The organism is Streptomyces sp. NPDC052225 (assembly GCF_040679615.1).
Classification (GTDB): domain Bacteria; phylum Actinomycetota; class Actinomycetes; order Streptomycetales; family Streptomycetaceae; genus Streptomyces.
The window spans coordinates 57326-112628 of sequence record NZ_JBFAVD010000007.1 but is presented as its reverse complement, the minus strand read 5'-3'; the positions used below and the strand labels follow the sequence as shown (position 1 = coordinate 112628).

Below are 55303 nucleotides of genomic sequence, written 5' to 3'. Positions count from 1 at the left end.
GCGCCCACCTGGAGTCCATGGAGCAGATGTTCGCGGGCGCCGTCCAGCAGGCCGTGAAGGAGGCCCACGCCTCCGTCGGCCACGAGTTCAACCTCGGCTCCCCGAAGCAGCTCCAGGAAGTCTTCTTCGGCGAGCTCGACCTGCCCAAGACGAAGAAGACGAAGACCGGGTACACGACGGACGCCGACGCGCTCGCCTGGCTGGCGACGCAGACCGACCACGAACTGCCCGTGATCATGCTGCGCCACCGTGAGCAGGCCAAGCTCCGCGTCACCGTCGAGGGCCTGATCAAGACGATCGCCGCCGACGGCCGCATCCACACCACGTTCAACCAGACGGTCGCGGCGACCGGACGCCTGTCCTCGACCGACCCGAACCTCCAGAACATCCCGGTGCGCACCGACGAGGGCCGCGCGATCCGGCGCGGCTTCGTCGTCGGCGAGGGCTTCGAGTCCCTCATGACCGCCGACTACAGCCAGATCGAACTGCGCGTCATGGCCCACCTGTCCGAGGACGAGGGCCTCCTCGAAGCGTTCAACTCCGGCGAGGACCTGCACACCACGGTCGCCTCGCAGGTGTTCGGCGTGGAGCGGTCCGCGGTCGACGCGGAGATGCGCCGCAAGATCAAGGCGATGTCGTACGGCCTGGCCTACGGTCTGTCGGCGTTCGGTCTGTCCGGTCAGCTGAACATCGACCCGGGCGAGGCCCGCGGCCTGATGGACACCTACTTTGAGCGGTTCGGTGGCGTACGGGACTACCTGCGCCGGGTCGTCGACGAGGCGCGGGCCACCGGGTACACGGAGACGATGCTCGGGCGCCGCCGCTACCTGCCCGACCTGAACTCGGACAACCGGCAGCGGCGCGAGATGGCCGAGCGCATGGCGCTGAACGCGCCGATCCAGGGCACCGCCGCGGACATCGTCAAGATCGCGATGCTGAACGTGGACAAGGCGCTCACCGAGGCCGGGCTGAAGTCCCGGATGCTGCTCCAGGTCCACGACGAAATCGTCCTGGAGATCGCGCCGGGGGAGGCCGCGGCGGCGGAGGAGCTGGTGCGGCGGGAGATGTCCGGAGCGGTGGCGCTCCGCGCGCCGCTGGATGTCTCGGTGGGCCTGGGCACCGACTGGGAGTCGGCGGCGCATTAGCCCGGTCAAGCCCCTGCGGCGATTGAGCAGCGGGGTCCGGGGCGGAGCCCCGCGGCCTCGCCGCCGTTGCCGGTTGCGCAGCCATCGCGAACTGCGGCCCGGTGGGGGCTGGTCGCGCAGTCCCCCGCGCCCCTGAGATGCGCACCTTCGGTGCGGCATCTCATGGGGCGCGTCTGGCGCCCTATGGGGCTGCGGCGAAGCCGCATGCTCCAGGGGCGCGGGGAACTGCGCGACCAGCCACGACGAAAGCCGCACCCGGCAACGGCACCCCACCCCCACGGCGTGAAGCCGCGCGCCCGTTCGGCCGACACCCGAGGCCCCGCCGGACGCCGCCCCGGACGATGAACCAATGCCGCACCGACCCCGCCGCAGACGAACCGCCCTCGCCGTACTCGCCGGAACCGCCCTGCTGGCCGCCGCCCCCACCCCGGTCACCGCCACCGCAGCGGACCGCACCCCGAGCTGCCGCGCCCCCAAGAACGCGGCCCTCGCCAAACAAGTGACCCGCGACCTGCGCACCGCTCTGGCCGAGCGCAGCGGCACCGTCTCGGTGGCCCTGTACGACGACCGCACCCGGCTCAGCTGCACCCTCGACGGCGGCACCCGCTACGACTCCGCGTCGATCGTGAAGGTGCTCATGATGGAGGCCACGCTGCGCCGCGCCGCCGGCTGGGGGCGCCCCCTGACCGCGTGGGAGCGTCGCAACCTCCGCCCCATGATCCGCAGTTCGGACAACGCCGCCGCGAGCCGCCTGTGGAACGACCTCGGCCGGCCCTACCTCGCCGCCACCCTGAACCGTGCGGGCACCACCCGCACCACCCTCGGACCGTACGGCTACTGGGGCCTGACCCGCACCACGGCCAACGACCAGCTGCGGCTGCTCGGCGCGCTCACCGGTCCCCGTTCGTTCCTGGGCGCCACCGCGCGCTCGTTCGGCCTTCAGTTGATGAGCGAGGTCAGGAGGGACCAGCGGTGGGGCGTGAGCGCCGGGATGCCGCGGGGCCTGCGCGCGCACCTCAAGAACGGCTGGCTGCCGCGGGCCACGCACGGCTGGCGCATCCACAGCATCGGCGCGTTCACCGGCGGCGGCCGCACCTACCGCATCGCCGTCCTCAGCCATGACAACCCGTCGATGAAGTACGGCGTGCGCACCGTGGAACGCGTCGCGCAGGCCGTCCACCGCGCCCTCAACAAGGGCCGCGCCATCGCCCGCACCGCCACCCCGGACAGCGAGATCAGTGAACGCTCCGACGGCTCGGTTCCGCCGGACGCTCCCGAACTCCCCTACCCCTACGAGTAGTCGGACCCGCAGGGTGCGGTGGTACCCGTCGTGCCCTGACCCTCACCACGACCGCGTACAGGATCAGGCCGAGGACCAGGCCCGCCCCCGCGCCGAAGCACACCGTCGGGATGATCTCCCACGGCTTCCAGGCGAGGCCGGACTCCTCCACGTAGGAGAGCCAGCGCACGACGCGTACGGCGCCGCAGCCGCACGCGCAGCCGCCGATCAGCGCGCACGCCAGCCAGCGCTCGCCCGAGGTCGCGGACGCCGGCCCGGAAGCAGCGGGCGTGCCCCGCAGCGACCGCCACACGAACCAGCCGATGACGGCGAGGGCGATGGCCGAACCCCCGTACTGCGCATACCAGTAGAGCGGTGAACCGGCGATCTTCTCGCCGAGGACGGGCAGTACCCGCATGCCCCACCGGTCGAGGTGCGTGAACGCGTCCCACACCACGTGCGTCAGCGCGCCGAGCGCCGCGGAGACGTACCAGCGCAGCGGCCACCGTCGCCCGAGCGGGCGCGGCCGGGCCACCGACCACACGCGTCCGCGCACCCGGTCCGGCAGCAGGGCGAGCACCGGCTCGCGCACCAGCCGCCAGAGCGCCACCAGGGCGAACGCGATGAGGACGTCCGCCGTGAGGACACCGGCGAACGAGTGCGTGAACGTGCCGAACTCCATCGCCCCGGGCACCGCGCTCGCCGCGAAGTACGTGACGTCCGGCGCGAACGACCCGGCGACGAGCAGCGCGGGCACGAAGGGACCGCGCCCCGAACCGTCCCGGCGTACGAGAGGCAGCACCGCCGCGGCATGACTGATCGTGAACGGCACCGGACCCCCAGAGGCATACGACGGCAGCAAACGGACAAGCGTCGAAGCGTACGGGAACGCGTACATGGCCAACCGGCAAATAACGGTCACGAACAGGTGTCTGCGCGGCGGAAGTTGTCGTAGTGTCGGGCGGGTCCGTGCGCTGGGGAGCGTGCGGGTCCGGACCGCTCCGCAACCCGGGGCCACCGGAGACAGGGCTGGATCAGGCGACAGGGGAGGGCTCGCGGCATGGCTGCGGTTTTCGGCAGGCGGTTGCGCAGGGGTGCGGTGACGGCAGCGGTCGCCGCGGCGGCGGTGGCGGCGCTCTCCGCGTCCCAGGCGCCGGGTGTGACCCCGCAGCAGACGGACAGCGGCCGGTCGGCCGCCGACCGCTCGGACGACGTCCCCGACGCGGCGTCCGACCCCGACTACTACATGGACCTGCCGGACCTCGACAGCCCCACCGACGACCCGACCGCCTCGCCCGGCACCGGAAGCGGCGGCGGCTCGGCCGGCGACACGGACTCCGGCATACCGGCGACCGTCCTCGACGCGTACAAGAAGGCCGAGTCCGAGCTGGAGAAGTCCAAGCCCGGCTGCAACCTGCCGTGGCAGCTGCTCGCCGCGATCGGCAAGGTCGAGTCCGGCCAGGCCGGCGGCGGCAACGTGTACGCGAACGGTGACACGAAGGACCCCATCACGGGCCCGCCCCTCGACGGCAACGGCTTCGCGAAGATCACCGACACCGACGGCGGCTCGTACGACGGCGACACGGTCCACGACCGCGCCGTCGGCCCGATGCAGTTCATCCCCTCCACCTGGGAGTGGGCAGGCCGCGACGGCAACGGCGACGGCAAGAAGGACCCCAACAACGTCTACGACGCCGCCCTCGCCGCCGGTCACTACCTGTGCCGCAACAACTGGGACCTGTCGAACGCCAACGACCTGAACAAGGCGATCCTCAGCTACAACAACTCCTCGGACTACCTCCACAAGGTCCTGACCTGGCTCGAGTTCTACCGCAAGGGCATCCACGAGGTCCCCGACGGCACCGGCCAGCTGCCGAAGTACCCCACCAGCGGGGGCAGCGGTTCGGGTGGCGGTTCCGGTGCGGGCCGTGGCTCCGGCGGCGGCTCGGGCTCGGGCTCGGCGAGCCCGTCCCCGTCGCCCTCGCCGAGCAAGCCCGGCGGCGGCAGCGGCGGCGGCGGTTCCGCGAGCCCCTCGCCGTCCGCCCCGACGACCCCGCCGGCCACCACCACGCCCACCGAGTCCGTCCGGAGCCTCGCCGACGCGGGCACCGGCACGCTCAGCGCGATGGCCGGGGACAGCTTCACCGAGCGGGTCGCCGTCCGCGCGAAGAACGCGGGCGGCACGGGCGTCGCCGACGTCCGGATCCGCTTCACGATCGTCGGCACCACGGACGCCACGTTCTCCGGCGGCACGACCAGCGCCGTCGTCACCACCGGCAGGTCCGGCACGGCCACCGCGCCGGCCCTGCGCGCCGGCGAGAACACCGGGACGTTCACGGTCCGCGCCACCGTCGTCGGCCGCTCGCTGACCGGCCTCGACTACAAGGCGACCGTCACCGCCCGCGCCGCCGACGCGCTGGCCCGCACCAGTGACACGGCGCTCACCTGCGTGGCGGGCGGCACGTTCGCCGACGCCGTCCAGGTGAAGGCCACGTACAAGGGAGCCGTCGCCGACGGTGTCGCCGCGACCGCCACCCTCGTCACGTCCGCCGACGACCCGACGCAGGCCACCAAGGGCCCCTACTTCAAGGCCGCGGACGGCACCACGGTCCGCACGCTCAAGGGCCTCACGACCGGCGCCGACGGCACGCTCACGCTGCCGAAGCTGTACGCGGACGACACCGCCGGCACGTTCCTGCTCCGCATCACCACCACCGGCGGCGCGACCCTGACGGTCGAGCTGAAGGTGACCGCGGCGCCCACCGGCGGCGCGAGCGAGACCCCCACGGAGTCCGCGAGCCCGAGCGCGAGCCCGTCCGCATAAGCAAGTCCCTTTTCCAGCAGCGCACTTGAGCCCCCGGCCGTCGAACGGCCGGGGGCTCTTTTCGGTCGTGTGCGACGTGTTCTCATTCTTCACCGCCGTTGCTACGGTGCACCGACCCAAAGGCTGACGCACCATCAGATCCGCGGAGGTCGGACATGCGTGCCCTCATAGCCGCGGCGATCGGGCTCGCCGCGGCCTTCGCCCTCGTCCTCACCATCACGGCGATGGGCGCGCCCACGGGCGAGACGTCCCCCAAACCCCTGCTCACCACCGTCCCCAGCCACCCCTGAACCCCAGGTAGTCGAGGAGGGCCGCCGAGATGCGCCGCAAGGCCAGCCTGATCCTGCTCGCCTTCGCCGTGTTCTTCACGGCGCTGTCCCCGCTGATGCGCTGGTACGCGTTCCCGCGCCTGGCCAAGATCCCGGCCGGCCAGTACCAGACCGCCGTCCTGGAGGCGAAGAACCCCGTCCTCCTCGACTACGGCTCCATGCGGGCCAAGAAGGTCTCCAAGGTCACCGTCGTCCAGACCCTCAAGGGCAACGTCGAGGAGTCCGACAAGATCGAGCGGAGCGCGGGCCGCGACGTCGTCGTCTGGGACGCGCTGTCGTACATCCAGGGGCCCGACGGCAAGATGGTCTCCAAGGTCCCCGAGCGCTACATCTTCGACGCGCACAGCCAGGAACCCGTCCACGCCACCGGCGAGATGGTCGACGGCGACCAGGTCAAGCGCGAGGGCATCGAGTTCAAGTGGCCCTTCCTGACCGAGAAGCGCGACTACGAGTACTACGACGCGCAGGCCCGCCTCACCCGCCCCATCCACTACAAGGGCACCACCACGTTCCGCGGCGTGAAGGTCTACTACTTCGAGCAGACCATCCCCTGGACGAAGGTGCCGCTGCCCAAGTCGATGCCGGTCAAGGGCATCACGCCGGAGTCGGTCGCGAAGACGGGCACCACCCGCTGGTACACGACCGTCCGCAAGTTCTGGGTCGAGCCGACCACCGGGGCGCCCGTGTACGGCGAGGAGATCCAGAACAACGAGCTGCGCGGCGGCACCCTCCTCGGCGGCCGCGACAAGGTCACCGTCTTCAAGGGCCACGTGAAGATGCGCGAGGACTACATCCGGTCGACCGTCGACCTGGTCGACTCCAACCGCGTCCTGGTCCTTCTGCTGACCTCCTACCTCCCCTGGGGCTTCCTGACCCTCGGCGTCCTGCTGCTCGCGCTCGCGCTGTGGCTGGAGGCGCGCGGGCGCCGGCCGGACGAACCGGAGCCCGCGCCCGACCGGGAGCCGGAACCGGTCATCGCCTGAGCCGGGCGTTCGTGAACCGGGTGGGCTCGGCGGCCGCCGGGTCCTCCGGCCACGGGTGCTTGGGGTAGCGGCCGCGCAGATCGGCCCGCACCGAGCGGTAGCCGTCGCGCCAGAACGAGGCGAGGTCGGCGGTGACCGCGGCGGGCCGCCCGGCAGGGGACAGCAGATGGACGAGCACGGGCACGCCCGCCACCCGCGGCGTCTCCTGCAACCCGAACATCTCCTGCAACTTCACGGCCAGTACCGGCTGTTCGGGATCCGCGTAGTCGACCCGCACCCGCGACCCGCTCGGCACCTCGATGCGCTCCGGCGCCAGCTCGTCGAACCGTACGGCGTCGCCGCTCGCCCACGGCAGCAGCCGCTTGAGCGCCTGCCCCGCGTCGATCCGCCCGAGGTCGGCCCGGCGCCGTGCCCTGCTCAACTCCGGCTCCAGCCACGCGTCGGCCCGCGCGAGCAGCCCCTTGTCGCTCACGTCCGGCCACGGCTCGCCGACCTGCCGCCGCACGAAGGCGAGCCGCCGCCGCAGCCCCTCCGCGTCCCGGTCCCACCGCAGCAGCCCGAGCCCTTCCCGCCGCAGCCCTTCCAGCAGAGCGTCCCGTACGAGGGCGGGCGCGGGCTGCTTCAACGGCCGCACGGCGAGCTCGACGGCCCCGAGCCGGGTCACGTGCCGGGCCACCAACTCCCCGTCGCCCCACGCCACTTCGTCGCCCTCGGAGAACAGTGACGCGGCGGCCCAGCGCGCCGTCCCCTCGTCCACGGCCGCCCCGAGCCGCAGCCGCGCGTGCCCCGCGCCCACGGGCCGGTCGGCGACCGCGATCGCGACCCAGGAGGCGTCCCGCAACGCCGACCCGTCGGACACGTCGGCCCGCGTCCCCGACACCATCAGGTAGGAGCCCTTGTCCTTACGGGCGATCCGCTCGGGGAAGGCGAGCGCGGCGACGACCCCGGCGACGTGATCGTCCCCGCCGGACGTGCCGTGGGCGCCCTGCGGTGCGAGCCCCGTCAGGCGGCGCACCTCCTGGCGCCAGCGCGCCCCGTACGCGTCATTGCCGCGCCGGGCCGAGCGCAGCGCCCCGCCCAGGTCGTCCCCGTACTCGCGCGGCGGCTCCTCGCTCAGCAGGGCCACCACCTCGGCCGCCGCCCGCGCGCCCACCACCGGCGCCGCGTCGAGCAGCGCACGCCCCAGGCGCGGATGCAGTCCGAGCCGCGCGAGGCGGGCGCCCCGCTCAGTCACCCGGCCGGAGCCGGGCTCCACCGCCCCGACCGCGCTCAGCACGGAACGGGCCGCCGCCATCGCGCCGCCCGGCGGGGCGTCGAGGAGCGCGAGCCCCGACGCGTCCGGGTCGCCCCAGCACGCCGCCTGGAGCGCGAACGCCGTCAGGTCGGCCACCTTGATCTCCGGGGAGGGGAACCGCGCGAGCCGCCCGTCCTCCGCCTCGTCCCAGCACCGGTACACGGCCCCCGGCGCCTCGCGCCCGGCCCGCCCCGCCCGCTGCGTCCCGGCCGCCCGCGACGCCCGTACGGTCGTCAGCGCGCTCAGCCCCCGGGCGTGATCCACGCGCGGCTCGCGCGCGAGACCGGCGTCCACGACGACCCGTACCCCCGGCACCGTCAGCGACGACTCCGCGACGGCCGTGGCCAGGACGACCCGCCGCCGCGACCCCGGGGAAAGCACCGCGTCCTGTACGGCGGCCGGCGCGCGGCCGTGCACCTGGAGCACGTCGACATCGCCCAGGTTCCCCAACTGCCCTGCCACCCGGGCGATCTCGCCGACACCCGGCAGGAAACACAGCACATCCCCGGCGCGCTCGCCCAGCGCACGCCGCACCACACCCGCCACATGCGTGAGCAGCGCCGGGTCCACCCGCATCCCGTGCGGCGGCCGCACCGGGCGCGCGGGCGGCGCCCACACCACCTCCACCGGGTACGCGACGCCCTCCGCCTCGACGACGGGCGCGTCGCCGAGCAGCCGTGCCCACCCCTCGGCGTCCGTCGTCGCGGACGCCGCGACCAGCTCCAGATCGGGCCGCAGCGCCTCCCGTACGTCGCACAGGAACGCCGCGACGGTGTCCGCGTCCAGATGCCGCTCGTGGACCTCGTCGAGCAGGACGGCGCCGACGCCGGTCAACTCCTGGTCACGCTGGAGGCGTTGGAGGAGCACGCCGGTCGTGACGACCTCCACGCAGGTGCCGGCGCCCACGACGCGCTCGCCGCGCACCGTGTACCCGACGCTCTCCCCGACCTTCTCGCCGAGCAGCCACGCCATCCGCCGGGCCGCGGCCCGCGCCGCGATCCGCCGCGGCTCGGCGACCACGACACGTCGTGGGGGAGCGCCCGGCGTCAGCAGTCCGGCGAGCGCGAGCGGCACCAGCGTCGTCTTGCCGGTGCCCGGCGGCGCCACGAGCACCGCGACGCCGCCCGCGTCGAGCGCGGAGCGCAGCGCGGGCAGCGCGGAGCGGACGGGCAACTGGTCGAGGAGGTCGCTGCGGATCACGCCCCCAGTCTCCTTCACGCCCGCACGGGCCCCCGGCTACCCTCGCGCCATGCCGCTGCCTGACGAAGACATGACCATCCTGGAGTTCCTCGCGCGGCTCGAAGGCGAAGATCCGGGCAGCCGCCGGGCGGCAGCCGCTGCCCGCCGTCTCAAGAAGGACGTCGCGGAGATCGCCCTCACCACCGCCCAGTCACCGTCGACGGCCTTCGGCCGCGCCCACGAGCTGCTCGCCCACTGCGGGGCACCGCTCGCCACCGACAGTCCGCCCGGCGGCGGCAGCGCCGTGCGAGGCGTCGTCAACAGCGGCTTCGCCACCCTCAACCCGGCCGTCGTCACGATCACCGTCACCCCTCACGAGGAGACAGGCGCCGCCGTCCTTATAAGGGGAGCGGCGAAAGAGGGCCTGATCAAGCAGCGCGCGGGCCGCAAGGGAGCGGAGAAGATCGCGGCCCTGTGGCTGACCGACGACCCCGTCGCACACCGCACGAACTAGGCGCGCTCGCAGACGAAGATCGCCGTCCCAGGGATCAGGTTCCCGCGCAGCGGCGACCAGCCGCCCCACTCCTGCGTGTTCCACGAGGGCCACTCCGGCTCCACGAGGTCCACGAGCCGGAAACCGCCCGCCACGACGTCGCGCACCCGGTCCCCGATCGTGCGGTGGTGCTCCACATATACGGCGCGCCCCTCGTCGTCCTGCTCCACATAAGGAGTGCGGTCGAAGTAGGAGGCGGCCACGCTCAGCCCCTCGGGCCCCGGCTCGTCCGGGAACGCCCAGCGGATCGGATGCGTGACGGAGAAGACGAAGCGGCCGCCGGGCCGCAGCACCCGGTGCACGTCGCGCAGCACGCGGACGGGATCCGCGATGAAGGGGAGCGCGCCATAGGCGGAGCAGGCGAGGTCGAAGGAGCCGTCCTTGAAGGGCAGCGCCCCCGCGTCCGCCTCCACCAGCGGCACCTTGCCGCCGTCGATGCGCAGCGCGTGCTGGAGCTGGCGGTGCGAGAGGTCGAGCGCGACGGGGCGGGCGCCCTGGGCGGCCAGCCAGCGCGAGCACTGCGCGGCACCGGCCCCGATCTCCAGGACGTCCTTGCCGGCCAGCTCCTCGACGGGGCCGAGCAGCTCGGCCTCCACCTCGTCGAGGCCCTCGGGACCCCATACGAAACGGTCGTCGCCGAGGAACGTGCCGTGCTCGACCTGATAGTCGTCCGCGTTCCGGTCCCACCAGCCGCGGTTGGCCCGCGAACTCTCCGTGGTGTCCGCGTCGCGGCGGGTCGCCGTGGAGTCCTCGTCGACCGAAGGGGACGCGTTCGACGGCTCGGGCGCTTGCATTGGTCCGGACTCTTGGATGATCGGCTCCCTGGTACTAATCTGCGGGCACTGCGGCCCGCGTAGCCTCGTGCGACAGGATTTCTGCCGGGTATGCGGTGTTCCGCCCCGGGTGTGCGCCTTCGCGCATTGACCCTGTCCGGCTGCCCCCGTATGCTACAAGTTGCGCTGCGGGCCTGCGCACCTCAGACATAGCAGGCTGTGCTCGCATCTGTTGTATGTCCCCTCGGTTATCGAGGCGCCACCGGTTCCTTCGGGAAGCCCGGATTCGGCGCCTCCTAGGCTGTCCGGCTTCTTCGGTGCGAAACAGGCTCCCGGCGTAGCAGTACCTACGACTTCAATGTCCGCCGGAGCCCTTTCCCACATGACGAGCAGCACCGAGACCACCGCCACCACCCCGCAGGTTGCGGTCAACGACATCGGTAACGAGGAAGCTTTCCTCGCCGCCATCGACGAGACGATCAAGTACTTCAACGATGGCGACATCGTCGACGGCGTCATCGTCAAGGTTGACCGGGACGAGGTCCTCCTCGACATCGGTTACAAGACCGAAGGTGTCATCCCGAGCCGCGAGCTCTCCATCAAGCACGACGTCGACCCGAACGAGGTCGTCGCGGTTGGTGACGAGATCGAGGCCCTGGTTCTCCAGAAGGAGGACAAGGAAGGCCGCCTGATCCTCTCGAAGAAGCGCGCTCAGTACGAGCGTGCCTGGGGCACCATCGAGAAGATCAAGGAAGAGGACGGGATCGTCACCGGTACCGTCATCGAGGTCGTCAAGGGTGGTCTCATCCTCGACATCGGCCTCCGTGGCTTCCTTCCGGCCTCCCTCGTCGAGATGCGCCGCGTCCGCGACCTCCAGCCCTACGTGGGCAAGGAGCTCGAGGCGAAGATCATCGAGCTGGACAAGAACCGCAACAACGTGGTCCTGTCCCGCCGCGCCTGGCTCGAGCAGACGCAGTCCGAGGTTCGCCAGACGTTCCTCACGACCCTCCAGAAGGGTCAGGTCCGCTCCGGCGTCGTGTCCTCGATCGTCAACTTCGGTGCCTTCGTGGACCTGGGTGGCGTCGACGGTCTCGTGCACGTCTCCGAGCTGTCCTGGAAGCACATCGACCACCCGTCCGAGGTTGTCGAGGTCGGCCAGGAAGTCACCGTCGAGGTCCTCGACGTGGACATGGACCGCGAGCGTGTCTCCCTGTCGCTGAAGGCGACGCAGGAGGACCCGTGGCAGCAGTTCGCCCGTACCCACCAGATCGGCCAGGTCGTCCCGGGTAAGGTCACGAAGCTGGTTCCGTTCGGTGCGTTCGTCCGCGTGGACGAGGGCATCGAGGGTCTGGTCCACATCTCCGAGCTGGCCGAGCGCCACGTGGAGATCCCGGAGCAGGTCGTCCAGGTCAACGACGAGATCTTCGTCAAGGTCATCGACATCGACCTCGAGCGCCGCCGCATCAGCCTCTCGCTGAAGCAGGCCAACGAGGCCTTCGGCGCCGACCCGTCGGCCGTCGAGTTCGACCCGACCCTGTACGGCATGGCCGCGTCGTACGACGACCAGGGGAACTACATCTACCCCGAGGGCTTCGACCCCGAGACCAACGACTGGCTCGAGGGCTACGAGACCCAGCGCGAGGCCTGGGAGGGCCAGTACGCCGAGGCGCAGCAGCGCTTCGAGCAGCACCAGGCGCAGGTCATCAAGTCCCGCGAGGCGGACGCCCAGGCCGAGGCCGAGGGTGCCGTCGCCGGCGCCTCCGGTGCGGCTCCGGCCGCCTCCGGTGGCGGTTCGTACTCCTCGGAGTCGGACGACAACTCCGGCGCCCTGGCGTCGGACGAGGCGCTTGCCGCGCTGCGTGAGAAGCTGGCGGGTGGCCAGAGCTGAATCGCTCTGCGCTAACTGGTAGTTGACAGTGGGCCCGCACCCTTTGGGTGCGGGCCCACTGTTGTTTTGTGCGCTCCCATCCCATCGCCGTGGGGGCTGGTGTGTTGTCGCGGGTGCGGAGTTCGTTGTGGTTGCTCGCGCCGTTCCCCGCGCCCCTTCGGGCGCTTAGAAACTTGGTCGATACAACAGTTGCTGCTGTGCCGTAACAGGACGTTGCCACCATCCCCGAATCAGCCAAGATCGCGCACGATCTGAGGGGAGCCGGGCTCATGGCAGCAGGGCAGCAAGGGACCAGTCGGCGGGGGTTTCTGCGGAACGTCGGGCTCACCGGTGGGGCGGGCGCCATGTTCGCCACCATGGGGGCGCTCGGCCTCGCGCCCACCGCGCAGGCGGCGCAGCGTGAACTCCCGTACCGCGCGCCGCGGTCGGGCGACTTCACGCTCAGCGGGCGGGGCGCTGCGAAGGTCGTGATCGTGGGCGGCGGCATCGCCGGGCTCGCGACCGCGTACGAACTGGGCAAGGCCGGGTACGACTGTACGGTCCTGGAGGCCAGGGACCGGACCGGCGGGCGCAACTTCACCGTGCGGGGCGGCGACACGACCGTGGACACGTACGGGAACAAGCAGACGGCGCGGTTCAGCGACGGGCAGTACATGAACGCGGGGCCCGCACGGCTGCCGCAGTGGATGGTGACGCTCGACTACTGTCGCGAACTCGGCGTCCCCATCGAGGTGTTCACCAACACCAACGCCGACGCCTACCTCTTCAACGAGGGCGCGGGGATGACCGGGCCCATGCGCTACCGGACCGCCAAGGCCGACGTGTACGGGTACGTGTCCGAGCTGCTCGCCAAGGCCTCCGACAAGGGCGCCCTGGACAAGGAGCTGACCGCCGCGGACCAGGAGCGGCTCGTCGAATTCCTCAAGGACTTCGGGGAGTTGGGGGACAAGCTCACGTACGAGGGCGGTGAGCGGCGCGGGTACACCACCGTGCCGGCCGCGACCGGGACGCCGGGGGTGCCGCTCGGTGACGTGCCCGCCGCGTCGGAGGTGTTCGCGAGCGGCGTCGGACGGTACTTCTCCTTCGAGTTCGGCTTCGACCAGGCCATGCTGATGTTCCAGCCGGTCGGCGGGATGGATCAGATACCGAAGGCGCTGACCAGGGCGATAGGCGCCCGCAGAGTGCGCACCGGGGCCGTCGTCAGCAAGATCACCGACACCGGGGGCGGGGTCACCGTCACGTACACCCAGGGCGGGCGGACCAGGTCCGTCGAGGCCGACTACTGCGTCGGCGCGCTGCCGCCCAACATCCTCGCCAAGGTCCCGCACAACCTCGGCTCCGGCGTGCAGAGCGCCCTGGAGGCCATCACGCCGCAGTCCGCGGGCAAGATCGGCCTGGAGTACCGGTCCCGCTGGTGGGAGCTGGACCACCGGATCTACGGCGGCATCACCGAGACCGACATGGACCTCAGCCACATCTGGCACCCCAGCTACGGGTTCCACGGCGAGCGCGGCGTCCTGATCGGCTACTACAACTACGACAGGGACGCCGACGCGTACGCGAAGCTCCGCCCGGCCGCGCGGGAGGCGCGGGCCGTCGCGCAGGGCGTGAAGATCTACGGCGAGAAGTACCGCACCGAGCTGGCGTCGTCGTTCTCGCACCACTGGCGGCAGACCCCGCACCTGGAAGGCGCCTGGCACAACACCCCGGGCGGCCCGGACGACCCCCGCTACAAGCCGCTCAACGAGCCCACGGGGCGCGTCTACTTCGCCGGTGACTGGCTCAGCTACACCGACGCCTGGCAGCACGGGGCGTTCACGTCCGCCCGGCGGGCCGTGACCAAGCTGCACGCGCGCGTGATGGCGGCATAAGGCGGAGGGGACGTAAGAGGCTGCTGGGAAAGGGCGCGAGAGACTGGGCGCGGAGCGCTTCCTCAGAAGGGTGGTGGTGGGAGACGGGCGGGCGGGAATGCTCGCGCCCTTTCCGCGCGTTCTGTCTAGGAGTCACCGTAGAAGAGCGAGGAGCGGTCACTGTGCTTGATCCGCAGGAGTTGTACACATGGGAGCCGAAGGGCCTCGCCGTGGTCGACATGGCGCTTGCCCAGGAGTCGGCGGGCCTTGTCATGCTCTATCACTTCGACGGGTACATCGACGCGGGCGAGACCGGCGACCAGATCGTCGACCGGCTGCTCGACTCCCTGCCGCACCAGGTCGTGGCGCGTTTCGACCACGACCGGCTCGTGGACTACCGGGCGCGCCGCCCGCTGCTGACCTTCAAGCGTGACCGCTGGACCGAGTACGAGGTGCCCTCCATCGAGGTGCGGCTCGTGCAGGACGCCACCGGTGCGCCGTTCCTGCTGCTGTCGGGGCCCGAGCCGGACGTCGAGTGGGAGCGTTTCGCGGCAGCCGTCCAGCAGATCGTGGAGCGCCTCGGCGTACGGCTCGCGGTGAACTTCCACGGGATCCCGATGGGCGTCCCGCACACCCGTCCCGTCGGCCTGACGCCGCACGGCAACCGCACGGAGCTGGTCCCCGGCCACCGCAGCCCGTTCGACGAGGCGCAGGTGCCGGGCAGCGCCGAGTCGCTCGTCGAGTACCGCCTCCTGGAGGCCGGGCACGACGTCCTCGGGGTCGCCGCGCACGTCCCGCACTACATCGCGCGTTCCCCGTACCCGGACGCCGCGCTGACCGTCCTGGAGGCGATCACCGGCGCGACCGGCCTGGTCCTGCCGGGCGTCGCGCACGGCCTGCGCACCGAGGCGCACCGCACACAGACCGAGATCGACCGCCAGATCCAGGAGGGCGACGAGGAGCTCGTCGCGCTGGTCCAGGGTCTTGAGCACCAGTACGACGCCGCCGCGGGCGCCGAGTCCCGGGGCAACATGCTGGCGGAGCCGGCGGACATCCCGTCGGCGGAGGAGATCGGCCTCGAGTTCGAGAAGTTCCTGGCGGAGCGGGAAGGCGACGCCTGACCGGCGCCGGACATAGGGGAGGCCCTAAGCTGCCGCTCATGTTGAAGGTGGGGTTGACCGGCGGAATCGGTGCCGGCAAAAGCGAGGTGTCCCGGCTGCTCGTGGAGCGCGGGGCTGTTCTGATCGACGCCGACAAGATCGCGCGAGAGGTCGTCGAGCCCGGCACGCCGGGCCTTGCGGCCGTCGTCGAGGCGTTCGGGGAGCAGGTGCTCGCCCCCGACGGCAGCCTGGACCGGCCGAAGCTCGGCTCGATCGTCTTCGCCGACGCCGACCGGCTCGCCACCCTGAACACGATCGTGCACCCGCTGGTGGGCGCCCGGTCCGCGGAGCTGGAGCGCGCGGCGGGTCCCGACTCCGTCGTCGTCCACGACGTCCCGCTGCTCGCCGAGAACGGCCTCGCCCCGCTCTACGACCTCGTGATCGTCGTCGACGCGTCCCCCGAGACCCAGCTGGACCGGCTGACCCGGCTGCGCGGCATGAGCGAGGAGGACGCGCGGGCCCGGATGGCCGCCCAGGCCACCCGCGACAAGCGCCGCGAGATCGCCGATGTCGTCATCGACAACGACGTGCCGCTGGAGAAGCTCACGGAGCAGGTCGACGCGGTCTGGGCCGAGCTGGTGCGCCGGGCGCGCGCCGCCGACGCGTGATCGTCCTCGCCGCGTGCACCGCGATCGGCGGTCTGATCGCCCTGCTCGCAGGGGCGTACGGGATACGGCGCACCCGCCGCACCCGGACCGCGGGAAACGTGGTGGACGCCCTCGTCAAACCCCCGCAGCCCGGCGCCGAGCGGCCGCTGCTCCAGTTCGAGACGGTCGACGGGCGGGTGATCGAGGTCGCCTCGCCGGTGCCGCCCGGCAAGCGCACACCGCTGACCGCGGGCGCCGTGGTCCGGGTCGCGTACGACGTCGATGACCCGCGCGAGACGGTGGTGCTGGGCGGTGAACGACCGGGAGTCGACCGAGGGTTCATGATCGCCGGAGCGGTCCTCGTCCTGGTGGGCATGGTGCTCGCGGTGGCCCTGAGCTGAGTGTCCCGGGGGTGCGCGGCGGGCAGGAATAGCATCTACGGTCCGCGGTGTTGACGAGAGCGACAGGTCGGCACCAGAAGGGAGTTCGCCGTGCCCGACGCCACCCCGGAGACGCACGTCATCGACTACCGCGCCGCCGAGCAGCTCCTTGCCGCACGCGATCCGCGCGGCGCGGTGAAGCTGCTCGACGACGTGATCGCCGCCCATCCCGAGCACACGGCTGCCCGCCTCCTGCGTGCCCGTGCCTTCTTCGCCGCGGCCCAACTGCGCGCCGCCGAGCTGGAGTTCTCCATCGTCCTCGAGCGCGAGCCGGACAACGCGTTCGCGCACTTCGCGCTGGCCAGGACGTACGAGCGCGGGGCGCGGCCCGACCAGGCCCGCCGGCACTTCCGGCTCGCCGCCGCGCTCGACCCGCAGCCCGAGTACCTGGCGGCGGCCCGCTTCGACTCGTAGGCCGTCGTGGGCCCCTCAGGGAGCCTTTCGATACGGTGGGACGTCGCGGCCCGGCTGGTAGTGGGGGCCCTGGCGGATGTGGCGGAGGATCATGAACAGGTCGACCGTCGTGACCAGCCACAGCACACCGCAGGCCAGCGCCCACCACGGCCGGTGCGCCAGCAGGAAGGCGACCGTGCCGAAGACGGTCCACACCAGGCCGAACAGCGCGAGTCCGAGCCGCAGACGCAGGGGGCTACGAGCGGTGACCGGCTCGTCACCGGTGCGCACCAGATGCATGTGCATGGTCACCATCCCCTCTGCGCGAAGAGGCTCCCTCTCCAGGGTGCCACGACCGAGGGAGAGGGTGTGCCCCGACGACGTGTCCCGGCGCAGCCTCGCCGATCCAGGAGGGCGCTGAAGGTCTTGGCTGGGCCCGCGGGCTCGTGCCGTGGTGGCCGACCCGGCACTTCCGCGGCGACCTCTACCGGCTGGGGCGGCTCCAGTTCGAGCGGGCGCGGCTCGACCGGCGTACGGGCACGGCGGCCGTCGGCGCCGGGGCGGGGGCCGGTCCCCGGCGCGCCCTGCCTCGGCGTGCACATCCCCGACTTCCGCGGACCGATGACGCCCGAGGCGTGCGACGACTCGATCGGGCGCGCCGCGGCGTCCTTCGCACGGCACTTCCCCGAGGAGCCGATGCGGGTGGCCGTGTGCCAGTCGTGGCTCCTGGACCGGCAGTTGAGGCAGTACCCGCCGGCCGACTCCAACATCGTCCGCTTCCAGGACCGCTTCCGTATCGCGTACGTCTCCGAGGAGGCTCCCGATGCCGGGGCGGTGAGCCGGGAACTGCGGTGCGGGGGCCGTGCGTTCCCTGTCCATGAGCCTAGAGATGCGAGCGGGATACGAAGGGACGGGGCCGGGCGCGATCACGCCCGACGGCTGTGCGGTCGAGCTGTACTCGAGAATGCCCGAAGAGGGCGAGTCGGAGATCGTCGCGGGAGCCGTGCCCGCGGGCGCGACCCTGCTCGAACTCGGCTGCGGGGTGGGCCGGGTGACGCACCCGCTGATCGAGCGCGGCTTCAAGGTGACGGCGGTGGACGAGTCGCCGGAGATGCTGGAGCGGGTGCGCGGGGCGCGGACCGTGCGCAGCACCATCGAGGGCCTCGACCTCGGCGAGACGTTCGACGTGGTGATGCTCGCGTCGATCCTGGTCCACACGGGGGACGCGGCGGTGCGGCGCGGCATGCTGGACGCCTGCCGGCGCCATGTCGCCGAGAACGGCTGTGTGTTGATCCAGCGCGAGGGCGAGGGCGCGCACGACAACCTGCCGCGGGAGGTCACCATCCCGGACACCTGCACCATCCGCAAGCTGCACTCGGAGCCGGTCGGTGACGGAGTCCGCTCGGTCAAGGTGGAGTACGAGTTCCCCGACGCGGTGTGGACGCAGACCTACCGGGTCCGCCCGCTCACCGAGTCGGAGTTCGAACAGGCCCTGGCGGAGGCCGGGTTGAGGATCGACCGGGTGCTCACCGACGACGGGCGGTGGGTGCGCGCGGTGCCTGCGTAATTCCCGTGGAAGCTCGCCGGGACCGATGAGTTCGGCGGCGGTGTCCGGTCTACCTCTGTGACAGCACATCCTGCAGATACGTCACCGAGGAGTCCCCATGACGAACATCGCCGCCCCCGTCGCTCCGGCCGCCCCGGCCCGCTCCCGCGCCGCCCGCATCACGCTGCGCACGGTGACCGTCGCGCTCGCCCTGTTCTTCGCGTTCGCGAGCGCCCTGCCCAAGCTGCTCGCGGTCTCCGCGGCGGTCGACTCGTTCGACACGATCGGCTGGGGTGCGCCGGGCATGTACGCGATCGGCATCCTCGAACTCGCCGGGGCGATCGGCCTGCTGGTGCCCGTGCTCTCCGGTGTCACGCCGATCGCGCTCAGTGCCCTGATGGTCGGCGCGTGCGTCACCCAGATCGTCTCCTTCGGCGGGGAGAACGCGGCGACGCCGCTGATCCTCATCGTCCCCCTGGCCGTCCTGGCCTGGACCCGCCGCGCTCACAACCGCGACCTGGTCGCCCTGGTGAGGCGCGGAGCCTGAGGGTGCGCCGAGTGCGACCGCCCCCGAGCCGGCCAGTACCTGGCCGGCTCGCAGGCATGGGTGCAGATGCGGGATCTCAGGGCTGCCCGGCGTCGGGGCCCTGCCCAAAGACGCCGCGCAGCCGCTCCAGTTCACGGCGGTCGCGCTTCGTCGGACGGCCCGTGCCCCGGTCGCGGATGCCGACCGGGGCCACGACCTCGCGCGGCGGGGGCGGCGGGCTGTTGTCGACGTAGGCCTCGACCGCGACGGGGGCGCCGACCCGCTTGCGCAGCAGCCGTTTGACGACCACCAAGCGCTCGGGGAGCCCGGGTTGGCGCAGCCGTACCTCGTCGCCGACGCGCAGCGCCTGCGCCGGCTTCGCGCTCGTACCGTTGACCTTGACGTGCCCGCCCTTGCAGGCCGCGGCGCCCGCCGAGCGCGTCTTGACCAGGCGCACGGACCAGATCCAGACGTCGACGCGCACACTGTCGCCGCCACCCGGAGCCGCCGGCCCGCGCGGCGCCTGTGAAGTCTCCGATGCCATGCGCCGAGCCTAATGCGGATCCCCTCCCCGATGTCGTGCCGCTCGGCGAGCCCTGGTCCGACACCTCTCACCCCACACGGATAATCCGGGCGAAACCCCCCGTATCCGATGTGATCGATTCCGATGCGATCGATGCATTCGACAGTGAGAGGCGTGGACGTCATGGCCGCGATGGACCGGGACCCGGACAACGACCCGAACGACCTCCAGGGCGCAGTGGACCGACTGATGGACGGGCTGGTGTCCGACCTGGAGCGGCTCGCCGCCATCCCGTCCGTCGCGTTCCCCGGCTTCCCGGCCGGGCCGGTCCAGGAGGCGCACGACCTGCTCGTCGGCCTCCTGCGCGACGTCGGAGTCGAGCGCGTCGAGCGGATCGACCTGCCCGACACCGCGCCCGTCATCTTCGGCGAGATCCCGCCGCCGAGCCCCGACGCCCCGACCGTCCTGCTCTACTCGCACTACGACGTCCAGCCGCCCGGCGACGAGAGCCTGTGGGACTCGCCGCCCTTCGAGCCGACCCCGGTCGAGGGCGGCCTGCGCGCCCGCGGCATCGCCGACGACAAGTCCAACGTCATCGCCCACCTCGGCATGCTCCGCGCCTTCGGCGGCCGCCCGCCCGTCGGCGTCAAGATCGTCTTCGAGGGGCAGGAGGAGTACGGCAGCCCCTTCGACGGCTACCCGCCCACCGACCCGGACCGGTTCGCCTGCGACGCCATGGTCATCGCCGACCTCGGGAACCTGCGCCCCGGCACCCCCACCCTCACCACCGGGCTGCGCGGCGCCGCCGAGGTCACCGTCGAGGTCCGCACCCTCCAGGAGCCGCGTCACAGCGGCGAGTTCGGCGGCGCCGCCCCCGACGCGCTGCTCACCCTCCTCAAGGCCCTCGCCACCCTCCACGACGTCCACGGCGACGTCGCCGTCGAGGGGCTGCGCCGCGAGGAGTGGACCGGCGCCGGCTACACCGAGGACGAGTTCCGCGACCTCGCCGGTGTCACCGAGGGCCTCCCGCTGCTCGGCAGCGGCAGCCTCGGCGAGCGCCTGTGGTCGGGCCCCGCGATCACCGTCATCGGCGTCGACGCCCCCACCGTCGAAGGCGCCGCGTCCGCCGTCGTCCCGTACGCCCGCGCCAAGCTGAACCTCCGCTTCCACCCGCGGCAGGACCCGAACGAGGCCCAGGACCACCTCGTCCGCCATCTGCGCGCCCTCAGGCCCTTCGGCATCCCGCTCACCGTCACCCCCGGCGACACGGGGCCCGGCTACGAGGCGGCCACCGGCGGCCCCGCCTACCGTGCCGCCCGCGCCGCGCTCAAGGAAGCGTGGGGCAGCGAGGCCTCGTACGTCGCGACCGGCGGCTCCATCCCCCTGGTCAACGGGCTCGCCCAGGCCGCGCCGAACGCCGAGGTGCTGCTCTTCGGCGCCCAGGACAACCTCTGCAACCTGCACGCCCCCAACGAACGCGTCCTGTTCTCCGAACTGCGCGCCACCGTCGTCGCGATGTGCGCCTTCGTGCGCGAGTACGCGGCCGACTTCCGGAAGGCGAACGCGTCGTGAGCACCGACGTCGACACGGCGCGGGACCCTCAACAGCCGCCCGCCAGGAAGAAGTTCACGTTCCCCAGCGCCCTGACCGTCCTCGCCGTCGTCACGATCGCGGTGTGGATCCTCGCCTTCCTGATCCCGTCGGGGACGTACGACAGGAACGGCGACGGCGCCCCGGTCGAGGGGACGTACCACCGCGTCGGCTCGGGCCAGTCCTTCGTGGACCGGCTCAACGACCTGTTCCTCTCCCCGGTCAACGGCCTCTACGGCATCCAGGACCCGAAGACCTCCCTCGTCGGCCCCGACAACTCCGGTGACCTGTACGGCAGTGCGGGCGTCTTCCTGTTCGTGCTGGCCATCGGCGCGTTCATCACCGTCGTCTTCGCGACCGGCGCCCTCGACCGCGGCATCGGCCGCCTCGCGCACCGCCTGCGCGAGCGCGGCGCGCTGCTCATCGCGGGCGTGATGGTCGTCTTCTCGGTCCTCGGCACGGTCGAGGGATTCGCCGAGGAGACCCTCGGGTTCTACGGCCTGATCGTGCCGCTCATGCTCGCGCTCGGCTACGACCGGATGACCGCTGTCGGCGCGATCATCCTCGGCGCCGGCGTCGGTGTGCTCTGCTCGACGGTCAACCCGTTCGCGACCGGCGTCGCCTCCTCCGCCGCCGACATCTCCCTCGGCGACGGCATCGCGCTGCGCTTCGCGATGTGGATCGTGCTGACCGCGGTCACGGTCGCGTACGTCATCCGCTACGCGAAGCGCGTACAGAGGAATCCGGCACGCTCGCTCTCCGGGTTCCTGCCCGGTGACCAGGACCGTGACCAGGCCGCGTCCGACGCCGCCGAGGTCCCCGAACTGACCGCGCTGCACAAGGCGGTCCTCGTCGTCACCGCGCTCGTCTTCGTCTTCATGATCTTCTCGGTCGTGCCGTGGGCGAGCGCCCTGACCGGGGACGCCGACGCGACCCCGTACGGCTTCGAACTCGACTGGTCCTTCCCGCAGTTGGCGGCGCTGTTCCTGTGCGCGGCGGTGCTCGTCGGGCTCGTCGCGCGGATGGGCGAGCAGAGGATCAGCTCGACGATCATCCAGGGCGCGGCCGACTTCATCTCGCCCGCGCTGGTCATCCTCCTCGCCCGCGGCGTCACCGTGATCATGAACAACTCGAAGATCACCGACACCGTCCTGCACGCGATCGAGGGCGTCGTGAAAGGCACCTCGTCCGGCGTCTTCGCGATCATCGTCTTCGTCGTGAACCTGCCGCTCGCCTTCCTCATCCCGTCCACCTCCGGCCACGCCACCCTCGCCATGCCGATCCTCGCGCCGCTCGCCGACTTCGCGGGCGTCTCGCGCGCGGTCGTCGTCACCGCCTGGCAGTCGGCCAGCGGCTGGATGAACCTGTGGGTGCCGACCACCGCCGTCACCATCGGCGGCGTCGCCCTCGCCAAGGTCGGCTACGACAAGTACCTGCGGTTCGTGTGGCCGCTGCTCGCGATCCTGTTCCTGCTGATCTGCGCGTTCGTGGCGCTGGGCGCGGCCTTCACGTGACCCCCTACCGTGGGGACGATGGACGGTCTCGGAGAACTCGACGAGCGCATCAGCCACTGCCGGGCCTGCCCCCGGCTGGTCGACTGGCGTGAGGAGGTCGCCCGCACCAAGCGGGCGGCCTTCGCCGACCAGACCTACTGGGGCAGGCCCGTTCCCGGCTTCGGCCCGCACGACGCGTCGCTCCTGATCATCGGCCTCGCGCCCGCCGCGCACGGCGGCAACCGCACCGGCCGCATGTTCACCGGGGACCGCTCCGGTGACGTGCTCTTCCGGGCCCTGTACGACATCGGGCTCGCCTCCCGGCCCGACGCGGTGGGCGCCGACGACGGACTGACCCTGTACGGCGTCCGCGTCACGGCTCCCGTGCACTGCGCGCCGCCCGCCAACAAGCCGACCCCGGCCGAGCGCGACACCTGCCGCCCCTGGCTCGTCCAGGAACTGAACCTGCTCCGGCCGACCCTGCGCGCGGTCGTGGTGCTCGGCGCGTTCGGCTGGCAGGCGGCGCTGCCCGCGTTCGCCGCCGCGGGCTGGCCGGTGCCGCGCCCCCGCCCGGTCTTCGCGCACGGCGCCCGCGCCGATCTCGACGGGCTCGGCCTGTACGGCTGCTACCACGTCAGCCAGCGCAACACCTTCACGGGACGGCTCACTCCCGAGATGCTGCGCACGACCCTGAGCACGGCGGCGCGCGCGGCCGGCCTCCAGGTGGCCCCGAACGGAGCAGCAGATCAGGAGCGTACGGACGAGTCTTCCTAGCGTGAGAGGGTGACGATGCCTACGACGACAGCGCCGCCCACGAGCAGGCCACCGGCCGCGGCGTACGTGAACCTCGTGATGGCCACGGTCGGCTTCACGCTCACCTTCTGGGCGTGGAACCTCATCGCCCCGCTCGGCAGCGCCTTCGGCGACAGCCTGGGACTCAGCTCGTTCGAGCAGTCGTTCCTCGTCGCCGTGCCGGTGATCGTCGGTTCGCTCGGCCGCATCCCGGCCGGCGCCCTCACCGACCGCTACGGCGCCAAGCTGATGTTCCCGCTGGTGACCGCGTTGACGATCATCCCGGTGCTGCTCGTGCCGCTGGCCCGCGACTCCTACCTCGCGATGATCCTCGTGGGCTTCCTGCTCGGCCTCGGCGGCACCACGTTCGCCATCGGCATCCCCCTGGTGAACTCCTGGTTCCCGCCCGCCAAGCGCGGCGCGGCCCTCGGCATCTTCGGCATGGGCATGGGCGGTGTCGCCCTGTCCGGCTACTTCACGCCGCGCATCGCCAAGCACGGTGAGAACCTGCCGTTCTACATCGTGGCGATCGCCCTCGCCGCGTACGTCGTCGTCTCCTGGTTCCTGCTCAGCGACCACCCGGACCGGCTGATCCCGACCACCTCGCTCGGGCAGCGGCTCGGCAGCGCGGGCAAGCTGCGCGTGACGTGGGAGCTGTCCGCGCTGTACGCGATCGGCTTCGGCGGCATCGTCGCCTACGGCACGTACCTGCCGACGTATCTGAAGACCTGGTACGAGCTCGACCCCGTCGACGCGGGCACCAAGGCCGCCGGGTTCGCGCTCGTCACGGTCATCTTCCGGCCGCTCGGCGGCTGGCTGTCCGACCGCGTCCACCCGGCGATCATCACGGCCGGGGCCCTCGCCGTCGTGGCGGTGTTCGCCATCGTGCAGGCCTTCGAACCCTCGCTCGCGCCCGGCGGCACGATCGACCTCCTGGTCATGGCGGCCGGCCTCGGCACCGCGAGCGGCAGCGTCTTCGCCCTCGTCTCGCAGGTCACGCCACAGCCGCAGGTCGGCTCGGTGACCGGCATCGTCGGCGCGATGGGCGGCCTCGGCGGCTTCGTCCCGCCGCTGGTGATGGGCGCGATCTACAGCGCCAAGGGGTCGTACTCCATCGGCTTCATGCTCCTGTCGGACCTGGCGCTCGCCGGCTGCGTGTACGCGTACGGGCGGATGCGGACCGTGAAAGCCGAGTGAGACCGGGCGGGTCCGCGGCATAGGCTCGCCCGATGCCTCTGTACCCGGACATCGAACCGTACGACCAAGGCCGTCTCGACGTCGGCGACGGCAACCGGATCCACTGGGAGACCTGCGGCAACCCGCACGGCAAGCCGGCGCTCGCGCTGCACGGCGGGCCCGGATCCGGCGCCTCGCCCTTCATGCGGCGGCTCTTCGACCCCGAGCGGTACCGCATCGTCCTGCTCGACCAGCGCGGCGCGGGCCGCTCCACGCCGTCGGCGCGCGCGTACGACACCGACATGAGCGTCAACACGCTCCCGCACCTGATCGCCGACCTGGAGCTCCTGCGCACGCACCTCGGGATCGAGCGCTGGCTGGTGTGGGGCGTCTCCTTCGGGTCCGTGCTCGCGCTGCGGTACGCGCAGACGCACCGCGACGCCGTCACCGCGCTGGTCCTCACGGGCCTGGCCACCGGCAGCCGCGCCGAGGTGGAGCTGATGACGCGCGGGCTCGGGAAGGTGTTCCCCGAGGCGTTCGCGGCGTTCCTCGACGCGCTGCCCGAGGACGAGCGTGACGGTGACCTGACGGCGGCGTACAACCGGCTTCTGGAGTCGCCGGATCCCGCGGTGCGCGAGCGGGCCGCGCTCGCCTGGACCGACTGGGAGACCGCGGTCGCCTCGCAGCCGCCGCGCTCCGTTGCCCGCTACCAGGACCCGGGGTTCCGCTACGGATTCGCGCGGACGGTCACGCACTACTGGTCCCAGGACCACTTCCTCGGCGGCCCGGAGACGGTGCTGCGCGACGCGGACCGGCTCAAGGGCATCCCCGGCGTCATCGTCCAGGGCACCCTGGACTTCCAGAATCTGGTGGGCCTGCCGTGGCGGCTCGCGCAGGCCTGGCCGGACGCGCGGCTGGTGAGCGTGGACGACGTCGGGCACAACGCGGGCGCCCCCGGCATGACGGACCGGCTCGTCGCCGCCACCGACTTCTTCAGCGGCCCCGGCGCCGCCTGACCCGCTCGCCCTGGGGCTCGATGAACTGCAACTCCAGGGCGACCGGCGCCGGTGCGACCCCGGGGCCGCCGGCCTCGGCCCACGCCAGGATCTCGTCCGTCGCGTCGTCGCCCAGGGACCAGCCGATCCACGCCGCCCTGCCGCCGCGGGCGCGGCCCTGGGCGGACGGCTGGAGCACGACCACGTTCGCCTGGTCGCAGGGCCCGAGGCAGTCGCTGACCCGCACGGCGAACCGGCCGCCGGAGGCCTGTGCCGCCGTCCGCAGCCGCTCCAGCTGCCAGTCGTGGTCGTAGCCGGGGTACTTGCGGGCGTCGCCGCAGCAGCAGCCGCGGCAGACGACGAGGGTGCAGGGGCGGGTGCGGGCGGCGCCTATCAGGGTGGGCACGAGTCTCCTGGGAAGAGGTGGCTGACCGTGGAACGGTAGTTGGTCCGTACGTGGGCCAGCGCCACCGCCCTCGCCCGCTCCGGGTCGCCCGCGGCCACGGCGTCGTACAACTCCCGGTGTTCGGCGAGCTGTTGGGGCCATTCCTCGTTGCGCCTGGTCATCCAGCGCAGCCGCCCGTCGACCGGCTGCATCACCGTGCTGAGCAGGCTGTTGCCCGCCATGGCCAGGAGCCGGTCGTGGAAGCGGGTGTTGACGTCCGTGATGGTCTCGGCGTCGTCGCCGCGCGTGGCGCGGGCCGCGAGGTCGAGGAGCTCCTCCAGATGCGCGAGGTCGTCCCGCGTCGCCCGCTCGGCGGCGAGCCCGGCCGCGTAGACCTCCAACGCCTCGCGCAGTTCGAAGAGTTCGGTGACGTCGGTGCGCGTCAGGGTGCGGACCACCGCCCTGCGCGGCGTCTCGAACGTCACGAACCCCTCGGCGAGCAGTGCGCGGATCGCCTCGCGCACCGGGACCCGCGACACCCCGAACCGGTCCGCGAGCTCCCGCTCGACCAGCCGGTCGCCGGGGCGCAGACGGCCGCCGATGATGTCCTGCCGCAGCGTGCCGAGGACGCGTTCGCGTACCGCGCCCAGAGGTTCCACCGTCGTCATGCCCCCATCTTCGCCGATGCGCCCGGGTGTTCGGGCCCGGGGTGTTTTACCGAGCCGTAACCGCACGGACATTGCCGAGTGCCGTCGGGAGCGGGAACATGACCGCTGTTTGGTATACCAAACAGCCGCTGCGACGCCGTACGTGCCGCATGTCCCCGTCCCCTGGGAGGCTCACCCATGTCTGTCGCCGAACCCGTGCAGACGCAAAACAGCCACGCCTTCGTCCCCGACCCGCGCCTGGTCAACGAGGACCTCGCCCCCGCCGGCGAACGCAAGTGGAAGGTCTTCGACCTCTTCGCGCTGTGGATGTCCGACGTCCACAACCTCGGCAACTACACGTTCGCCGCGGGCCTGTTGGTGCTCGGCCTCAACGCCTGGCAGATCTTCACCGCCCTGCTCATCGGCTTCGTGCTCATCTACGCGGGCTGCAACGCGATGGGCCGCATAGGCCAGCGCCACGGCGTCCCGTTCCCGGTCGTCAGCCGCATCAGCTTCGGCGTCTGGGGAGCCAACATCCCCGCGCTCGTCCGCGCCGTGATCGCCATCATGTGGTACGGAATCCAGACATATCTGGCCTCCGTGGCGGTGAACGTCATGGTGCTCGCCGCCTTCCCCGGCATGGAGTCCTGGACCCACCACTCGTTCCTCGGCCTGCACGCGCTCGGCTGGGCGTCCTTCCTGACCCTCTGGCTGATCCAGTCCCTGATCATCACGCAGGGCATGGAGTCGGTCCGCAAGTTCCAGGACTTCTGCGGCCCGGCGATCTGGGTCGTGATGCTCGCCCTGGCCGTCTGGATCTGGGCGAAGGCGGGGTGGACGATCTCCCTGACCACGACGCCGCACCCGGTGTCGACCGGCGAGCAGTTCCGCCAGTGGTTCGGCGCGATCGGCCTGATCCTCGCCACGTACGGCACGCTGATGCTCAACTTCTGCGACTTCTCCCGCTTCGCGCCGGACTACAAGACCGTGCGCCGCGGCAACTTCTGGGGCCTGCCCGTCAACTCCACGGCGTTCGTGGTCCTCTCCGTCGTGGTGACCGCAGGCAGCCTGGAGGTCTTCGGCGAGGCCATCACCGACCCGGCGCTGCTCGTCGCGAAGATCGGCAACACCTGGGTCCTCGTCTTCGGAGCGCTGACCTTCGCCATCGCCACGATGGGCGTCAACATCGTCGCCAACTTCGTCTCACCCGCGTACGACCTGGCCAACGTCTGGCCGCAGAAGATCACGTTCAAGGTCGGCGGCGCGATCTCGACGGTGGCGGCGCTCGTCGTCACCCCGTGGAACCTGTACTCGAACCCGAACGTCGTCAACTACTTCCTGGGCGGCCTCGGCGCCTTCCTCGGCCCCCTCTTCGGGATCATCATGCTCGACTACTTCTGGGTGAAGCGGGGCCGGATCGACGACGCGGCCCTCTTCGACGCGACGCCGGGATCCCCCTACTACTACCGGCGCGGCGTGAACCCGAAGGCGCTCGCGGCATTCGTACCGTCGGCGTCCCTCGCGGTCGTCCTCGCCCTCGTCCCGTACTTCGACCAGGTCGCCGCCTACTCGTGGTTCATCGGGACGGCGGTGGCGGCCGGCCTGTACGGGCTGATCTGCCGCTCGGAGCGTACGGCGACCGATGTGGCCTCTTCCGTGGCCGCGACGGAGGTCTGACGCACTGTGAGCACCATGAGCCGCACGCACATCCTCGTCACCAACTGCAACACCACGCTCGCCATGACGGACGAGATCACGGCGGGCGCGCGGGCCGCGGCGTCGCCGGGCACGACGATCACGGGGCTGACGCCGGCGTGGGGCGTCGAATCCGCGGAGGGGTGGCTCGACAGCTACCTCTCGGCGGCGGCGGTCCTCGACGCCCTGCGCACCTACGACGGCGAGCCGTACGACGCGGTCGTCATGGCCGGCTTCGGCGAGCACGGCCGGGAAGGCGCACGGGAGTTGGTGGGCGTCCCGGTCGTCGACATCACGGAGGCGGCGGCCCACCTCGCCTGTCTCCTGGGCCGCAGGTACGGGGTCGTCACCACCCTCGACCGCTCCTGCGGCCAGATCGAGGACAGCCTCCTGACCGCGGGCGTCGGCGCGCACTGCGCGGCGGTGGCGGGCACGGGCCTCGGCGTCCTCGAACTCGACGACCCGGCACGGGTGGAAGAAGCCTTCGTGACCGCCGCGCGGAAGGTCCTCGCGGCGGGCGCGGAGGTCCTCGTCCTCGGCTGCGCGGGCATGACGGGCCTGGAACGGACGGTCTCCGCGCGCCTCGGCGTCCCCGTCGTCGACGGCGTCGCGGCGGCGGTCCGTCTGGCCGAGTCGCTGGTGGGCCTCGGCCTCGGGACGAGCCGGGTGGGCGGCTACGCGCGGCCGGAACAGAAGGGGAGGGTGTGGGGCCGGACCGCGGCCCTGGCACGGCCGAACGAGTGCACCCCGGGGTAACCCGACCCGTCGCGCACGGCTGGGCCCGGGGGCTGCGCCCATCATCCGACAATGCCCCTGCCTTACGTACCCTTCCTGCGGCCGCTGCTGGGGGCCGCACTGGCGGCGTTCCTGACCCTCGGCGCCGCTCCCGCTCCCGGGGCGTCGGCCCCCGCGACCGTCTTCTGGGTCGACCCGCACACGGCGGCGGCCCGGCAGGCGGCCGCGTACCGCAAGCAGCACCGCTGGGCCGACGCCCGCCTGATCGACCGCATCGCCACCCGCCCCCAGGCGGCCTGGCTCAACAACCCGAACCCCGGCCCCGCCGTCCGCGCCGTCACCACGGCGGCGGCCCGCGCCCGCCGCACCGTGGTCCTGGTGGCCTACCACATCCCGCACCGGGACTGCGGGGCGTACTCCTCGGGCGGCGCGCGCGACGCCGCGGCCTACCGCGCGTACGTCAACTCCTTCGCGGCGGGCCTGGGTTCACGGGGCGCGTACGTGATCCTTGAGCCGGACGCGGTGGCGTCGACGGTGGCGGGCTGCGCCGGCGCCAACACCCGCGAGCGCTACGCCCTCCTCTCCTACGCCGTCCACCGCCTCAAGCGCCAGCCGCACACCCGCGTCTACCTGGACGCGGGCAACGCGACCTGGATCCCCGACGTACGGCGCCTGGTCGGCCCCCTGCGGTCGTCGGGCGTGGACGCGGCGGACGGCGTCGCCCTGAACGTCTCCAACTACCGTACGAACAAAGAGACTTCGGCCTACGGCCACCGCCTGGTGTCAGCTCTTGGTGGTTCCGGTGGTGCTCCCCGCCTCCACTTCGTCATCGACACCAGCCGCAACGGCAACGGCCCCTGGCACGGCCCCGACGCCTGGTGCAACCCTCCGGGTCGAGCCCTCGGCACCCCGCCGACGACCCGCACCGGCGACCCGGCCCTGGACGCGTACCTGTGGGTGAAACGCCCGGGCGAGTCGGACGGGACGTGCCGGGGCGGGCCGTCGGCGGGGCGGTGGTGGGCGGGGCGGGCTTTGGAGTTGGCGCGGAACGCTGAGGGGTGAGCCTGGACTGAGGCTCACTGGCGAGGAGGGAGAGCGGCGCGGGCGGCCCTGAAGGCGGCAGGGCCGACATCGCTGAAGGTGGGCCGACGGCTGCTGTTACCGAGGGAAGCGCCGCCGAGCGCGCAGTCGGCGCAGAGGCCGGTTTCCTGGCCGAAGGGCAGTGGGTCGCGGCATTCCGGGCAATCGACGATGTGACGCCATTGCCGTTTGCGCGCCGGTCGCTTGCGCTCAAGGCGGTCGGCGATCAGGTGCTCGGGCGAGTAGACCTTCGCAGGCAGCCCGGCGGTGACGGCATCGGTGATGTCCGTGACGCCAGCGCCTCGGTCGAGCCAGTCGGCCACGGCCGGAGCGAGACGCTTGACGGCGCGGTCGGTGAGCCTGAGCCGGGGGGCGACCGAGGCGAGACGGCAGAGGATGCGGGTGGCCTCGGCGGTGTGGCGCTGCTGGCCGCCGGGTTCGTCTACGTCGCCGGAATCCCCCTGCGGCTCCACGGCCTCGGCGGGAGGGTGGGGAGGGTTCTTTCCCCTGTCCTTTGATGGATTGCTTTCCCTAAGGGGCGTGCCCGCCGCCCCGGTGGTCTGGGGTGTGGTTCCCGTAGGTGTGGGAACCGGAGCGGGTTGGAGGGCGAGGTACGGGAGTTCGTACACGTCGACGGTGGAATGGATGCGACGGGCCGTGGGCGTGTGATGCGTGGTGGTGACCCAGTAGCCGAACTGGCGGAGTTCTTCGACCGCCTTGGAGACGGTGCGTCGGCTCTGCCGGAAGTTGTCGGACAGAGTGCGTACGTTGATCTTCGCGCCGTTCGGCATGGACAGGACGTAGGCGAGGATGCCGCGCGCGGTGTGGGAGATGCGGGGATCCTGCATCGCCTTGTTGTCGATGATCACGAACTCACGCTCGTGCGTGGGGATACGATGGATCTGCATGGGGAGTTTTGGCTCCTTGTGCCGGACCCCGGGGTGTTGCGAGCACCGCCGGGGTCACCTGTGTATTGGGTTGTGGGCCGCCGCCTTGAGGGCGGGAGCAGGGCCGAGAGTCGCACAACTGGTTTGTGTTGGCTGAAAGTTCGGTGGAGTGTCCCCCGAACGAGTGTCGTATCGGGTCCGTCATCTCTTGCGGCTGCGGGCGTTGGCCTCGGCTACGCGGGCACTGAGTGTCGCGGTACGAGTCATGATCTCCATGTGGTCGGGGGCGGCGTCCCACTCACGTCCGCCCCCCAACGGTCGGAGCTGTACGTGCGGCCCCTCGTAGCCCATGACTACGCCGATACGCCCGAAGGCAGTGTCGTGAACGGTCGCGCCGATCGCGGGCCTGGGACAGCTGGGCGGGGTCATACGTCGACCGCCTTCACGATCGCCGCGGCGAGTGCGTGGGCCACGGGGGCGGAGCAGACGCCTAGGTGGACGAGGGCGTAGGGGGCGGTCGACTCGTTGTCGTCGTCCCAGGGGGTGCGGACGTCCATGGTGGGGAGCTGGATGCCGGCCCGTGTGAGGGCGGAGGCGAGGGCGTCTCGGGCTTCGGCGGCTTCTTGGACTTTTGGGTTTGGGGTGGGGTTCGTCATGGGTGTGCTGGCTCCTTGAGCGTTGGGTGACTCCAGATTCTTGATTTCTCGCTATATGTCATGAGACGCGCAACTACTGTGCGTAGTACGCGTGTTATGAGGATGGGCTGACGGAACGGTGGCGACACCGAGGCCGACTGGTGTTTCCCCGACGGGGCGCGGTAGTTCCACAAATTCCACAGCCATACGTGATGGAGGGGAGCGGGCGTGCCTCAACGGCGAGTGATCACGGGCCGCAGCCAGGAGCCGCGTCAGCGGTTCGCCGAGGAGCTGCGGCGACGACGGACCAAACGCGGCCAGAGCCTGCGGGAGTTGGGTGAGCGTCTGGGCTGGGACTGGTCGTTGTTCGGCAAGATGGAGAAGGGGGAGACGCTCGGCGGGCCGGAGGTCGTCGAGGCTCTGGACCAGCACTACGGGACGGCGGGCATGCTGCTGGTGCTGTGGGAGCTGGCGATGGGGGACAAGTCGCAGTTCAAAGAGCGGTATCGGCGGTACATGCAGTTGGAGGCGGAGGCGGTGAGCTTGTGGCATCTGGCGATGGGGGTAGTGCCCGGTTTGCTTCAAACTGCCGCATATGCAGGGGAGTTGCTTTTGTCTGGCGGCCTCAGGGGCGATGAGCTGGACAGGCAGGTTGATGCCCGTATGGGACGGGCGAAGTACTGGAAAGGGAACTGGCGCCCCCATTCCGGAGCATCATGTCCGAGGCGGTACTGCGCACGCCGCTGAAGGATGCGGAAACGTGGCGGGAACAACTGGGCCACCTCTTGGCAGCGACGAAGAGGGGGAATGTCACGGTGCAGGTACTGCCGTTCAACGTTGGGGTGCACGGCCTGATGAACGGCAGCACCATGTTCCTGCGACTGCAGGACGGGCGTACCGTGGCCTATACGGAAGGTGGCTACCAGGGGCAACTCATCGAAGAAACCGCACCTGTTGAGCGGCTGCAGCTCACGTACGATGCGGTGCGCGACCTGGCGCTGTCCCCAGCTGAGTCGCGAGAGTTCATCCTGCGCATCCTGGAGGAAGTCCCGTGCGATCCCTCGACTTGAGCGCTACCACGTGGCGCAAGAGCAGCTACAGCAATCAGGATGGCGGTGAGTGTGTTGAGGTGTCAGACGATTTCGCTGCGACAGTCCCCGTGCGAGACAGCAAGAACACGCTCGGCCCGGTGCTCATCTTCGAGGCCGGCGGGTGGGCGTCGTTCGTGGCCGCTCTCAAGGAAGATCAGCTGAGCTGCTGAGGGCGCCGCCCGTGATGTAGTGGTGATTCCCAAGCGAGGACCACCACTACGGTGCAGCCGAAAGCTACGAGTCGAGGACCTTGGCGATGGCCAGCGCGATGCGCTCGATCCAGTTGATCGCGTCGGTCACGTCGGCTTCGCTGATCGGGCGGCGGCGCTTGAGCTCGCCGTCCTCCAGATCCGCCTCGTGGGCGATCTTGTTGCGACGGTTCGTGATCTGAAGAAGCTGGCGCTTGACGGCCTTGGCATCCATCGCCGTACGGCCGCGGTTCCATTCGTTGAGCTGGACGGCGGCCTTGCCCCAGACATCCTGCTCCGTGACGAGCTTCAGGGCCTCGGTGATCTTGTAGGGGTTCTGGAGGGACGCGGAGGCCCACTTGCTGCGGACGTGTTCGGCGACGGCGTCAGCAAGTGTGAGATCACCGCGCCTGACTTCCTCGACGCGCCCCAACGGCAGCTCGAACCTGGTGAGTTGATGAGGCATTGCCGGGCTGTCATCCGCGGCCAGCTCGGTGACCCTGGCGTACAGCTCCTCGTGGAACCAGTGATCGATGGCACTGACGGCCTGGACCCAGGCGGCGCGGTAGAAGTCGCCGATGTCGATGACAGGTGACTGGAAGTGGTCGAGGGCCTCGCCCGCCTTGACCATCTTGCGGGCGTATTCGAGGTTCGTGGCGAACGCCCGGAACTGCCGCGTCTGGGGCTGGGGAATGGTCACCTGGTACCCCCGTACCGTCGCACTCTTGCAACTTGTTGAATCAACTGGTTCTTGCCAAGGAACAATTCAAGATTCGTTGTGCGGGGAGGGGCGAGTCAAGGCGATAGGTCAGGTAGTGGCTTGATCACGTTGGTGGCGCCCCGCCTGAGCGGGACGCCACCGGGAGAGAGGGCTTTCAGCTCTCGCTGAGTTCGCTGGCTTCGTCGATCGTCACTTCGCCCCCGAGGGCTTCGGCGATCGCCGCGAACTCGCTCAGTGCAGCCTGGAGATCCTCGACGATCTCCTGGGCGATCACCTCGGGCGGGAGAAGGCTGTCGGCGTCGTCGAGCGCCGGGTCCTTCATCCACGTGATGTCGAGGTTCACCTTGTCGCGGGCGATCAACTCGTCGTAGGTGAACGGCTTGAACCGTTCGGTCTCTACGCGCTCGGAACGCGGCTTGTCGGGGGCGTATGCCTCCACGAACTCGTCCAGGTCGGCGCGGCGCAGCGCCTTCGTCTTGAGGGTGAAGTGCTTGCCCGTGCGGAAGTCGTAGACCCAGGTCTTGGTGGTGTGCGGCTTGCCGTCGGCGCGCGGGGTCTTCTTGTCGAAGAAGAGGACGTTGGCCTTGACGCCGCCCGCGTAGAAGATGCCGGTGGGCAGGCGCAGGATCGTGTGCAGGTCGAACTCGTGGAGCAGACGGCGCCGGATCTTCTCGCCTGCGCCGCCCTCGAAGAGGACGTTGTCGGGGAGGACGACTGCGGCGCGGCCGTCGATCGCGGTCAGCGACATGATGTGCTGGACGAAGTTGAGCTGCTTGTTCGTGGTGGTGGCGCGGAAGTCGTCACGGTCGTAGGAGATGTCCTCCTTCTCGGCCTTGCCGTCTGTGCCGATGACGGTGATCGCCGACTTCTTGCCGAAGGGTGGGTTGGCGAGAACCAGGGTGGCGTGACGCTTCGGCTTCTTGGCGAGGGCGTCCTTGCCACCTTCGATGAGGCTGGGCCCGTCGCTGGTTCCGATGCCGTGGAGGAGCAGATTCATCGCGGCGAGGCGGGCGGTGCCGGTCACCAACTCGGTGCCGAAGATATTGTCCTTGCCGAGCGAGAGGCGCTGTTCGCGAGTGAGGTTCTTGGTGTGGTGCTCGCGGATGTAGGTCTGGGCGGCGATGAGGAATCCGCCGGTTCCGCAGGCGGGGTCCGTAATCGTGTCATCCGGTGTCGGCCGGGTGCACTCGACCATGGCGTCGATCAGAGCGCGCGGGGTGAAGTACTGGCCGGCGCCGGTCTTGGTGTCCTCGGCGCCCTTGGCGAGGAGCCCTTCGTAGGCATCGCCCTTGAGGTCGGTTCCGGCGAGGGTCCAGTCCTGCTTTCCAATCAGATCGATGACGAGCTTTTCGAGGAGAGCGGGCTCGGTGATGCGGTTCTGGGCCTTGGCAAAGATTGTGCCGAGGGTGGTCCCAGGGTTTTCGGCGAGCTTGCCCAGGATCTCGCGGTAGTGGGCTTCAAGAGCCACCCCCTTCTTGGAGACGAGTGACTGCCAGTCGTAGCCCTCTGGGACGATCTCCGCCAAGTCGCTTTCTGCGAACGGATCGTTGATGATCTCGTCCACCATTTTGAGGAAGAGCAGATACGAGAGCTGCTCAACGTACTCAATGGTCGAGAGGCCGTTGTCCCGGAGAACGTTGCAGTAGTTCCATAGCTTAGCTACTAGAGTGTTGGTCTGGGCGGCAGCCTGTGGGGACTTGCTGGCGGACGCGGCGGTGTCGGTCTCAGCGGGGATGTGCGGGGCGCTCACAGCTCGAACTCCTGTTGAACGGCGGTCTGGGAGACGGGGGTTGAGGAGGCGGCCGGGGGTGGGACACCGTCGGAGGTGGCTACGTTCTTGTGCCGCTTGGATGCTGGCGCGGGGCGGGTGCGCCTCTGTTTCGCCTGTGTGGCGCGTTCAATCTTGATACGAGTGAGGAGTTCAGACGAAGGTTCGTCGCCGGAGTCTTGGGGGACGAGCTTGCCAGTGAAGGCATACCGGAGTACCGAAGCTCTCAAAGACCTAGCACGGGTGATTGAATTTACGAGCTGAGGTGCTAGGCGGTCAATTCGATCGAACTCTTCGTGCACCTCGGTCACCACTTTTTGCTGAACATCAAGCGGCGGAACTGGGATCAATGTATTTTCGATAGTCGTTTGATCGATTTTCGGCATTGATCCAGCCAGTCCTTTGGCTGACGATCGGAAGTAGGTCCTAGTGGTTTTACTCTGTAGGGCGAGGGCGGTAAATGCAGGAAGGAGATGCGAGTTAACTCGCACTCTAATTAGGAGGTCAGGGTAGATGGCCCATTCTCTTGGTCCATTGTAGAGCGCTGATGTGCCGACAAGTTCTGGCGTGTTGGATCGTTGGATCAGGATGTCTCCAGGCTCCAGCCAAAGGTTGGCGATTCGGTTCGGGATTGCCGAGGTGATTTTGGTGTTCTCGTTAGTGAACTTGGACATTGTTACTGCTGTGAGAGTGAGGGTGCGGATTCCCGAGGTGTCGGTGGTGGCCCGAGCCGAGTGGCCGTTTCGGAGAGGTTCGCGAAGTAGGTCGCCGAGTGCCAGGGAGGGGTACCCGCTGCACCGGTCGAGAGCCGTCTGGAGTGAAGAATCTTTCAGACGTTTTAGGCGCTTTGTTGAGGCTGATACAAGTTCTGAACCGGCGTCCAGGCGGGAGAGATGATCTTCGAGGGCTTCGACGATGCGGTGTTGCTCTGAGAGAGGTGGGACTGGTAGGCGGTGTCCACGCACTACCGCTCCACTGACAGCTGAGAATGTGCTGCCAGTCGCTCTTGAGGCAAGCTGATACGCAGTTCCCCTGATCGCGTGCAGCAAGAATTTCTGTGAAATCCCTTCGCGGGCGCGAATCGCAGCCAGTCCCCTACCGATTGCGCATTGGTAAGGGGCGATATTCGTGGGGCCGACAGGAGCTCGAACGGAAAGGAGGATATCTCCAGGTTCGGCAATCTTGGAGGCTGCTGTGGTCCACTTTCGGACCGCTGGGTACAGTTCTCCAAATTCAGCCTTACCCTGAAAAAAGGGAAGCCCAGACCCATTAGTGTTGTAGGTTGTTCCCGGTGGGGACTGTCCGAGAGTGACGTCCGCGATCTCGTCTAGGCGAGCCATAGACCATGAATTTGGGATTCTTTTCTCGTTCAAGCCAGTTCTCGATTCAACTCATTCAAAAGTTCCAGCGCGCTCTCGCGCCCGTCAAACGCCGCCATGAAACCGCGACCGCCACCCCGCTGCACGAACGGCTCGCCGGACAGTTCCTTCGGCTCTATGCCGATCTCGCTCGCAACCACGTCGCGGATGCACTCCAGCCACCATCGCTGCTCGTCCGAGAAGTGCACGCCCGCCTGTTCCTGGCGGAGTAGCCAACCCGCGAAGCGCTCCTCCACCGTGCTTCGGTAGGGCTTCAACTCGTCGTCGACGCCTAGTTCGTAGCGGATTAGGGCGATCAGGTCCTCCGGGCCAGCGTCCTTGTTCGGGGTTTCCGCTGCCCGCTGCACGTCTTCGTAGGACGACCACAGTTCCTGCGGTGTGAGGCGGTTCTTCCGGAGCATGCCGGAGAGTTCCTTCATCGCGGCCCGCGCCTCCGTCGGCGACACTGTACGGTGGCTGCCCAACGCGATGTTGATCGCGGCGATCTTGTCGCGGTCCTCCTCGAGTAGCTTGCTCCACTTGGAGATTCGCTCAAGGGCCCGCTTCTCTCGCGGAACTTCTTCGATCTCCGTGACAGCGACGGCTGTCGTCTCGTCGTAGAGCAAGTCCTTGTCGCGACGGATCGTGATGATCTGCTCGCGCAGCAGCGGGTTTTCCGTCAGCGGAGCGATTGCCTGCTCGATCAGCCTGCGCGCGGCCCCGGAGCCCTGCTCGTCCGTGACTCGCTCCTGACGGTCGGGGTCGGCCGCATCGACGAGCTTCCGGGCGATCTCGGAAAGCGTGGAGCCGCCCGCTGCGTCAGTCAGCAACTCTCTTTCCTCGTCGTTGAGTTGACGGTTCAGGCGTGCCAGCCGCCCCGCCAGGATCTCGGCCTCGCCCGCGCTGATCGACTTCGTCCCCGCCTTGTCGAGCAGCTTCGCCAGAGACACCTGGCGATCGCCGGCCGGGACCATCGGACGGGCGTCGACCAGCGGCGACTTCGTGACGCCGACCGCGTCGATAATGATGAACCGATCCTTGCGTACGTTCTCGTCGGCGTCCGGGGTGACCTCGCGGAGTTCCGTCTGGTCGATGGTGCGGGCGCCGCGGCCCTTCATCTGCTCGAAAAGGACCGCGCTGCGCACCGACCGAAGGAAGATCACGCATTCCAGGGCGCGGACATCCGTACCCGTCGCGATCATGTCGACCGTGACGGCGATGCGTAGAGACGGCGAGTTGCGCAGGTCGTTGATCAGGTCGTCGGGGTTCTCGCCGTTCTGGCGGCTCTTGTACGTGATCTTCTTGGCGAAGGCGTCCCCGCGGCCGAAGACCTCCTTTGACAGGCGCAAGACGTCCTCCGCGTGATCTTCCCCAACAGCGAAGATCAGTGTCTTGGGGAGGTCCTTGCGTCCGGGGAACCAGCGCTGCCAGTTGTTCTTGTACGTCTGAAGTACTGCGCGGATCTCGTCGACCGCGATCACCGAGCGGCCAATCTGCTGCGTCGAATACGTGAAGTCGTCCGGGAGTTCCTCGTAGCGCTGAGCCCGCGTCTTGCGGTCCTTGATGCGCACCGTCGTGCCGGACTCGATGGTCGCGGCGCCCTTCTCCCGGATGTCGGTGTTGAGACGCACGATGTCGAAGATAACGTTCACATCGTCCGCCACCGCCTGCTCGTACGTGTACTCCGAGACCAGGTTCTGGCCGAAGAAGCCGAGTGTCTGCGCTGTCGGGGTTGCGGTCAGGCCCACCAAGTGCGCGTCGAAGTACTCCAGCACGCCCCGCCACAGCCCATAGATGGAGCGGTGGCACTCGTCGACGACGATCAGATCGAAAGACTCCGGTGAGACGTCCGAGCGGTAGCCGATCTCGATGGGCTCGTCCGCCGCGTAGCTCTCCTCGTCATAGGCGGTCGCGTCTGCCTGCTCGTCGAGGGAGTCGTCGTCCGAGAGCTGTTCACCGCTCAGGAGCGAGTACATCTTCTGGATCGTGGAGATCACCACGGACGACGCGTCCTGGAGGCCCGCCGCGCCGAGTCGGTCCACGTTGTAGAGATCGGAGAACTTCCGGCCGTCGTCCGGCGTCGTGTAGTTGCGGAACTCGGAGAGCGCCTGCTTGCCAAGGTTGTTCCGGTCGACGAGGAACAACACCCGCTTGGCGCCCGCGTGCTTGAGAAGCCGGTACGTCTCCGTGACCGCCGTGAACGTCTTGCCCGCACCGGTGGCCATCTGGATCAGCGCGCGGGGCTGATCCCTCGCCAGGGAGTCCTCAAGGCCCGAGATCGCGTCCACCTGCGCGAGGCGCAGGCCGTGCGATTCCAGGATCGGCATCTTGCGCAGACCTGCCCGGAAGGTGGGCGCCGCCGGGTTCTCTTCGGCTCTCTTCATCCAGGCCTCGACGGTCTCGGGCTTGTGGAAGGAGAAGACCTCGCGTGAACGGGCGTCCGGGTCAAGGCGGTTGATGAACCAGGTCTCCGTGCCCGTAGTGGCGTAGCGGAAGGCGAAGGGCTCGTCCGCACGCCAGACCGCGAGGCTGTGTTCCTTGAGGACGCCTGATGCGTAGCGGTCGTTCTGGGCGAGCGCTCCACTGAGGTGGTCGCCTTCGCGCTTGGCCTCGATGACACCGGCGATCTTGCCGTCGACGTACAGGACGTAGTCGGCCCTGCCTGTGGCCAGGGTGAACTCGCGAACCGCCACACCGGTGCCCGCGCCTGGGTTGAGTTCGTCGCGGTCCTGGATGATCCACCCGGCGGCGCGCAGCATCGAGTCGATCTTCTCGCGTGCCTGCACCTCGTTGAGAGGCGCCGGGCGTTGCGCGCGGTGGATGATGGCGTCGCGGGCCGCGACGTTGACTCGGCGTGGGTTGGTGCGCTCGGTGTCGTACTGCGTTCGCTGAGCTGCACGCAGCGTTTCGATCTCGGCCAGCAACTGCTGGTTCCGCGCGGCGAATTCGGCCTTCGCGGTCTCCGCGGACCGCATCATCGACTCGGCCTCGGCGCGGGCCTGCTGTTCCGCGGCGAGCTGGCTCGTACTCTCGCTCAGGCGGACGCGGGACTGGGTCAGGGCCTCCCGGTGACCCTTGAGTGCTTCCTGGAGCTGTGCCAGCTCTGCCGGGTCTGCGACCTGAGGTACCGAGGGTGGTACGAATGCTGCGACGGTCCGCTTCCCGGAGATGGTGCGGTGGAAGAAGACGCCGAGTTCGTAACAGGTGCGGATGGCGTTGAGCGCCTTGGTGGTGTCGAAGAGATGAGCGTGCGCCGCCTGGTTCCGGTCCTTGCGGAGCTGGTCGAAAGCGTTCCGGACCGCAGGGGTGAGGGCGCCGATGCGGGTCAGGGCGTTGAGGCGGTCGATCTGGCGGTCGCCCTCGACACGTGTGGCGGTTCTGGTGACCAGCTCCTCAGCGAGGACCTCGCCGAACTGGCCGGCCTGGACCTGGGCGGCGTTCGGGTTGGTGAAGACCGTCAGTTCCGCTTGCGCTCCGTACAGAGCCAGTAGCGGTTGGTACTGGTACAGCACCCCGAAGTTCGGAGATCTCTTCGCCAGATCGCTGAGCTGCCTGTCCACTGCACCCTCTCGCTTCCTCGCCGCCACTTGCCCAAAACACCAGCTTACGCAAGGGGTGGGTGCGGCGGGCGAGATCGGCAGGAGCGGGCTGCGCATCCCCCTCACAAGGCGTGACCTCTGCAGCGAGTGCCCTGTTATGCACACAGCGTCAATCCGGGAGGGGCTGATGAGAGCGCTCTACGAGTTCGAGATCGAACCCGAAGTGCGGGGGTGGCTGGAGGGCCTTTCGGACTCCGACTTCAAGCGTGTCGATGAGGTTGCGGGGCTGCTCGCGGAGTTCGGGCCAGAACTGCCGGGGCCATGGGCGGATCACCTGGAGGGGCCCGTCAGAGAATTGCGGCTTCGGTTCAGGGACATCGCACCGCGGATCACCTACTGGATCACACCCTGTGGAACCGTCGTGTTGCTGACCGTCTTCCGCAAGACTCGCCAGCACGAGCACGCGCAGATTGAGAGGGCCGTCCGGGCCCAGAAGATCTGTGAGAACGAGCATCATGGTCCTACGACCCAGACCTTTGAGAGGAACGTGTGATGGCCGGATCCCAGCACGCACGGTGGATTCCGTCGGGGCCTGACACGGACGATCCCGAGCGGCTCGCTATCCGGGAAGCCATGGCGTTCGGGAAGGCGCTATACGACCGGCGTACGGATTTGGGGCTGAGTACAGCTGAGCTTGCGGAGCGTCTGAGCGTGACGGAGGACGAGGTCGCCTGTATGGAAGAGGGCGGGACTCAACCCACGCTCGATCTGTTGCGGCGTTTGGCGGGCGCGTTGGAGGCCGATGTCCGGCTCACCTCGGGGCATGAACTGGGATCACTCCTTTTTGAGGCGCATGTGGCGTGAGCCGAATAATCGGCGGCGGTGCGGTTCCTGGCGTCGATAGCGTGACCCCATGTCCGACCCGCACCGCACCGACGCCGCCTTCCTCGACCGTGTCGCCGACGCCCTCGCCGCCCTCCCCGGCGCCCACGCCGTCTCTCTGGGAGGATCCCGTGCCCAGGGCACGCACGGCCCCGACAGCGACTGGGACACTGCGGTCTACTACCGGGGCGGCGAAGAGCTGTTCACCGCGCAGGCCGTACGCGAGATCGGGTGGGAAGGGGAGGCCTCCGAGATCGGGGGGTGGGGTGGCGGGGTGTTCAACGGTGGGGGATGGTTCACCGTCGAGGGGCGGCGCGTCGATGTGCACTACCGCGATCTCGACGTCGTGGAGCGGGAGTTGGCGGAAGCCGGGGCCGGGCGGTTCCGGATCGAGCCGTTGATGTTTCACCTCGCCGGGATCCCGTCCTACCTCGTCGTCGCCGAGCTCGCCGTCAATCGCGTGCTGCGCGGCACCGCACCCGAGCCCGACGGGTATCCCGTCGCCCTGCGCGAGGCCGCGCCCGGCGAGTGGTGGGGGCGGGCCGAGGCGACGCTGGCGTATGCGCGGGGCGGGTTCGCGGTGAAGGGGGCGCGGACGGAGGTGCTCGGGGCCGTCGCCGTCGCCACCCTGTCCGCCGCGCATGCCGTGCTCGCCGCCCGGGGCGAGTGGGTGACCAACGAGAAGCGGCTTGTGGAGCGGGCCGGGCTGCGGGGCGTCGACGGGCTCGTGGCGGACCCGGGGATCGGGCTCGGCGAACTCGTCGACCAGGCACGGGAGTTGATGGCCAAGGCCGTCGAGGGCGCCCGTCAGGGGGTCTGAAGCGGGTACGAGCGGGCGTCCCGCCAGGGCGTCCCTCGGCCGTCCGACACGATCAGGTGGACCTCGGTGACCTCCGCGTGCAGCGGGAGGTGCGGGGTGAAGTCCGATGGCGGGATCTCGTCCGTGCCCGCGCCGCTCGCCAGCGTCAGATGCGGGTCGAGACCCTCGTCGCCGAAGACGCCGCGGTACGGGACCGCCCGCGGCCAGCGTTCGCGCAGAGCCTTCGTGAGGGCGCGGAACGGGTCCGCGGGGGTGGGGGACAGGTAGAGGACGCCCGGCCAGCGGTGCAGCTCCCGGAAGGTCAGCGGGATGGACGGGGCCGAGGCGAACAGAGCGCGCAGGGCCCGGTCCGTGTCGGGCGTGAACTCGTGCAGCGGGACGAAGGGGTAGAGGAGCGTCACGTGGGCGCGCGTTCCCGTGCGGACCAACGCGTCCGCCTCGGGGATGTGGATCGTCAGGGCCGTGTCGCCGGGGGCGTCCGGCCAGCCGGATTCAGTGGACTCAGTGGGCACGGTCAAGTGTCACATCGCTGTCGTCACATTGCGGAAATACGGGCGTTCCCTCCCCTCCATGAACTCTGGTTACGGTGGAGGAACCGCGACCCGTTCAGGTCTGGCCGATGTCGTCCGGCACCATCGCGTACGACAGGAGCTCGCTCGTGCCCCGTCCCCGTTCCCTCCCGCCCTGGCTCGGACACGCGCTGCGCGCCCAGCGCGCCCCCGTCCCCTGGCCCGCCGTCGTGCGGGGCGCGCTCGCCGCAGGGCCCCTGCTGCTTGTCGCCGTGCTCGCCGGGCGGCCCTCCAGCGGGGTGCTGCTCGCCCTCGGCGCCATGCTCGCCGGGGTCAACGACCGGCCGGGGACCCGGCTCGCCGCCCTGACCCGCCTCGGCGCGCCCGCTCTCGCCGGCGGCGTGGGGATGGCGGCGGGAAGCGCGCTGCACGGCGGGGCCGTGCTCGTCGTCGCCGTGTTCGCCGGGCTCGGGCTCGTGGGCGGGGCGTTCAGCGCGGTCGGGCCCGTCGCGTCCGCCTGCGGTACGCAGCTTCTGGTGACCGTCGCCATCGGCGCCGGGATGCCGCTGCCGGAGGCCGGATGGCAGCGGGGCGTCCTCTTCGTGGGCGGTGCCGCGTGGCTCATCGTGCTGCGGGTCGCGCTGCCCTCGCCGGCCCGGCGTACGCGTGGGCTCGGTTACCTGTACGACGGTGAACGCGTCGCCGTCGCCGCCGTGTACGACGCCGTGGCCCGGCTCATCGACGCCGCGGGCCGCACCGACGCCCGCCCCCGCCGCGCCGCTCTGACCGCCGCCCTCGACCAGGCCCAGGACGCCCTGCGAGGCCCCCTGCGCGGGGACGGTGCCGCGGCCCGCAGGCTGCAAGCCCTGTACGCCGCCGCGCTGCCCCTCGCCGAGGCCGCCACCGCGCTGGCCTGGGCCGGAAAGCCCGTCCCCGCGCGGGCCGCCGAGGGGCCGCGGCTGCTCGCCGCCGCCGTGCGGACCGGAGCGCCGGTGGGGTCGCTGCCCGCGCCCGCCCGGTGCGACGCGGGGCTGCGCGCGCTCGACGAGGCCCTGCTGCGCGCCGCCGAGGTCTTCGACGGGGGCTGCGCGCCCGCCCCGCCGCGGTCGGGGAGCTCCGCGAAGAGCGCGCTGCGCAAGGCAGTCGGGCCCGCCGGGCGTGAGTACGGGGCCCGCGTCGGACTCTCCTTCGGCGCCAGCGCCGCCGTGGCCCAGGCCCTGCACCCCGTGCACTGGTACTGGCTGCCCGCCACCGCCGTCTTCCTGGTCAAGCCCGATCTCGGGCCGCTCGCCTCGCGCGTCCTGTGCCGGGCGGCGGGGACCGTCGCGGGCGCCGCCGCCTTCGCGGCGCTGTCCTGCCTGCTCGCACCCGACGGGCTGATCGTGCTGGTCGCCCTGTGCGGCGCCCTGATCCCCGTGTCCACCCGGCACTTCGCCGCGCAGACCGCCGTGATCACCGTGCTCGTGCTGTCCCTCGTCATGGTCGGCGGGGAGCCGCAGGCGTCCGTCAGCCGGATCACGGAGACGCTGCTCGCCTGCGCCATCGTGCTGGTCGCCGGGCATCTGCCCTGGCCGGGCGCGCACGGCGGAGGCGGCGTACGGGTACGGCTCGCCGTCGCACGCGAGGCCGCCCACGCCTACGTACGGCATGTGCTGAGCGAGGACACCGGGAGCGACGCCCGGGCCCGGCGGTGGGCGCTGCGGCGCGAGGCGTACCGGACGCTGGCCCAGGCGCGGGCCGCCGTGGACCTCGCCGCCGCCGAACTCCCCGTCGTCGCCCGGCACTCGGTCGGCGCGCGGCATGTCACCGTCGTCCTGGAACGGCTCGTGGACACGACCACCGCGTGCGCCGTCCAGGTCGACGACACCGGGCGGGTACCGGAGCAGCACGCCGAGCGGATCGGCGTGCTGCTCGCGGAACTCGCCGCTTAGAACAGCCGTTACGGCCGGGGCAGTTCACACCCCGGCGCCGACAGGTCGATCTTGTTGCCGATCCCGACGCACGGCACGATCCCGTACGTCTGCTGCGCGTAGTTGATGCCCTCGCGGACGGTGACCGTGCCGTTCTCGTCGACCTCGCACGGGTTGTTGTCCGTGCACCGCTCGCCGCTCTCGTTCCCGGTGTTGTTGACCGCGACGACCTTGCCGGTCGTCCGGTCGACGACCGGGGAGCCGGAGGTGCCGCCGATCGTGTCGCAGGCCGAGGTGTAGCGGACCGAGTCCTTCCAGGTCCAGTCGCCCTCCTTGAGGCGGTACGCGAAACCGTCGATCGAGCAGGTGTAGATCCGCTTCCAGTAGCCGGAGACCACGCTGATCGCGGTGCCCTGGACCGGGTGGGCGGCCGAGAGCTCCAGGGCCTTGATGCCGTACGCGCTCTCGATCTGCGCGTACGTGCTGGTCAGTTCGTACAGCGAGACGTCCGTGTCGGTCATCGTGCCGTACGCCACCTTGCTCGCCCGCAGCGTCGCGACCTTGCTGCCCGCCGAGTTGAGCAGGCTGAACGTACGCGTCGACGGCTGGTCGACCACGACCTCGCCGGGGCCCGGGAAGCCGGACTCCAGGCAGTGGCCGTTGGACATGACCAGGGCCGGGTCGGTGGACTGCGAGTTGGGGACGCGGACGACCGATCCCGAGCAGTTGCTGAGCGCGACCGTTCCGGCGAAGTTCACCGCCTTGACCTTGGTGCCGGCAGTGGCTTTGACAGTTGCTGATGGTGCGTCAAGAGCGGTGGCCGGTGCGGCCGTTGCTCCTATGAGGACGACGCCGAGGAGCGCGCCGACGAGAGACTTCTTCATGTGGGGGGCCTCTCTCACGTTTCTCATGCTGCCTGTTTGGCATGAGCATTGTGATGCTGTACGGCTCAGCGGACAACAGGGCGCACTGAGCGAACGGAGAGAGGTTCCGGGGAAGTGGCTGAATCAGGGCCCCAGTTCGATCCACACCGGCGCGTGGTCCGAGCCCGCTGCGTCCCGCCGCTCGGCCGGGTCGTCGCCGATCGACGGGACCGGACGCAGCTGTGCCGTCGCCTCGTGCGGGATACCGGTCCCGGCCCGCCGGACGCGGCCGACCAGCTCGTGCGTGACGAAGACGTGGTCGATCAGCTCGCGGCGGCCCGCGTACACGCGCGAGTAGCGCTGGTCCTCCGGGATGAGCGGGGCCACGTTCCACAGCCGCTTCGCGTCCCCCTTGTCCGGGCGGTCGAAGCCCGGCGTGCCGATCTCCGAACCGGGCGGGCCCTGCACCATCTGGGTGGTCGCGGCGTGCGGCTCGTCGTTGAAGTCGCCGAGGACGACGACCCGTTCGCGCCGGCCGTCCTCGCCGATGAGGGTGTCGGCGACGGCCCGCACCCCCGCCGCCTCCGCCGCGCGGCGCTGGAGTGCGTAGGCCGCGTACCGGGCCCGCTCGCCCTCGTCGCGCGGGACGAACCGGCCGCCCGGGTAGCTGAGCAGCTTCGACTTGAGATGGCAGACGGCGGCGGTCAGCCAGGTCACCCGGGTCGCGAAGTTCACCGCGAGCACGCCCCGGCCGGCCCGTTCCGTCGTACGGCCACTGTCGTCGACCTGCGCCGGGCGCACGGCGTCCGGGAACGCGGGCGTGTCCTCGACGACGCGTACGACGATGTCGCTGAGGAAGCCCACCCGGATGCCCCGCTCGTCGGGGAACTCCGAGAGCCGCACGTGGTACCGCCCGTCCAGCATCCCCACCAGGTCCTCGAGCGCCGCCGGGTCGCCGACCTCCTGGAGGCCGAGCAGCGTGGGGTGCAACCGGTCGATGGTGGCGGCCAGAGCGGCGAGCTTCGCCTCGTACGTGGCCTTGTCGCGGGGGCCGTAGGGACTGCCGGGGCGGTAGAGGTTCTCCAGGTTCCAGGTGCCGACGAGCATGGTGCGCTCCGTCCTCGGGCCGGCCCGGGCGGGCCGGGGGCGCCAGAGTGCCAGTGGCTTCGCCCGGGGGACAGGGGACGGGGTGGATGCACGGTGCGGGTCCCCGTGCCGGCGGACGCGCGGATCCGCCGAGGGGCGTACGCGGCGTCGCCCGGGCCGGGCCCGACTCCGAAAGACGGCCCCGAAAGACGACTCCGAAAGACGACTCCGAGAGGCGGCCCCGGGAGACGGCCGCGAAGAATCTTCGGCCGTAGCGATGAGTTCCGCTGCCGCCCCCGGTCACCCCTCCAGAGACCCGATCCGAGGAGGAACCATGGGGCTGCCGAAGGTGGTCACGCGCGAGGAGTGGCGCGCCGCCCGCGAGGAGCTGCTCGCCCTGGAGAAGGCGGCGACCCGTGCGCGCGACGCCCTGAACACCCGGCGGCGCGAGCTGCCCATGGTGGAGGTCGACAAGCTGTACGTCTTCGAAGGGCCCGACGGCAAGAGCGAGTTGGCTGACCTCTTCGAAGGACGCGCCCAACTCGTCGTCTACCACTTCATGTTCGACCCCGAGTGGGACGCGGGCTGCACCAGCTGCTCCGGCTTCCTCGACCAGATCGGGCACCTGGCCCATCTGCGGGCCCGAGGCACGGCGTTCGCCGCCGTCTCGCGCGCGCCGTTCACCAGGATCCTGCCGTTCAAGGCCCGCATGGGCTGGACCGTGCCCTGGTACTCCTCGCACCTGAGCGATTTCAACCAGGACTTCGGGGCGACCGTCCGCGCCGACGACGGCACGCTCCAGGAGCGGCCCGCGATCAGCTGCTTCCTGCGCGAGGGCGAGCGGGTCTTCCACACGTACTCGACGTTCGACCGCGGCCTCGACAACCTCGGCTTCACCTCCAACCTCCTCGACCTCACCGCACTCGGCCGGCAGGAGGAATGGGAGAAACCAGAGGGACGCGCGTCGTCTCTCGGGGCCCCTGCGGGCAGCGCGCGGGTGCGGTATCACGACGAATACGTCGACTGACGTCCGCACCCGACGCTCTGACCTCGTATCAAGTCGGTGTCATTCTCGTCACGTTGCGAGTCCGAACCCGCCCTGTCAGCGTTCTCCCTCATATAGCTCCGGACCGGCACCGGCCGGCGGGGTGGAACAACAGCACGATCACGGGGGCAGGGACGGACAATGATCAACGGACGAGTGGTACTGCAACGCTTCCCGGCCGGAGGCCCTCGCGGCTCCTGGCCCGCGGAGGAGTTCGCCGACCGGCTGCGCACACAGGGCCAGCTGGCCGAGGTCGTCATGGACTTGGCGACGGACGCGTTCCTGGTGATCGTGCGGGAGGCCGCGCCGGATCCGGTGGCGTGAGGCCGCTGCCGGGCAACCGCCGGGTGAACTGGTCGGCCTGGAGCGCGTACAGCTCCGCGTAGAGCCCGCCGGAGGCGAGCAGTTCCTCCGGCGACCCCGACTCCACCAGGCGGCCCTTCTCCAGGACGTGCACGAGATCCGCGTGCCGCACGGACGCGAGCCGGTGCGTGATCAGGATGACCGTCTGGCCGGTGCCCGCCAACGCCCTTATCTTCTCGAAGACTTCGAGCTCGGCCCGCGCGTCGAGCGCCGCCGTCGGCTCGTCCACGATGAGGATGCGGCCCTTGCGGTACGCGGCCCGCGCGATGCCGAGCCGCTGCCACTGCCCGCCGGACAGCTCGTGGCCGCGCTGAACGCGCGGGCGAGCAGCGTGTCGAGGCCGCGCGGCAGGTCCCGTACGACATCGCCCGCGCCCGCCTGCGTCACGGCGTCCGTGATCCGCGCGTCGGTCGGCTCGAACGCGGCGCGGCCGATGCCGACGTTCACGCGCGCCGTGAACGGCCACCGCTTGAAGTCCTGCGCCACCATCGCGACCCGCTCGGCGAGTTCGACCCGGTCGGCGCTCGCCGCGTCGACACCGTCCCACAGGATCCGGCCGCTCTGCGGCGCGTACAGACCGGCGAGCAGCTTCACCAGGGTCGTCTCGCCGGAGCCGTTCTCGCCGACGAGGGCGACGATGCGGCCGGTCGGCACGGAGAGCGTCACGTCGTCGAGCGCCGGCCGGGCCGCGCCGCCGGCGGCCGTGCTGCCCGGGTAGGTGAAGGTGACGTGCTCGAACCTGATCTCCCGCGGTTCGGCGGGGAGTTGGTCGCCGCCCCGCGGTATCTCGCGCCGCGCCGCCTCCGCGTGGAGCCGCTCCAGGTCGCCGACGAACAGGGCGTCCTCGTGCAGCGCGTTGACCTCCAGGACCAGCGTGTCCAGACTCTGCGACCCGGTGCGGATCGCGATCACCGCCGTACCGGCGACCGACAGGGCCATCGCGCCGGTCAGCAGGAGCAGACCGAGCGTCGCGTACGTCGCCGCCGTCGCGAGCCCCGTCCAGGCCGCCGCGACCAGACCCGTACGCGCCGCGAGCCGGGCGAGCCGGGCCTGCTCGGCCTCCTGGGTCTCCGACATCGACCGGAAGTGGCGCAGCAGGAACGGCCCCACGCCGTGCACACGGATCTCCGGCGCCGCGTCCGTGTCGATGAGCAGGCCGCTGATCAGCCGTCCCGCCCGCGCGTGCTGCACCCACACGTGGAACGAGCGGTAGCGGTGCCGCGCCATCGTCAGCGCGCTCCACGCGCTCGGCAGCGTCATCGTGACGAGGAGGGGGAGCAGCGCCGGATGCAGCACCGTCAGCACGCTCGCCGCCGCGACCAGCGAGATCATCGCGTTCACGACCCGGGTGGCGATGGCGATCATGCGGCGCGCCGACGACGCCCCGTACTGCGCGGTGTCGAGCAGCTTGTGGAACGCGTCGTCCTCGATCGCCGCCAGTTCCACGGCCGCCGCACGCTCCAAGTACCGTTCCGTGGCGAGGCGTTCGACCTTCGGTTCGAGCCTGCCCGTCGCGTACGTCGACGCCGCGCGCAGCAGCGCTCCCACCAGCAGGACCGCCGACATCGCGATCAGCGCGGGCGCCGCGCCGTGCAGCCGGTCCGCCATCGTGCCGCCCGAGACGAGCCGGGCCAGCACGCTGTTCACTGCGAGCAGGCCCACCGCCTGGGCGAGGCCGCGCCCCGTCTCGGCGGCCAGGACGATGCCCGCCGCCCGCCGGTCCGCGTCCCGCGCCAGCCGGAAGCTCGACGCGAGGAGTGCGGGCAGCCGCCGCACCATCGCCCGGAAGTCGAGCTGGAGGAACGCGTCCTCGTGCTGCGACCAGCCCATGTCGTAACGCAGCGGCCCGCCGAACAGCAGCTCCTCGGACTCCGAGGTCACCGGCCCGCCCGGTGCCGTCGCTTCCTGCGGCTGGTTCGGTTCCGCGTCCTTCTCCCGCCTGATCCGTCCCATCGGACGACCTCCCCCGTGCGTCACCACCACGGGCGCCCGCCCGAGTACGCACTCTTCAGAGAGACCTGAAGCGCGCGTCCTGGCAAGGGGGCCGGGCCGGGACCGACAGGCTCCGGACAACCTTGGCGGTGACGCGGGTCAGGCGCGGGACGCCGACCAGGCCGGCGTCGTCCCCGTCACCCGGCACAGCGCCAGATAGAGGGGGATGGGCGGGGTGTAGGGGACCGATCCCTCGGGGCAGTGGATGAGGTCGGGGGCGCGGTGCGCGTCGGGCACCACGGCGCCCGCCGTGTAGCGCGCGGGCGCGGGCCACTCCAGGGAGACGTCCGATTCCGAGGGGACCAGCCACCACCAGTGCGCGCCGTCCGCGTACACGCACCCCATGCGCGGCAGCCGGGCGGTCATGGCGCGGGCGAACGCCTCGGGCACGGCCACGGCGTCACAGCCCAGCGGGGCCGTCATTCCGGCGGGCACATCCAGGCGCACGGGGGAGTGCGGGCGTGGGGCGCGCCGCCGGGCCAGCCCGACCAGCGAGTCCAGGTGCATCGTCCGCGTCGTCACCACGCCCATCCGTTCCCGCTCAGCACGCTAGTCGTTCTCCGTCCGCCCGGCCGGGGCGGCCCTTCACCAGGCCCATCCCGCTCCGTCGGACGCCTCGGGCACGGGCCCGGGGCCCGGTGCCGCCTGCGCGTCGCGCGGCAGCTCGGCCCAGACCACCAGGCCGGGACCGGTCTCCTGCGCTCCCCATGCCGACGACATGGCCGCCACGAGAAGGAGCCCCCTGCCGTGCTCCTCCTCGGGCGCGATCCGGCCCGCGGTCCGGGTGTCACCGGGGATGCAGCCCTCGTCGCGGACCGCTATCCGCACGCGTTCACCCGCGGCGTCGCGCAGATCGTGCAGCTCGCAGTGGATACGTCTGCTGGCGGTGTGCACGATCGCGTTCGTGACCAGCTCGGACACGACGAGGGCCGCCGCGTCACAGGTGTCCTCGCACGCGCCCCAGCCGCTGAGGTGGGCACGCGTCATACGCCGGGCCTGTGCGGCGGATCCCGGGTGGGGAGCCAGTTCGAAGCTGCTGCGGCGGACCGGAGCTTCGGGCGGGGTACCCGAACGGTCACCGAGCGTAGCCTCGCCGGCTTCTGTTCCTAAGGGCGCGGACGGAGTCACGCTTGCCACTATCGCCCCGTCGTGAACACTTGGCAAGAGCCACTCTGAAAAGTGCAGAGTGCAGTGTGCCTCTCGGAGCGGGCATGGCACACTGCTCGCAACAGCTCGTCGCGCGGCGCCCATTGGGGGTGGACCGCGGGGAACAGGCCGGTGGACGACCCTCTCCGGATCTTCTCCCGCGGCTGGATTCGGACACTCGGACCTCGGTCCGACTAGTGGGAGGTAGGGGGCGTGAGCGAACCGCGGTCCGCGCCGACGGTCGGCCAGGTCGTACTGGGTCGGCGCCTCCAGGACCTGCGCGAGGGCGCAGGACTCAAGCGCGAGGACGCGGCGAAAGTACTCCGTGTTACCGCCGCGACGGTCCGCCGCATGGAGACCGCCGAGGTCGCGCTCAAGATCCCGTACCTCCAGCTGCTCCTGAAGTCCTACGGTGTCGCCGACGACGAGGCCGACGCCTTCGTGCAGCTCGCGGAGGAGGCGAACAAGCCGGGGTGGTGGCAGCGGTTCCACGACATCCTCCCCGGCTGGTTCTCGATGTACGTGAGCCTGGAGGGCGCCGCGTCGCTCATCAGGACGTACGAGCCGCACTTCGTCCCCGGCCTGCTCCAGACCGAGGAGTACGCGCGCGGCGTGCTCGCCTCCGGCGCGATCGGCCGCGCGCTCGCCGACGACCCGGACGTCGTCGACCGGCACGTCGCCCTGCGCATGCGGCGCCAGGCCCTGCTCACCCGTAAGGACGCGCCCCGCATCTGGGTCGTCATGGACGAGACCGCGCTGCGCCGCCCCGTCGGCGACGCGGAGGTGATGCGCGCGCAGATCGACCGGCTGCTCGAGGCGATGGAGCTGCCGAACGTCACGCTTCAGGTCGCGGAGTTCGCGTCCGGGCCGCACCCCGGCACGTACGGCCCCTTCGTCCTGTTCCGATTTGCCATGTCAGAACTGCCGGACATGGTCTACAGCGAGTACCTGACCGGCGCCGTCTATCTCGACGCGCGCCCCGAGGTGGCCACCCACCTGGAAGTCATGGACCGCATGGCGGCGCATGCCGCGACGGCGCAACGCACAAAGGAGATCCTCCGCGATCTTCGCAAGGAGCTGTGAATGGACTCGATCAAGGACCGAATACGAGGCGTCGACGGCGAGCCGATCTACAACGGCATGCCGGCGCGCGAACTCGGCACGGACGGCTGGCACAAGCCGTGGAGCGGCGGCAACGGAGGCAACTGCCTCGAAGCCATGAAGCTCGCCGACGGCCGCGTGGCCGTCCGGCAGTCCTCGGACCCCGACGGCCCGGCCCTCATCTACACCCCGGGGGAGATCACCGCGTTCATCGAGGGGGCCAAGTCCGGAGCGGCGGACTTCCTGCTGTCGTGACCCGGTGACGGTCGTGGGCGCACGGGCCCGGGGCAGGTCAGGTCAGGGCGAGGACGAACGACGCCGCGGCGGCGATCGCGGCGCCGCCCCGTATGTGGTTCCACAGCACCCACTCGCTCAGATACGTACGCCACTGCGCCGCGCCGCGCTCGGACTCCTCGTCACCGGCGAGCCTGGCGAGCGCCTCGTTGCGCGGGATGTTCGCCACGACCGTCACCCCGAACGACCCCACCAGATACAGCACACATCCCAACAGCAGCTCCACGGTGCCCTGTTCGGGCCAGAGCACGAACGTCACCACGGCGATCACCGCGCACAGCACGGCCGCGCCCAGGAAGACGATCATGAACGCGGGGTTCACCGCCGCCACGTTGATGGAGTTCATCGCGGCGATCCCGCGCGCGGCGGGCAGCGCCCCGAGCCCGCGCATCACGAACGTGGAGAACGCGACGAACACCCCCGCCGCGACACCGCACCACAGCGCCCCGAGCGCGACGAGCACGAAATACGGTCCCTCGATCATCCCAGCCCCCTCATCCCGACCCCCTAGGTCTGCAAGGGATCATGCCTCAACGGGCTGATCCCGGGCAGCAGTTCGCATCAGACGAACGCTCCGCCCTCACGCGACGGCCGTCCGCCACGTGTCCAGCACGGTCGCCACCCCTGCCGCCACCCGCGACCGCGCCTCCCCTCTCGGCACCCCCTCCATCAGCAACCGGTCGTACGGCGTGTCCACATGCCGCACCGCCGCCCGTACCGCCGCGGTCACCGCTCCTTCCGTCAGCGCCCGCCCCGCCGCGCTCCGCCCCACCCGCCCGCTCCCGCGCAGCCCCGCGTGCCCGGCGATCGCGACGGCCCGCTGCGCCGGGCAGCCGGGGAACAGCCGCCGTATCTCCGCGGCGAACGCCGCCACGAACCGCTCGTCCTGCACCGCCCGCCGCGCCGCGTCCCTGGCCCGCCGCCGGGCCCGCGCCTCCGCGTCCGCCAGACACCGCACCTCGGCCCTGGCCAGCGCCGCCTCCTCGACGAGCACCCCCTGCCGCTCGTACCGCCCGCGCCGCCGATGGAACCGCACCACGACCGCCGACAGCGCGCTCTCCTCACGGGCCCGCCGGGTCAACGCCGTGTCGCCGCGCGGCAGATACACCAGGTGCCCCAGGTCCGCACAGTCCAGACAGCGCGGCTGCCCGTCCTCGATCACCACCAGCGACAGCGGCCCGACCCGGCACGCGGCACACCGTCTGCGCCTGACCGGCTGGAAGACGAGCGGACCGCGGGCGGTGCGGGACGAGGCGACGACGCTGCTCATACGGACGTCATGCCCGCCCGGCCCGGCCGACGACCCCCTCCGGCCCCGTCCCGCGCCCCGGCATCATGGACCGTGTGCGACTCGAAGCGATCACCTGGGAACGGCTCGGCGACGCCCTCGCTGAGCGCCTGCTCGATCTGAAGCCGGCCGACGGCGGCCCCTGGCCCAAGGTCGCCTTCGACGGCGCCCCGGCCGCCCGTCCCGGCGACCTCGCCGCCCGTGTCGCCGACGCCCTGCGCCTGCGCGGCCGCACGTCTCTGGTCGTCGGCACGGAGGGCTTCCTGCGTCCCGCCTCGCTCCGGTTCGAGTACGGGCGTCAGGACGTCGAGGCGTATTACGGCGGCTGGTTCGACACCGGCGCCCTGTGGCGCGAGGTGTTCGGCCCCCTCGAACCGGACGGCACGGGGCGGGTCCTGCCCGACCTGTGGGACCCGGTCACCGACCGCGCCACCCGCAGCCCGTATGCCCAACTCCCGCCCGGGGGAGCGCTGTTGCTGCACGGCCCGCTGCTCCTCAATCACTGGTTCCCCTTCGATCTGACCGTCCACGTCCAGCTCTCCCCGGGCGCCCTGCGACGCCGTACCCCCGAGGACGAGCAGTGGACGCTGCCGGCCTTCGCCCGCTACGACACCGAGACCGGTCCCGCCGCTGCCGCCGACGTCGTCGTCCGCGCCGACGACCCGCGCCACCCGGCCTGGAGCGGCTGACATGCGCCCTGTGGGCACCGCGGTGAGAATGAGGAACGGCGCCGGGAACACCCCACCCCCCACCCATCCCGGCAACGGGAGGTACCCATGACCACCGCCGCGGACATCATGCACCCCGGTGCACGCTGGATCCCCGCCCACGAGACCCTGGACCGCGCCGCCCAGCTGATGCGCGAACTGAACGTCGGCGCGCTGCCCATCAGCGACGAGAACGAGCGCCTCTGCGGCATCCTCACCGACCGCGACATCGTCGTCGGATGCGTGGCCATGGGCCACGACCCGGCCAAGGTCACCGCCGGCGAGATGGCCAAGGGCACACCCCGCTGGATCGACGCGGGCGCCGACGTCGACGCCGTCCTGCACGAGATGCAGGACCACCAGATCCGCCGTCTGCCGGTCATCGAGAACAAGCGGCTCGTCGGCATGATCAGCGAGGCCGACCTGGCCACTCATCTGTCCGAGGACCAGATCGCGTCCTGGGTGGAGAGCGTCTACGCCAAGGGCTGACCCGGACCTTTCACGGCCTGTGGCCCGCTCTCACAGCCAGCCGTTGCGCTTGAAGCCGCGGTAGACCATGAAACAGATGACAGCCATGCCGGACAGCACGAGCGGATAACCGAACCGCCAGTGCAACTCCGGCATGTTGTCGAAGTTCATGCCGTAGACACCGCAGCCCATCGTGGGCACCGCGACGATCGCGGCCCATGCCGTGATCTTGCGCATGTCCTCGTTCTGCGCGACCGTCACCTGCGCGAGATGCGCTTGCAGGATCGAGTTCAGCAGTTCGTCGAAGGCCGCTATCTGCTCGGCCGCGCGCAGCAGGTGGTCCGAGACGTCACGGAAGTACGCCTGTATCTGGGGCGGTACGGCGGGCAGCGGCCGGCCGGACAGCTCCTGTATCGGCCGGGCCAGCGGCACCACCGCCCGCTTCAGCTCCAGGAGTTCACGCTTGAGCTGGTAGATGCGGCCGGGGTCGGCGCGCGCCCCGTTCTGCGCGAACACGTCCGCCTCGACCTCGTCGATGTCCGACTGGACCTCGTCGATCACCGTCAGGTAGTCGTCCACCACGTTGTCCGCGATCGCGTGCAGCACCGCCGCGGGGCCCTGGGCTAGCTGCTCCGGCTCCGCCTCCAGTTGCTCGCGCACCGGCCCGAGCGAGCCGTGCAGCCCGTGCCGCACCGTGATCACGAAGTCGTGCCCGACGAACACCATGATCTCGCCGGTCTCCACCACCTCGCTGGTCGCGGTGAGTTCGGCGTGCTCGACGT

55 protein-coding genes and 4 pseudogenes (2 of these 59 cut by a window edge) are annotated in these 55303 nt (G+C 70.5%); 35 read left to right on the top strand and 24 right to left on the bottom strand.

The genetic code is table 11. The annotated features are described in order from the left end of the window. On the top strand, positions 1–1145 hold the end of the coding sequence (gene polA / locus AB0L37_RS13270) for a DNA polymerase I (RefSeq protein ID WP_365503835.1). The gene continues 1594 nt to the left of window position 1, outside the view; the window shows 1145 of its 2739 coding nt (coding positions 1595–2739); the start codon falls outside the window, past its left edge; its stop codon occupies positions 1143–1145. A gap of 349 nt (positions 1146–1494) precedes the next feature. Beyond that, positions 1495–2445, top strand: coding sequence for a serine hydrolase (locus tag AB0L37_RS13265; protein WP_365503833.1), 951 nt, complete (start codon positions 1495–1497; stop codon positions 2443–2445). On the opposite strand, the gene AB0L37_RS13260 is transcribed toward AB0L37_RS13265, so the two are convergent. Next, positions 2381–3256, bottom strand: a complete 876-nt coding sequence (locus AB0L37_RS13260; protein ID WP_365503831.1) for a DUF4184 family protein — start codon at positions 3254–3256, stop codon at positions 2381–2383. The two genes, AB0L37_RS13265 and AB0L37_RS13260, sit on opposite strands and share 65 nt — an antisense overlap. A 228-nt stretch (positions 3257–3484) precedes the next feature. Here AB0L37_RS13260 and AB0L37_RS13255 point away from each other — a divergent pair, with 228 nt between their 5' ends. The 3 genes from AB0L37_RS13255 to AB0L37_RS13245 all read left to right on the top strand — a co-directional run bounded on the left by AB0L37_RS13255 (position 3485) and on the right by AB0L37_RS13245 (position 6560). Beyond that, positions 3485–5248: a lytic murein transglycosylase gene (locus tag AB0L37_RS13255; RefSeq protein WP_365503829.1), complete on the top strand. Its 1764-nt coding sequence runs from the start codon at positions 3485–3487 to the stop codon at positions 5246–5248. A 155-nt stretch (positions 5249–5403) separates the two neighbouring features. Next, the gene (locus AB0L37_RS13250) at positions 5404–5538 is read left to right on the top strand and encodes an SPW_0924 family protein (protein ID WP_365503827.1); all 135 of its coding nucleotides are present in this window, start codon (positions 5404–5406) and stop codon (positions 5536–5538) included. 29 nt (positions 5539–5567) lie between these two features. Next, positions 5568–6560, top strand: coding sequence for a DUF3068 domain-containing protein (locus tag AB0L37_RS13245; RefSeq protein ID WP_365503825.1), 993 nt, complete (start codon positions 5568–5570; stop codon positions 6558–6560). Here AB0L37_RS13245 and hrpB read toward each other — a convergent pair. After that, positions 6550–9054 (bottom strand): ATP-dependent helicase HrpB, encoded by a 2505-nt coding sequence (gene hrpB / locus AB0L37_RS13240; RefSeq protein WP_365503823.1) that lies wholly within the window; start codon positions 9052–9054, stop codon positions 6550–6552. The genes AB0L37_RS13245 and hrpB overlap by 11 nt on opposite strands. A 49-nt stretch (positions 9055–9103) precedes the next feature. Between hrpB and AB0L37_RS13235 the strand changes: the two genes are divergently transcribed. After that, entirely contained in the window at positions 9104–9547 is a 444-nt protein-coding gene (locus tag AB0L37_RS13235) for a hypothetical protein (RefSeq protein ID WP_365503821.1), read from the top strand. Here the strand turns inward: AB0L37_RS13235 and AB0L37_RS13230 are convergent. Next, positions 9544–10380 (bottom strand): class I SAM-dependent methyltransferase, encoded by an 837-nt coding sequence (locus tag AB0L37_RS13230; RefSeq protein ID WP_365503819.1) that lies wholly within the window; start codon positions 10378–10380, stop codon positions 9544–9546. The two genes, AB0L37_RS13235 and AB0L37_RS13230, sit on opposite strands and share 4 nt — an antisense overlap. A gap of 361 nt (positions 10381–10741) precedes the next feature. Between AB0L37_RS13230 and rpsA the strand changes: the two genes are divergently transcribed. From rpsA to AB0L37_RS13200, 6 genes are all read left to right on the top strand, one after another. Then, positions 10742–12247: a 30S ribosomal protein S1 gene (rpsA, locus tag AB0L37_RS13225; protein WP_338695468.1), complete on the top strand. Its 1506-nt coding sequence runs from the start codon at positions 10742–10744 to the stop codon at positions 12245–12247. A gap of 344 nt (positions 12248–12591) precedes the next feature. After that, positions 12592–14118 carry a flavin monoamine oxidase family protein gene (locus AB0L37_RS13220; RefSeq protein WP_365503816.1) on the top strand — a complete coding sequence of 509 codons (1527 nt, stop codon included), beginning with the start codon at positions 12592–12594 and terminating at the stop codon, positions 14116–14118. A 161-nt stretch (positions 14119–14279) separates the two neighbouring features. Next, the gene (locus tag AB0L37_RS13215; protein ID WP_365503814.1) at positions 14280–15218 is read left to right on the top strand and encodes a PAC2 family protein; all 939 of its coding nucleotides are present in this window, start codon (positions 14280–14282) and stop codon (positions 15216–15218) included. A 38-nt stretch (positions 15219–15256) separates the two neighbouring features. After that, positions 15257–15865 (top strand): dephospho-CoA kinase, encoded by a 609-nt coding sequence (coaE, locus tag AB0L37_RS13210; RefSeq protein ID WP_365503812.1) that lies wholly within the window; start codon positions 15257–15259, stop codon positions 15863–15865. After that, entirely contained in the window at positions 15862–16245 is a 384-nt protein-coding gene (locus AB0L37_RS13205; RefSeq protein ID WP_365503810.1) for a DUF3592 domain-containing protein, read from the top strand. Before coaE ends, AB0L37_RS13205 begins: the two co-directional genes overlap by 4 nt. A gap of 90 nt (positions 16246–16335) precedes the next feature. Then, on the top strand, positions 16336–16698 hold the full coding sequence (locus tag AB0L37_RS13200; protein WP_365503808.1) for a tetratricopeptide repeat protein: 363 nt from the start codon (positions 16336–16338) through the stop codon (positions 16696–16698). Between the two features lie 15 nt (positions 16699–16713). Here AB0L37_RS13200 and AB0L37_RS13195 read toward each other — a convergent pair whose 3' ends face one another. Then, a complete protein-coding gene (locus AB0L37_RS13195) occupies positions 16714–16977 on the bottom strand; it encodes a DUF6343 family protein (protein WP_365504229.1) in 264 nt (87 codons plus the stop codon). On the opposite strand from AB0L37_RS13195, the pseudogene AB0L37_RS13190 reads away from it, so the two are divergent. From AB0L37_RS13190 to AB0L37_RS13180, 3 genes and pseudogenes are all read left to right on the top strand, one after another. After that, positions 16972–17439: pseudogene (locus tag AB0L37_RS13190) on the top strand (hypothetical protein); the annotation flags it as partial. The gene AB0L37_RS13195 and the pseudogene AB0L37_RS13190 sit on opposite strands and share 6 nt — an antisense overlap. Positions 17440–17566: 127 nt before the next feature. After that, positions 17567–18244, top strand: a complete 678-nt coding sequence (locus tag AB0L37_RS13185) for a class I SAM-dependent methyltransferase (RefSeq protein WP_365503806.1) — start codon at positions 17567–17569, stop codon at positions 18242–18244. Positions 18245–18341: 97 nt separating this feature from the next. Continuing rightward, complete coding sequence (locus tag AB0L37_RS13180; RefSeq protein ID WP_365503804.1) at positions 18342–18770, top strand: DoxX family protein; 429 nt, start codon at positions 18342–18344, stop codon at positions 18768–18770. A gap of 76 nt (positions 18771–18846) precedes the next feature. Here the strand turns inward: AB0L37_RS13180 and AB0L37_RS13175 are convergent, their stop codons facing one another. Beyond that, a complete protein-coding gene (locus tag AB0L37_RS13175; RefSeq protein WP_365503802.1) occupies positions 18847–19293 on the bottom strand; it encodes an RNA-binding S4 domain-containing protein in 447 nt (148 codons plus the stop codon). Between the two features lie 162 nt (positions 19294–19455). Between AB0L37_RS13175 and AB0L37_RS13170 the strand changes: the two genes are divergently transcribed. The 5 genes from AB0L37_RS13170 to pip are packed head-to-tail and all read left to right on the top strand — an operon-like array spanning position 19456 to position 25339. Further along, positions 19456–20844, top strand: coding sequence for a M20/M25/M40 family metallo-hydrolase (locus tag AB0L37_RS13170; protein ID WP_365504227.1), 1389 nt, complete (start codon positions 19456–19458; stop codon positions 20842–20844). After that, positions 20841–22376 (top strand): YfcC family protein, encoded by a 1536-nt coding sequence (locus AB0L37_RS13165; protein ID WP_365503800.1) that lies wholly within the window; start codon positions 20841–20843, stop codon positions 22374–22376. The genes AB0L37_RS13170 and AB0L37_RS13165 overlap by 4 nt, the downstream gene beginning before the upstream one ends. A gap of 18 nt (positions 22377–22394) precedes the next feature. Further along, entirely contained in the window at positions 22395–23129 is a 735-nt protein-coding gene (locus AB0L37_RS13160) for a uracil-DNA glycosylase (RefSeq protein WP_365503798.1), read from the top strand. A 15-nt stretch (positions 23130–23144) separates the two neighbouring features. Further along, positions 23145–24344 carry an MFS transporter gene (locus tag AB0L37_RS13155; protein WP_365503796.1) on the top strand — a complete coding sequence of 400 codons (1200 nt, stop codon included), beginning with the start codon at positions 23145–23147 and terminating at the stop codon, positions 24342–24344. Between the two features lie 32 nt (positions 24345–24376). After that, positions 24377–25339 carry a prolyl aminopeptidase gene (pip, locus tag AB0L37_RS13150; protein ID WP_365503794.1) on the top strand — a complete coding sequence of 321 codons (963 nt, stop codon included), beginning with the start codon at positions 24377–24379 and terminating at the stop codon, positions 25337–25339. Here the strand turns inward: pip and AB0L37_RS13145 are convergent. Then, on the bottom strand, positions 25317–25724 hold the full coding sequence (locus AB0L37_RS13145) for a (2Fe-2S) ferredoxin domain-containing protein (RefSeq protein WP_365503792.1): 408 nt from the start codon (positions 25722–25724) through the stop codon (positions 25317–25319). The two genes, pip and AB0L37_RS13145, sit on opposite strands and share 23 nt — an antisense overlap. Further along, a complete protein-coding gene (locus AB0L37_RS13140) occupies positions 25712–26371 on the bottom strand; it encodes a GntR family transcriptional regulator (protein ID WP_365503790.1) in 660 nt (219 codons plus the stop codon). The genes AB0L37_RS13145 and AB0L37_RS13140 overlap by 13 nt, the downstream gene beginning before the upstream one ends. A 177-nt stretch (positions 26372–26548) precedes the next feature. On the opposite strand from AB0L37_RS13140, the gene AB0L37_RS13135 reads away from it, so the two are divergent. The 3 genes from AB0L37_RS13135 to AB0L37_RS13125 are packed head-to-tail and all read left to right on the top strand — an operon-like array spanning position 26549 to position 29842. Then, the gene (locus AB0L37_RS13135; protein ID WP_365503788.1) at positions 26549–28027 is read left to right on the top strand and encodes an NCS1 family nucleobase:cation symporter-1; all 1479 of its coding nucleotides are present in this window, start codon (positions 26549–26551) and stop codon (positions 28025–28027) included. A gap of 15 nt (positions 28028–28042) precedes the next feature. Beyond that, positions 28043–28801, top strand: coding sequence for an aspartate/glutamate racemase family protein (locus AB0L37_RS13130; protein WP_365503786.1), 759 nt, complete (start codon positions 28043–28045; stop codon positions 28799–28801). A gap of 51 nt (positions 28802–28852) precedes the next feature. Continuing rightward, on the top strand, positions 28853–29842 hold the full coding sequence (locus tag AB0L37_RS13125) for a glycoside hydrolase family 6 protein (RefSeq protein WP_365503784.1): 990 nt from the start codon (positions 28853–28855) through the stop codon (positions 29840–29842). 14 nt (positions 29843–29856) lie between these two features. On the opposite strand, the gene AB0L37_RS13120 is transcribed toward AB0L37_RS13125, so the two are convergent. The 3 genes from AB0L37_RS13120 to AB0L37_RS13110 form a co-directional block, all read right to left on the bottom strand. Then, a complete protein-coding gene (locus AB0L37_RS13120; protein ID WP_365503782.1) occupies positions 29857–30768 on the bottom strand; it encodes a helix-turn-helix domain-containing protein in 912 nt (303 codons plus the stop codon). 180 nt (positions 30769–30948) lie between these two features. Then, complete coding sequence (locus tag AB0L37_RS13115) at positions 30949–31176, bottom strand: hypothetical protein (protein ID WP_365503780.1); 228 nt, start codon at positions 31174–31176, stop codon at positions 30949–30951. Then, the gene (locus AB0L37_RS13110; RefSeq protein ID WP_365503778.1) at positions 31173–31403 is read right to left on the bottom strand and encodes a hypothetical protein; all 231 of its coding nucleotides are present in this window, start codon (positions 31401–31403) and stop codon (positions 31173–31175) included. The genes AB0L37_RS13115 and AB0L37_RS13110 overlap by 4 nt, the downstream gene beginning before the upstream one ends. Before the next feature lie 207 nt (positions 31404–31610). Here AB0L37_RS13110 and AB0L37_RS13105 point away from each other — a divergent pair. Together AB0L37_RS13105 and AB0L37_RS13100 are read left to right on the top strand one after the other, a co-directional pair. Then, positions 31611–32452 (top strand): annotated as a pseudogene (locus AB0L37_RS13105) (helix-turn-helix transcriptional regulator). Beyond that, complete coding sequence (locus AB0L37_RS13100; protein ID WP_365503776.1) at positions 32434–32643, top strand: DUF397 domain-containing protein; 210 nt, start codon at positions 32434–32436, stop codon at positions 32641–32643. The pseudogene AB0L37_RS13105 and the gene AB0L37_RS13100 overlap by 19 nt, the downstream one beginning before the upstream one ends. 64 nt (positions 32644–32707) lie before the next feature. On the opposite strand, the gene AB0L37_RS13095 is transcribed toward AB0L37_RS13100, so the two are convergent. The 5 genes and pseudogenes from AB0L37_RS13095 to AB0L37_RS13075 all read right to left on the bottom strand — a co-directional run bounded on the left by AB0L37_RS13095 (position 32708) and on the right by AB0L37_RS13075 (position 40068). After that, positions 32708–33361: a hypothetical protein gene (locus tag AB0L37_RS13095; RefSeq protein WP_365503774.1), complete on the bottom strand. Its 654-nt coding sequence runs from the start codon at positions 33359–33361 to the stop codon at positions 32708–32710. A gap of 175 nt (positions 33362–33536) precedes the next feature. After that, positions 33537–35117: a class I SAM-dependent DNA methyltransferase gene (locus tag AB0L37_RS13090; RefSeq protein WP_365504225.1), complete on the bottom strand. Its 1581-nt coding sequence runs from the start codon at positions 35115–35117 to the stop codon at positions 33537–33539. Between the two features lie 11 nt (positions 35118–35128). Then, positions 35129–35824 (bottom strand): restriction endonuclease subunit S, encoded by a 696-nt coding sequence (locus AB0L37_RS13085; protein ID WP_365504223.1) that lies wholly within the window; start codon positions 35822–35824, stop codon positions 35129–35131. A 225-nt stretch (positions 35825–36049) separates the two neighbouring features. Continuing rightward, positions 36050–36490, bottom strand: a pseudogene (locus tag AB0L37_RS13080) (restriction endonuclease subunit S); the annotation flags it as partial. Positions 36491–36519: 29 nt separating this feature from the next. Further along, the gene (locus AB0L37_RS13075) at positions 36520–40068 is read right to left on the bottom strand and encodes a DEAD/DEAH box helicase family protein (protein WP_365503772.1); all 3549 of its coding nucleotides are present in this window, start codon (positions 40066–40068) and stop codon (positions 36520–36522) included. Between the two features lie 166 nt (positions 40069–40234). Here AB0L37_RS13075 and AB0L37_RS13070 point away from each other — a divergent pair, with 166 nt between their 5' ends. From AB0L37_RS13070 to AB0L37_RS13060, 3 genes are read left to right on the top strand one after another with little or no spacing between them, the layout of a single operon-like run. Continuing rightward, positions 40235–40600, top strand: coding sequence for a type II toxin-antitoxin system RelE/ParE family toxin (locus AB0L37_RS13070; RefSeq protein WP_365503770.1), 366 nt, complete (start codon positions 40235–40237; stop codon positions 40598–40600). Continuing rightward, on the top strand, positions 40600–40911 hold the full coding sequence (locus AB0L37_RS13065) for a helix-turn-helix transcriptional regulator (protein WP_365503768.1): 312 nt from the start codon (positions 40600–40602) through the stop codon (positions 40909–40911). The genes AB0L37_RS13070 and AB0L37_RS13065 overlap by 1 nt, the downstream gene beginning before the upstream one ends. 49 nt (positions 40912–40960) lie before the next feature. Next, positions 40961–41749 (top strand): nucleotidyltransferase domain-containing protein, encoded by a 789-nt coding sequence (locus AB0L37_RS13060; protein ID WP_365503766.1) that lies wholly within the window; start codon positions 40961–40963, stop codon positions 41747–41749. On the opposite strand, the gene AB0L37_RS13055 is transcribed toward AB0L37_RS13060, so the two are convergent. Continuing rightward, positions 41737–42261: a 2'-5' RNA ligase family protein gene (locus AB0L37_RS13055; RefSeq protein WP_365504221.1), complete on the bottom strand. Its 525-nt coding sequence runs from the start codon at positions 42259–42261 to the stop codon at positions 41737–41739. The genes AB0L37_RS13060 and AB0L37_RS13055 overlap by 13 nt on opposite strands. Positions 42262–42407: 146 nt before the next feature. Between AB0L37_RS13055 and AB0L37_RS13050 the strand changes: the two genes are divergently transcribed. Further along, a complete protein-coding gene (locus AB0L37_RS13050; RefSeq protein ID WP_365503764.1) occupies positions 42408–44189 on the top strand; it encodes an FUSC family protein in 1782 nt (593 codons plus the stop codon). Between the two features lie 8 nt (positions 44190–44197). On the opposite strand, the gene AB0L37_RS13045 is transcribed toward AB0L37_RS13050, so the two are convergent. Both AB0L37_RS13045 and AB0L37_RS13040 read right to left on the bottom strand, forming a co-directional pair. Next, the gene (locus tag AB0L37_RS13045) at positions 44198–45052 is read right to left on the bottom strand and encodes a serine protease (RefSeq protein WP_365503762.1); all 855 of its coding nucleotides are present in this window, start codon (positions 45050–45052) and stop codon (positions 44198–44200) included. A 123-nt stretch (positions 45053–45175) separates the two neighbouring features. Continuing rightward, complete coding sequence (locus AB0L37_RS13040) at positions 45176–46138, bottom strand: endonuclease/exonuclease/phosphatase family protein (RefSeq protein ID WP_365503760.1); 963 nt, start codon at positions 46136–46138, stop codon at positions 45176–45178. Between the two features lie 313 nt (positions 46139–46451). Between AB0L37_RS13040 and AB0L37_RS13035 the strand changes: the two genes are divergently transcribed. Continuing rightward, positions 46452–47144 (top strand): DUF899 domain-containing protein, encoded by a 693-nt coding sequence (locus tag AB0L37_RS13035; RefSeq protein ID WP_365503758.1) that lies wholly within the window; start codon positions 46452–46454, stop codon positions 47142–47144. A gap of 159 nt (positions 47145–47303) precedes the next feature. Beyond that, positions 47304–47486: a hypothetical protein gene (locus AB0L37_RS13030; protein ID WP_365503756.1), complete on the top strand. Its 183-nt coding sequence runs from the start codon at positions 47304–47306 to the stop codon at positions 47484–47486. On the opposite strand, the pseudogene AB0L37_RS13025 reads toward AB0L37_RS13030, so the two are convergent. From AB0L37_RS13025 to AB0L37_RS13015, 3 genes and pseudogenes are all read right to left on the bottom strand, one after another. Continuing rightward, positions 47419–49355: pseudogene (locus AB0L37_RS13025) on the bottom strand (ABC transporter ATP-binding protein). The gene AB0L37_RS13030 and the pseudogene AB0L37_RS13025 sit on opposite strands and share 68 nt — an antisense overlap. A gap of 261 nt (positions 49356–49616) precedes the next feature. After that, positions 49617–50048, bottom strand: a complete 432-nt coding sequence (locus AB0L37_RS13020) for a hypothetical protein (RefSeq protein ID WP_365503754.1) — start codon at positions 50046–50048, stop codon at positions 49617–49619. A 54-nt stretch (positions 50049–50102) separates the two neighbouring features. Next, positions 50103–50543, bottom strand: a complete 441-nt coding sequence (locus AB0L37_RS13015) for an ATP-binding protein (protein ID WP_365504219.1) — start codon at positions 50541–50543, stop codon at positions 50103–50105. A 333-nt stretch (positions 50544–50876) separates the two neighbouring features. Here AB0L37_RS13015 and AB0L37_RS13010 point away from each other — a divergent pair, with 333 nt between their 5' ends. Then, entirely contained in the window at positions 50877–51746 is an 870-nt protein-coding gene (locus AB0L37_RS13010; RefSeq protein WP_365503752.1) for a helix-turn-helix transcriptional regulator, read from the top strand. Continuing rightward, positions 51747–52019 carry a DUF397 domain-containing protein gene (locus AB0L37_RS13005; protein WP_365503750.1) on the top strand — a complete coding sequence of 91 codons (273 nt, stop codon included), beginning with the start codon at positions 51747–51749 and terminating at the stop codon, positions 52017–52019. 37 nt (positions 52020–52056) lie between these two features. Here the strand turns inward: AB0L37_RS13005 and AB0L37_RS13000 are convergent, their stop codons facing one another. Continuing rightward, on the bottom strand, positions 52057–52542 hold the full coding sequence (locus AB0L37_RS13000; protein ID WP_365503748.1) for an anthrone oxygenase family protein: 486 nt from the start codon (positions 52540–52542) through the stop codon (positions 52057–52059). 96 nt (positions 52543–52638) lie between these two features. Continuing rightward, entirely contained in the window at positions 52639–53328 is a 690-nt protein-coding gene (locus AB0L37_RS12995) for a DUF2293 domain-containing protein (protein WP_365503746.1), read from the bottom strand. Positions 53329–53393: 65 nt separating this feature from the next. On the opposite strand from AB0L37_RS12995, the gene AB0L37_RS12990 reads away from it, so the two are divergent. Together AB0L37_RS12990 and AB0L37_RS12985 are read left to right on the top strand one after the other, a co-directional pair. Next, positions 53394–54035, top strand: coding sequence for a uridine kinase (locus AB0L37_RS12990; protein ID WP_365503744.1), 642 nt, complete (start codon positions 53394–53396; stop codon positions 54033–54035). 87 nt (positions 54036–54122) lie between these two features. Further along, positions 54123–54542, top strand: a complete 420-nt coding sequence (locus AB0L37_RS12985; protein ID WP_365503742.1) for a CBS domain-containing protein — start codon at positions 54123–54125, stop codon at positions 54540–54542. Between the two features lie 30 nt (positions 54543–54572). Here AB0L37_RS12985 and AB0L37_RS12980 read toward each other — a convergent pair whose 3' ends face one another. Continuing rightward, positions 54573–55303, bottom strand: the 3' portion of a protein-coding gene (locus AB0L37_RS12980; RefSeq protein ID WP_365503740.1) for a magnesium and cobalt transport protein CorA. 397 nt of this gene lie beyond the right edge of the window; 731 of the gene's 1128 nt are visible here — the last part of the coding sequence; its start codon lies beyond the right edge, outside the window; its stop codon occupies positions 54573–54575.

What these genes read in the sequence shown, in the direction of transcription:
- AB0L37_RS13265 (WP_365503833.1), top strand. Translation starts at nt 1,495, where the DNA reads ATGCCGCACCGACCCCGCCGCAGACGAACCGCCCTCGCCGTACTCGCC.
- AB0L37_RS13255 (WP_365503829.1), top strand. Translation starts at nt 3,485, where the DNA reads ATGGCTGCGGTTTTCGGCAGGCGGTTGCGCAGGGGTGCGGTGACGGCA.
- AB0L37_RS13250 (WP_365503827.1), top strand. Translation starts at nt 5,404, where the DNA reads ATGCGTGCCCTCATAGCCGCGGCGATCGGGCTCGCCGCGGCCTTCGCC.
- AB0L37_RS13245 (WP_365503825.1), top strand. Translation starts at nt 5,568, where the DNA reads ATGCGCCGCAAGGCCAGCCTGATCCTGCTCGCCTTCGCCGTGTTCTTC.
- AB0L37_RS13235 (WP_365503821.1), top strand. Translation starts at nt 9,104, where the DNA reads ATGCCGCTGCCTGACGAAGACATGACCATCCTGGAGTTCCTCGCGCGG.
- AB0L37_RS13230 (WP_365503819.1), bottom strand. Translation starts at nt 10,380, where the DNA reads ATGCAAGCGCCCGAGCCGTCGAACGCGTCCCCTTCGGTCGACGAGGAC.
- rpsA (WP_338695468.1), top strand. Translation starts at nt 10,742, where the DNA reads ATGACGAGCAGCACCGAGACCACCGCCACCACCCCGCAGGTTGCGGTC.
- AB0L37_RS13220 (WP_365503816.1), top strand. Translation starts at nt 12,592, where the DNA reads ATGTTCGCCACCATGGGGGCGCTCGGCCTCGCGCCCACCGCGCAGGCG.
- coaE (WP_365503812.1), top strand. Translation starts at nt 15,257, where the DNA reads ATGTTGAAGGTGGGGTTGACCGGCGGAATCGGTGCCGGCAAAAGCGAG.
- AB0L37_RS13195 (WP_365504229.1), bottom strand. Translation starts at nt 16,977, where the DNA reads ATGCATCTGGTGCGCACCGGTGACGAGCCGGTCACCGCTCGTAGCCCC.
- AB0L37_RS13185 (WP_365503806.1), top strand. Translation starts at nt 17,567, where the DNA reads ATGCGAGCGGGATACGAAGGGACGGGGCCGGGCGCGATCACGCCCGAC.
- AB0L37_RS13180 (WP_365503804.1), top strand. Translation starts at nt 18,342, where the DNA reads ATGACGAACATCGCCGCCCCCGTCGCTCCGGCCGCCCCGGCCCGCTCC.
- AB0L37_RS13175 (WP_365503802.1), bottom strand. Translation starts at nt 19,293, where the DNA reads ATGGCATCGGAGACTTCACAGGCGCCGCGCGGGCCGGCGGCTCCGGGT.
- AB0L37_RS13170 (WP_365504227.1), top strand. Translation starts at nt 19,456, where the DNA reads ATGGCCGCGATGGACCGGGACCCGGACAACGACCCGAACGACCTCCAG.
- AB0L37_RS13160 (WP_365503798.1), top strand. Translation starts at nt 22,395, where the DNA reads ATGGACGGTCTCGGAGAACTCGACGAGCGCATCAGCCACTGCCGGGCC.
- AB0L37_RS13155 (WP_365503796.1), top strand. Translation starts at nt 23,145, where the DNA reads ATGCCTACGACGACAGCGCCGCCCACGAGCAGGCCACCGGCCGCGGCG.
- pip (WP_365503794.1), top strand. Translation starts at nt 24,377, where the DNA reads ATGCCTCTGTACCCGGACATCGAACCGTACGACCAAGGCCGTCTCGAC.
- AB0L37_RS13140 (WP_365503790.1), bottom strand. Translation starts at nt 26,371, where the DNA reads ATGACGACGGTGGAACCTCTGGGCGCGGTACGCGAACGCGTCCTCGGC.
- AB0L37_RS13135 (WP_365503788.1), top strand. Translation starts at nt 26,549, where the DNA reads ATGTCTGTCGCCGAACCCGTGCAGACGCAAAACAGCCACGCCTTCGTC.
- AB0L37_RS13130 (WP_365503786.1), top strand. Translation starts at nt 28,043, where the DNA reads ATGAGCCGCACGCACATCCTCGTCACCAACTGCAACACCACGCTCGCC.
- AB0L37_RS13125 (WP_365503784.1), top strand. Translation starts at nt 28,853, where the DNA reads ATGCCCCTGCCTTACGTACCCTTCCTGCGGCCGCTGCTGGGGGCCGCA.
- AB0L37_RS13120 (WP_365503782.1), bottom strand. Translation starts at nt 30,768, where the DNA reads ATGCAGATCCATCGTATCCCCACGCACGAGCGTGAGTTCGTGATCATC.
- AB0L37_RS13115 (WP_365503780.1), bottom strand. Translation starts at nt 31,176, where the DNA reads ATGACCCCGCCCAGCTGTCCCAGGCCCGCGATCGGCGCGACCGTTCAC.
- AB0L37_RS13110 (WP_365503778.1), bottom strand. Translation starts at nt 31,403, where the DNA reads ATGACGAACCCCACCCCAAACCCAAAAGTCCAAGAAGCCGCCGAAGCC.
- AB0L37_RS13085 (WP_365504223.1), bottom strand. Translation starts at nt 35,824, where the DNA reads ATGTCCAAGTTCACTAACGAGAACACCAAAATCACCTCGGCAATCCCG.
- AB0L37_RS13070 (WP_365503770.1), top strand. Translation starts at nt 40,235, where the DNA reads ATGAGAGCGCTCTACGAGTTCGAGATCGAACCCGAAGTGCGGGGGTGG.
- AB0L37_RS13065 (WP_365503768.1), top strand. Translation starts at nt 40,600, where the DNA reads ATGGCCGGATCCCAGCACGCACGGTGGATTCCGTCGGGGCCTGACACG.
- AB0L37_RS13060 (WP_365503766.1), top strand. Translation starts at nt 40,961, where the DNA reads ATGTCCGACCCGCACCGCACCGACGCCGCCTTCCTCGACCGTGTCGCC.
- AB0L37_RS13045 (WP_365503762.1), bottom strand. Translation starts at nt 45,052, where the DNA reads ATGAAGAAGTCTCTCGTCGGCGCGCTCCTCGGCGTCGTCCTCATAGGA.
- AB0L37_RS13040 (WP_365503760.1), bottom strand. Translation starts at nt 46,138, where the DNA reads ATGCTCGTCGGCACCTGGAACCTGGAGAACCTCTACCGCCCCGGCAGT.
- AB0L37_RS13035 (WP_365503758.1), top strand. Translation starts at nt 46,452, where the DNA reads ATGGGGCTGCCGAAGGTGGTCACGCGCGAGGAGTGGCGCGCCGCCCGC.
- AB0L37_RS13030 (WP_365503756.1), top strand. Translation starts at nt 47,304, where the DNA reads ATGATCAACGGACGAGTGGTACTGCAACGCTTCCCGGCCGGAGGCCCT.
- AB0L37_RS13020 (WP_365503754.1), bottom strand. Translation starts at nt 50,048, where the DNA reads ATGGGCGTGGTGACGACGCGGACGATGCACCTGGACTCGCTGGTCGGG.
- AB0L37_RS13005 (WP_365503750.1), top strand. Translation starts at nt 51,747, where the DNA reads ATGGACTCGATCAAGGACCGAATACGAGGCGTCGACGGCGAGCCGATC.
- AB0L37_RS13000 (WP_365503748.1), bottom strand. Translation starts at nt 52,542, where the DNA reads ATGATCGAGGGACCGTATTTCGTGCTCGTCGCGCTCGGGGCGCTGTGG.
- AB0L37_RS12995 (WP_365503746.1), bottom strand. Translation starts at nt 53,328, where the DNA reads ATGAGCAGCGTCGTCGCCTCGTCCCGCACCGCCCGCGGTCCGCTCGTC.
- AB0L37_RS12990 (WP_365503744.1), top strand. Translation starts at nt 53,394, where the DNA reads ATGGACCGTGTGCGACTCGAAGCGATCACCTGGGAACGGCTCGGCGAC.
- AB0L37_RS12985 (WP_365503742.1), top strand. Translation starts at nt 54,123, where the DNA reads ATGACCACCGCCGCGGACATCATGCACCCCGGTGCACGCTGGATCCCC.